The following is a 57,671-nucleotide window of genomic DNA, read 5'->3' as shown; positions in this document are numbered from 1 at the left end:
CCCGCCGCCACCCCGCCTGCCCAGGCGAGGAGCGGGCGAAGGCTCATGGACTCCACCTGCGGGGGAAGCGTACCGGCGGATCGGGTGTGCGCGAGCGCAGCGCGATGTCGGCGTATGACGTAATATTCGGCGATCATGATGCCGGCGACGGGCGGGAAGGCGACCCCGAGCAGCGTGAGAAACGCGATGAGGTGCTCCAGGATCCCGGCGGCCGAGAGCGCCGTTCCCACCGCGCCCGCCGCGAGCGTCATCGCGCTGCGCCCGACGCGTCGGCCCGTCATCTGATGGATCGCGCTCACCAGGCTGAGCGAGGCCGAGTACAGATTCCAGTCGTTGATCTTCAACGTGGCCGTCACGAGGATCGCCGCCCCGGCGACCCCGACCTCCGTGGTCACGATGTGGACGACATCCGCGCTCCGGACGGCGTGCGCCAAGAGCACGCCGGCGAGCCCGATCGTGTATTCGCCGAGGGTCACTCCGACGAGGGTCTGCTTGACCACGTCGGCCGCAGAACGGTTGTAGCGGGTCATGTCCGGGGTGAGGACCGCACCCACGATGAACCCGCCGGCCACCAGGGTCGCGCCGGCCGCGACGCTCATGGGCTCTCCTGGCGGAGGCATCGACATGAGAGCGGCGAGCTCATGCCGGGCGAGGGCGTTCCGGAGGGCCCAGGCGCTGAGGCCCAGGAAGAGCGGAACCGTGATGTACGACGTCCAGGCCATCGAGCTGAACCCGTAGATCACGATCAACGTGACGGCGGCGCCCGTGATGACGCAGAAGACCCACAGCGGCAGCGCCGTGCCGGCGAGTGCCGCGAGGCCCTTGGCGAAGATGGCGTTCTGGACACCAAACCACCCGACCAGGCTCACGGCCGCGCACAGGCCGAACAAGGAGGAGCCGTGACGCCCGAAGCCGGTCCACTGGGCGAGGACATACGTGGACAGGCCCTCGCGCTGGCCGGCGACTCCGATGAGCACCGCGACGATCTCCAGGAGGACGACGCCCAGGGTCAGCGACCAGAAGGCGCCCTGGAAGGTCATGTGAAAGCCGAGCGTGGCGCCGAGGAGGAGCTGAGACAGCGCGGAGAGCTCGCCGAACCGCTGGACGGCGATGCTCCACCAGGGGTAGCGCTCGGCCTCGGGCACCCGGGCCAAGGCGAAGTCGTCGTGCCCGATCACGGCCCGGCGCCGCGCCGGGGCCGTGGCTGCGCTGCCGTGGCCCTGGCTCGCGCGTGGAGGCTCGCGTGCCTCGCGCGCGCTCACGGCGCGAGCTCCTCGACGGGAACGAAATCGAGATCGATGCCAAAGGCGCGCGGTCCGAAGACCTCCAGCGCCTCGGGTGTGCGCAGGATCGGCGGCGTGGCCACGCCCACGACCTTCACCTGCTGCCCGTAGCGCAGCGCCTCCGTTGTGATCGGCTCCGCGGTCTCGCGATCCAGGATGCATATGAGATCAGGCACGCTGCACAGGACGCGCGTCCCGATGCGGGCGACCAGGTTCTCGTTCTGGATCAGCACGTCCAGCGTCTCCCCGGAGCCCTCGGTGTCCCGGAGTTGCACCCAGCCCCTGGCGAAGCCCTCGGTGGTGCGGCGGTAAACCTCGATCACCTTGCCGGTCCAGAGGACGCGGCCGTAACGGTAGGGCGTCTCTCGGAGCGCGCCGACGAGGCGATCGAACGGATCTCCATGCTGCTCGTTCGCCTGCCGGATCGCCTTCCCGATCGCCAGGCAAACGCCCAGGGTGCCGCCGATGGCGGTCCTCCGCACCGTCGACCCATCCATGGGGTACTCGGCGGTATGCGCCTGGCCTCCCATGCGGATCGTGATGCCGCGGGCGATCCACTCCATCATGAAGTTGTCGCAGGTCGTGAGGATCGCAGTATCGCCGTGCTCGTCCGTGATGGCCATCGGCGTGCCGGGGACGCCGTAGACATGAAACGTCTCCTGGTACAGATTGGGAAAGGCGCGGCCCATGCCGTCGGCGTCCACGACCGGCAACCCGAGCTGCGCTCCCACGAGGAGCGGCACGGTCGAGTTCATCCCGCCCGCCTCGATGGGCATGGTGCAGGTCGCCCGGATGCCGAGGAACGCCTCCAGCCGGCGCAGCGAGAGCGCGCTCTCGTCGCCGCGCGGGAGCTTCTCGATGAGACAGGTCGGAGCGCCCATCATCGCCGTGGGGATCACGTGGTCCCCGTCGCCCAGCTCCCGGAGGTGGACGACCTCGACGCGGCGACCTTCCTCCATCACGCGCTCGAGCATCAGCCGGCCGATGTAGGGATCTCCGCCGCCGCCGGTGCCCAGGAAGGCGGCGCCGAGGGAAAGGTCAGGCAGGTCCTTGCGCTCCAGCACGAATCCCATCTCGGCCTCCTCACCCGTGCCGCAGATCGCCCATGGCCTTCACCCGGACGCGGGTCGCATTGGACGGCAGGTAGGCGAGCGGCACCTCCTCGATATCGACGATCCGCACGCTGGCCGGCTCGGCGCCCGCGGCCGAGGCCTTCGCGATCGCCTCTGCCTGCGCCTCCGCCAGCGCGTCGTCCCGGGATACCCTGTCCAGGTTGACGATGCGGTCCACCTCCCCGGACACCTGCGCGATGGCCGCACCGACGGCGTTCGCGACGTCGAGGTGCGGAGGCCTCATGATCTCGGAGGCCCCCTGGAGCGGCGCCCCGATCAGCGAGGAGCCGCCGCCCACCAGGACGACGGGCATGTCCCCCGCCGCGGGCTTGGCCCGGTCGATGGCGGCCTCGACCATCTCTCGAATCCGCAGCGCCGCGCGTGCGACGAGCTCGCCCGGCAGGTGTGCGACCCTCGCGCGATCGCCGATGGCGGCGCACCCCGCGGCCACGGCGATGTCCGTGGCCGTCAGCGTATCGCCCCCGAACACCAGCGCTCGCCGGGTCAGCTCGTAACCGACGCTCTGCGGCCCGACCCGGAGAGGGCTATCGAGCACGAGGCTCCCGCCGCCGAGCCCGATGGAGAGGACGTCGGGCATGCGAAAGTTGCAGCGCACGCCGGCCACCCGCAGCGTCATCGACGCTTCGCGCGGCAGCCCGCGGCGCAGCGCGCCGACGTCGGTGGTGGTGCCTCCGAGATCGACCACCACTGCGTCCGTGAAGCCCGTGAGGAACGCGGCGCCGCGCATCGAGTTCGTGGGGCCCGAGCACAGGGTGCTGACCGGATAACGCTCCGCCCGATCGGCGTTCATCAGGGTGCCGTCGTTCTGGGTGAGGTAGAGCGGCGCCGAGATGCCGGCCTGCGCCAGGGACTCGCGAAACGCATGGATGGTCGCCTTCGCGAGGTCCTTGAGGCAGGCGTTCAGGATGGCGGCGTTCTCCCGCTCGAGCAGCCCCATCCTTCCGATCTCATGCGATAGGCTGAGCGAGGCGTCCGGCAGCTCCTCGCGCAGGATCTCCGCGGCCTCGAGCTCCGCCTCCGGATTGACCGGCGAAAAGACGCCGGAGATCGCGACGGAGCGGATGCCCCTCCGGCCGATCTCCCGGGCGACACGGCGCAGCTCGCCGGCGTCGACGGGCGACAGCCTGCGACCGTCGAACTCGTGACCTCCGTGGACCAGAAAGCCGTGGTCGCCGAGCTCGCCGCGCAGATCGCGAGGCCAGTCCACCATGGGTGGCAGCGCCGCGGTCGCCGGCAGCCCGAGCCGCACCGCCGCGACCTCCTGCAGCCGGCGATGCTCGACCAGCGCATTCGTGAAATGGGTGGTGCCGAGCATGACGCCGCGGAGCCGGCCGACCGGCACCCGCGCTCGTTCCAGCAGGCGGAGCACGGCCTCGAGCACGCCGCCGCTCACATCCGCTGTGGTCGGCGTCTTGACCTCCGCCACGACCTCCGCGCCGTCCATGATGACGGCGTCCGTATTGGTCCCGCCGACGTCGATCCCCATGCGCATGAGCGGTCACCTCCCCATGACGCCGTGAGGATCAGCCTCCCCCGAGGGAGAACCGGCGCTTCCGGGCTCCCGCGCGCCGCCGAGGCCGTAGTCGCGCGCGGCCTGCTCCTCGGTGATGTAGCCGCAGCGCAGATCGTCGAGCACGCGCGCGCGGCTCCGCCGCGCGGGATCGCCGTACCCGCCGCCCGTGCCCGTGTGGAGCCGGCAGAGCTCACCCCGCTTGAGCAGATGACGGGCGCACTTGCCCAGCGCGGTCCGGCTGCCGTCGTCGTGCACGAACTCCAGGTAATTGGGCGAGCCCGGCTGACCGCCATCCAGCCCCCACGGCGGGAATCTGTGCCGGCCGAAGGTCGCCGTGACCGTGGCCCACGCCGACGTGATGCGGTAATCGCGCACGAGGCCCCGCCCGCCGCGGTGCTCGCCCGCCCCGCCGTCGACGATATCCAGCGCGTACTGCTCCACACGGAGCCCGTAACGCGTCTCGCAGATCTCGACGGGGATCATGTAGGTCTCGCCGTCGCCGGCGCAGACGAGACCGTTCTCACCGTCCTTGTCCACGCCGGCGCCCCAGCCGCCCGCCTGCGGCTCGACGAGGAGATAGGGAGTCCCGTCGTCGGGGTGGATGCCGTGAATGATCGTGCCGCAGACGGAGAGGAAGTGTCCGGCGGTCAGGCGACGCGGGGCGAGGTGCGCCACGGCCTTCCAGACGAGGTCCGTCGCGTACTGCATGGTTTCCCAATAGGTGGAGACAGGGGCCGGCCTCTCGGCGCTGAAGATCGTCCCCGGAGGGCAGACGACCTGGACCGGCCTGAACACGCCTTCATTGGTCGGGAGCTGGGGATCGGTGAGCGCCTTCCAGGCCTGGCGTACCGCCGAGTGCAGGCTGGTGCGGCCGCAGTTGATCGGCCCTGGAACCTGCGCGCTCGTCCCTGTGAAGTCGCAGAGAAAGCTGTCGCCGATCGTCACCTTCACCCGCACCTCGAACGGGCCGTTCCCGACGCCGTCGTCGTCGATGAGGTCGTTCGCCTCATAGGTCCCGCGGGGGAGCCTCCGCAGTTCCAGGCGAGCCCTGCGCTCTCCCTCGTCGAGCAGCTCCTGCATGGCGCAGAGGACGGTGTCCTTGCCGAACTTGCGAAGGATGCCGCGCAGCGCGCGCTCGCCCACGCGCAGCGCGCCCACGCAGGCGTACAGGTCGCCGAGCGTCGCGTCGGGCGTGCGCACGTTGGCCCGGATGAGCTCGATGAGACCCTCATCGGGCTTGCCGGCCTCGAAGAGCTTGATGCCCGGGAACTGGAGTCCTTCCTGGAATACATCGGTCGCGTCGGTGGTCCAGGAGCCCGGATCCTTGCCGCCCACCTCGGTCCAGTGCGCCTTGTCCACGGCGAACGCGACGAGCTCGCCCTCGTGGTAAATCGGCATGATCAGCGCGACATCGGAGAGGTGAGTGCCGCCGCCCACGTAGGGATCGTTCAGGATGACGATATCGCCGCTCGCCAGGCGCTCTCTCCCGATCTTGTCGAGGACATGGGTGACGCAGAAGCTCAGCGCGCCGATGAAGTCGGCGACCCCGTTGCCCTGGCTAAGGAGGTTCCCGCGCGCGTCCGTGAGCCCGGCGGCATAGTCGAGGACCTCGTAGATGATGGGGCTCATGGCGGCCCGCTGGAGCGCGTGGAACATCTCGTCGCCCGAGGCGATGAGCTCGTTCTTGATGATCTCGAGCGTGAAGGGATCGATCGCGGCTCTTGTGTTCATGACGGACCCGTCGGTTGAAGGGGAATCTCAAGGGGAATCAGGGCGCGCTTCACCTGGCGGAGGGCGCGTCGACGTCGATATCGAGGAGGAGGCAGCCCTCCTCGTGCACCGCGAGTCGATCTCCTGGGAGCAGGACCGTCGAGGCGGCCGGCTCCTCGACGATGGCCGGCCCTTCGACGCGCATGCCGGGCCGTAGGCGAGCGCGCTCGTAAAGGGGGCTGTCCAGGATCCCGAGCTCGTCGAAATCAACGATGCGGGAGCCTTTGCGCGCGGGCGCGGGATCCGGCGGTGCACGCTCGAGCCGCGCTGGACGCGGCCTGTCCACGGCGCCGAGGGCTGCGACGTGGAGGCTCACGATCTCCACGGCGGTCCTCAGCCGGAACGTGTACCGCTGCTCGTGGAGCACGTGGAAGCGCTCGATGGCTTCCTCCAGCGCCGCGCTGTCCAGCCGGCCGTCGGGGAGCGGGACCTTGACGGTATGCTCCTGGCCGACATAACGCAGCTCGGCGAAGCGGTGCATCGAGATGCGGCTGGGGTCGAGCCCTCCGCGGCGCACGCGGGCGCTGATCTCGGGCTCGATGTCACGGAGGAGCGCGGCGAGCGCCGGTGTCTGCGACGGCTCGGCGCGCACCATGGCGGTCCGGACGAGGTCGGCCCGGACATCGGCCATGAGCATGCCCCAGGCCGAGAAATGCGCCGGCGCGACAGGGATGATGACCCGCCGGATCCGGAGGCTGCGCGCCAGGGCCGAGGCGTGCATGGATCCGCCGCCGCCGAAGGCGATGAGCGCGAACTCCCGCGGATCGTACCCGCGGCGGAGCGTCACGCGCTTGAGCAGGGTCTCCATGGTCGCGTTCGCGAGGCGGAGGATCCCGCGGGCAGCTTCGGCCTCGGTCACGCCGCAGGGCGCGGCGATCCGTCGGATCGCCCTGCGGGCGGCCTGCGCGTCGAGCGGGATGCTGCCGCCGAGGAAGTACGCGGGGTTGATGCGACCGCACAGCAGGTTCGCGTCGGTGGCGGTCGGCTCCTCGCCTCCTCGGCCGTAGCAGGCCGGCCCCGGCACGGCGCCCGCCGACCGCGGGCCGACCTCGAGCCGACCGGCCTCGTCGATGCGGGCGATCGAGCCGCCGCCGGCGCCGATCTCCGCGATATCGACCACCGGGATCATGAGTGGGTATCCGGGGGACGTCGGAGTCCACTCCACCTTGTACTCGGTGGTGATGCGCGCCTCTCCGCCCGGGAGGACGGCGCTCTTGGCCGTCGTGCCCCCGATATCGAGGGAGATGATGTCGCGCTCCCCGAGGAGCTGGCCGAGCGCGACGGCGCCGAGGACGCTGCCCGCCGGCCCGGACTCGACGAGGCGGATAGGCGCGGCGCGCGCCTCGGGGAACGTGGTGATGCCGCCGCTCGACTGCATGACGTGCAGCGCCTGGCCCGCCGCGCCGCGCCCGGTCAGGCTGCTCTCCAGGCTGTTCAGGTACGAGTCGGCGAGCGGCTGGACGTACGCATTCAGCGCCGCGGTGCTCGTGCGCTCGTACTCGCGCCACTCCCGCGTTATCTCGGAGGACACGCTCACGGGCACCGTGGGGGCCTCTGCGCGGGCGATCTCGGCGGCGCGGCGCTCGTGGACCGGGTTCCGGTAGGCGTGCAGCAAGCAGATGGCGATCGCGCGGGCGCCCAGGTCGAGGAGCGCGCGGACGCCGCGCCGCACGCCGTCCTCGTCGAGCGGCGTGAGCACCTCGCCCTTGTGATCCAACCGTTCCGTGACCTCGAGGCGGAGATCTCTGGGGACGAAGGGCTCGGGTTTGCGGAAGGAGAAGTTGTAGATGTCCGGCCGGTTGGCCCGGCCGATCTCCAGCACATCGCGGAAACCACGCGTCGTGAGCAGGCCGGTGCGCGCGCCTCTGCGCTCGGTGAGGGCGTTGATGATAAGGGTCGTCCCGTGGATGAAACACCGTATCCGGGCGGCCTCCACCCGCGCTGGATCGAGGGTCTCCAGGACACCTCGCGTGAGATCGTCCGGTGTTGTGGGGACCTTGGCCAGCGAGAGCTCTCCTGTCTCCTCATCGAAGGCGACGAGGTCGGTGAACGTTCCGCCGATGTCGCTGGCAACACGCATGAACAGGTCTTCCTGAGCGGGCCGGACGGCCAGGGCAGGGGCCGGGCAGCCAGGGGCAGCGCCGTCTCATGAGATCGCCTGGGCCGGGGCGCCGGGGCGATGCAGCCCTTCCGGCTCGGATGGATCCCTGTGCTCCCGGCGCGCCCCTGTCAATGGTGGTGCTCGTGCAGGCCGGCCAGGCTCGTCCGGTGGAGGCTCCGTGCATTCATCCATCGCCTCAGCCCACTGCGCGGCTCGCCCGCTCGGCGAACGGATTGCAATCCCGATCCCCGAGAGTCGTTGTTCTGTCGGCTGGTTCACCGACAGAGCCGTGGCATTTCTCCCGAATCCTGGATACGACCTCGACATGCCCTCAAGGAGTGGAGAATCCATCGAGGTTTCAGGGGTCACGCTGGACGTGCTCGTCCACCAAGGGATCGAAACGGCTCTGTATCGAGGTCGTCGTCGAGGAGACGGCGCGCCCGTCGCCGTCAAGGTCACACAAAGCGATTACCCGACCTTCCGCCAGCTCGCCCGGCTCCGGCGAGAACACGCGATCTTGCGCGATCTCTCCATGCCGGGCGTGCCGCGGGCGCTCGACCTCCTCCCGCATGGCCGCGGCCTCGCGCTCGTGCTCGAGGACCTCGGCCCGACAAGCCTCGCCGATTTGATCGCGAGGCGCGGGCGGCTCGAGGCGAAGACGACGCTGCGCATCGTGGCGCCGCTCGTACGCACGCTCGACGCGCTCCACCGGCGGCATGTCATCCACAAGGACATCAAGCCGCGCAACGTGATGATCGACGAGGCGACGCTCTCGCCGCGCCTGATCGATTTCGGCATCGCCGCCCGCCTGGCCCAGGAGACCCAGGAGGCTTCGGCGATGGAGGGGCTGGAGGGGACGCCTGCGTACATCGCGCCGGAGCAGACGGGCCGGATGAATCGACCTGTCGACCGGCGCTCGGACCTGTATTCGCTCGGCGTGACGCTCTACCACATGCTGACCGGAGCCACGCCGTTCCAGGCCGCGGACGCGACGGAGGCGATTCACGCGCACCTGACGCGGGTGCCCGCGCCGCCGCACGCGGTCGTCAAGGACGTGCCGCGCGGCCTGTCCGACGTCGTGATGAGACTCCTGGCGAAGGCCCCGGAAGATCGCTACCAGAGCGCGAGGGGGCTCCTTTCGGATCTGGAAGAGTGCCAGCGGCGGCTCGAGGCGAGCGGGACCGTGGCGCCGTTCCCGCTGGGTCGGGACGACCTGGTGGAGGACGTCGTGTTGCCCGATCGGCTCGTGGGTCGCGAGGCCGAGCTCGGCGCGCTCAAGGCCGCGCTCGACCAGGCGCGATCCGGCGCGGCCACCCTTTCGCTCGTGGTGGGCCCGCCCGGCATCGGCAAGTCGGCGCTCGTGCGCGAGCTCTGCGCGACCCAGGCGCGCGAAGCGTACTTCGCGCCCGGCAAGTTCGACGCGATGGCGAGGAGCATGCCGCTCTCGGCCTTCTCGCAGGTGATCCGCGCGCTCGTGCGGCAAGCGCTGGCCGAGCCGCCCGACAGCCTCCTGGCGAAGAAGCACGCCATCGAGGCCGCGCTCGGCCAGTACGGGCGGGTCATGACCGATCTCTGCCCGGATCTCGAGCTCGTGATCGGGCCGCAGCCGGAGCCGCCGGCGGCCGGCGCGAGCGAGGCGAAGCATCGCCTGGCTCTCTTGATCCGGCGCCTCTTTGCCGTCTTCACGGGCGAAGGCGCCCCGCTCGTCGTGTTCCTCGACGACCTGCAGTGGGCCGACCCGGCGTCGCTCGACCTGCTCCAGCGCCTGCTCACGGATCCGGATACGCACCACCTGTGCGTGGTCGGCGCCTACCGCGACGACGAGGTGGACACCGCGCACCCGCTCACCGCGATGGTCGGCGCGCTGCGCGAGGAAGGGATCGAGCCTCTGGAGCTCACGCTGGGGCCGCTGCCGCCCGCAGCGGTGACGATGATCGTGGCCGAGGCGCTGCATACGGACCTCGCGCGAGCCGAGCCGCTCGCGGCCATGATCGGGGAGAAGACGCACGCGAACCCACTCTTCATCGGCCAGTTCCTGCGTACGCTCGAGGGCGACGGGCTGCTCCGCTTCGACCCCGAGGCGCGCGGGTTCGTCTGGGACCTCGCGCGCGTGAAGGGCGCGCTGGTCACCGACAACGTGCTCGCGCTGATGGCGCGCAAGATCGAGCGGCTCGCGCCCGCGACGCGCCGCGCACTGATGTACGCGTCGTGCATCGGCCCGTCGTTCGATCTCCGCATGCTCGCGACGATCGTCGAGAGATCGCCCGCGGCCGTCGCCGCGGATCTGTGGGAGGCGCTGCGCGAGGGGCTGGTCCAGCCGATCGGCGGCAACTACCGGCTCCTCGAAGAGGTCGGGGACGCGCTCGATCCGATCGACGTCGCGGTCCCGTACCGCTTCCTGCACGACCGGGTGAAGGAGGCCTGCTACGCGCTCGTGCCCGATGGGGAGCGGCCGGCGGTGCACCTCGCCATCGGCCGGCTGCTCGCGGCGCGCGGCGGCGGCGAGGTGCCGGACGGGGACCTGCTCGAGGTCGTGCGCCACCTCAACCTGGGCGCGCAGGCGATCACGGACGAGACCGAGCGCATGGACATCGCGCGGCTCGATCTGCGCGCCGGCAGGCGGGCCATGGCCGCCACGGCCTACGAGGCGGCGGCGAGCCTCTTCGCGGCGGGCCGGGCGCTCGCCTCGGAGGCGGGGTTCTCGCGCGATCGCGAGGCGTGCTTCGGGCTCTGGCTCGAGGGGGCCGAGGCCGCATACCTCATCGGCGCGTTCGAGGAGGAGGAGGCGCTCACGGCCACCGCGCTCGCGCGGGCGGAGAGCGCGACCGAGCGCGCGAGCGTGCACAGCCTTCGCGTCCGGGCCCTGTCCACGCGTGGCCTTTATGCCGACGCGGTGCGCGCGGGGCTCTCAGGGCTCGCGGAGCTCGGCGTGACGGTGCCCGAGGATCCGGCCGCGCAGCAGGCGGCCGTCATGGTGGGCGTGGAGGACGTGGATCGCTTGCTCGCGGGCCGCTCCATTGAGGCGCTCGTCGACGCTCCGGTGACCGAGGATCCGGAGGATCGGCAGATCTTCACGCTGATGGCGGAGCTCTTGCTGCCCGTGTACTTCGTGAGCAAGGCGCTGTTCGGGCTGCTGATCGTCGAGCAAGTGCGCCGCTCGCTCGCGCGTGGCCAGTCCGAGACCAGCGCGCTCCCGTACGTGAGCTACAGCTTCATCCTGGGCCTGATGATGGGGCGGCACGCCGAGGGGCACGCGTTCGGCCGGCTCGCGGTCTCGCTGTGCGAGCGATGGAAGAGCCCGGCCCTCGCCGCGCGCGTGCACATGACGTTCGCCAGCACGAGCTACGTGCGCGAGCCGCTCCGCAACGGGATCGATCATGCGAGCCAGGCGCGGGACGCCGCGCTGGAGGCCGGGGACAACGTCTACCTCGCCATCGCCGTGGCCTACTCCCTGCCGCAGTGGCTCATCGGCGCGGGCGTTCCGCTCGAGGAGGTCAAGGCGGAGATCGACAGGTGCTCCGTCCTGGCGCGGCGAACGAAGGATCCGGTCGCGATCGCGACCGTCACCGCGTCGCGGCAGCTTGTCGCCTGCCTGACCGGACAGACCCGGGGCCGGACGAGCCTCACCAGCGACGGCGTGGTGCTCAGCGAGGAGTTCGCCAAGCTGAACGAGAAGGAGCACCCGATCGCGTTCTATTACGAGCACGCCTACCGCCTCTTCCTGCACGTGCTCTACGGCGAGCACGAAGCCGCGCTCGCGGCGGCCGCGGATGCGGGGCGGCTCGTCGGGGAGGTGACCGGCCTGTACTGGACGGTGAACGCGGCCTTCCTCGACGCCTTGACGCGGGCCGGGCTCGCGCGCGAGGCCGCGGATCTCGAGGCGCGGAAGGAGCATGAGGCCGCCATCACGCCGCTGAAGGCCCAGCTCGAGGCGCTCGCCCGGAGCTGTCCGAGCAACTTCCAGCACAAGGTCGCGCTCCTCGACGCGGAGCTCTGCGCGCTGCGGGGCGAGCGTTGGGAGGCGATCGAGCAGTACGACCATGCCATCGAGCTGGCGCGCGAGAATGAGTATGCGCAGGACGAGGCGATCGCGAACGAGCGGTGCGGCCGGTTCCTGCTCTCGCTCGGCCGCGAACGGGCCGCCCAGGGGTACCTGGCCGACGCCTTCCGTGGTTACCTGCACTGGGGCGCGACGGCCAAGGCCGAGACGCTGCTCTTCGAGTTCCCCAGCCTCGCCGCGCGTATCAGCAAGCGCGACGCCAGCTCGCAGAGCAGCACGTCGGAGTCGGCGACGTCCCAGACGACGCTCCTCGGTCGGGCCACGATGGGGAGCCTGCGCGACGCCGCGCTCGTGCTGCGCGCGGTGCAGATGATCGCGAGCGAGGTCGTGCTCTCCCAGGTGGTGTGCCGCCTCATGCAGATCGTGCTCGAGAACTCGGGGGCGGAGCGGGGCATCCTGCTCCTCTCGCGCGACGACCGGCTCTTCGTCGAAGCGGCGTTCCGGGCCTCGCCCGAGTCGATCGAGGTGGGGCAGAGGCGGTTGCTCGAGGACGAGCCGGAGCTCGCGCAGCAGGCGGTGCTCTACGCGTGGCGCACGCGCGAGGCGCTGGTGCTCGACGACGCGCCGGGCGACCCGCGCTTCGCGTCGGACCCGTACCTCGCGGAGCGGAGGACGCGCTCGATCCTCTGCATGCCGGTGAGCAGCCAGGGGCGCACGGCGGGGATGCTGTATCTCGAGAACAACGCGACCGCGGGGGTGTTCACTGCGGTGCGGGTGGAGCTCCTCGGGCTCCTCTCGTCGCAGGCATCGATCACCATCGAGAACGCGCTGCTCCTCGAACGAATCCAGGAGGCGAACGAGGAAGCCCACCTCGCGAACGCCCGGCTCGAGCGGGAAGTCGAGCAGCGGACACGCGAGCTCGCGCGCTCGAATGCCGAGCTCGCGCGCGAGCTCGAAGACCGGACGCGCGCCGAGGCGGAGCGCGCCGCGCTCCGGGAGCAGGTGGTGGAGGCGCAGAAGGCCCGACTCTCGGAGCTCATGGCGCCGCTGATGCCGATCAGCGAGGACGTGTTGGTGATGCCGATCATCGGCACGGTGGAGGCGGAGCGGGCGGCGCAGATCATGGAGGTGGCGCTCACGGGAGCGCAGCAGACCGGCGCGCGCGCGCTGATCCTGGACATCACCGGGGTGCGGTATGTGGACACGAACGTCGTGGCCGCGCTCGTGTCGGTGGCGAACGCGCTGCGTCTGCTCGGCACCGAGCCGCTGTTCACCGGCATACGACCCGAGGTGGCGCGGACGATGGTGGAGCTCGGCGTGGATCTCCAAGCGATGACGACGCTGTCGACGCTTCGGGCGGGTATCGCGCGCGCACTTTCGGGGTCGGCGATTCCAAGGAGGGGCGAGGGGCTCCGGCCCGCGCGCTGAGATCGCTCACACGTCCGCGTGCAGCACGAGGCAGCCGGAGCCCACGGCTTCGTGGCGGCAGGTCTGCTCGCCCGACGTCCGAGGATTCGCTGGCCGTCGAAGATGGATCCAAGCTAAACGAGCTTTCATGCGCTATCAAATCCTGCAAGCAGCCCTCGTGGTTGTCTTGGCGGCCGGGTGTTCCTCGCAAGCCGAGGGCGCTACCGGCGGCGCCGGACTGGGCGGTTCCGGCACGAGCGACGCCGGGACCGAGGCTGGCAGCGGTTCAGGCGCCGGCGAGTCCGGCACGGGCGCCGTGGGGGCAGCGGGGGGCGGCGACTCGGGAGGCGGTGCGGCAGGCGGAGGCGGCGGACACACCGCCTGTCCGCTCCCCGCCTATCCCGACGCGGACTGCACTGGCGTCCCCGCTGGCACCTTGCTGACCGTCATGGAGGGGGACTTGAACATCACGGATGCATACACCGTGATCGACGGCAAAGACATTCGTGGTTGCGTCAGCGTCAATGCCCCGGGCGTCGTCATTCGGAATTCGAGGGTGAGCTGCCCGAGCTCCATCGTCGTCAGCAGCTTCGGCGGCGCGTTCACGGGGACGGGGCTCTTGATCGAGGATTCCGAGATCGACTGTCAGGGCACCAGCGGCACGGCCGTAGGGGATACGAATTTCACGGTTCGCCGGGTCGACATTCACGGCTGCGAGAACGGGTTCGATCTCGACGGGGACGTGTTGATCGAAGACAGCTACGTCCACGACCTCTACCAAAGCGCCGAGGCCCACACCGACGGCGCGCAAATCACGCATGTCGGGCACGACGTGACGCTGCGGCACAACACGATCTATGCGAACGACGGCACCTCGGCGATCATCAGTCCAGACGTCTCGGCGGGCGTTCTCTCGAACGTCCTCATCGAAAAGAACCTGATGGCCGGAGGGGCCTACACCCTTTACTGCCAGCAGGACGGGCAGGGCACCAACTACCGAGTTGTCGACAACCGCTTCAGCGCGTTGTTCTACCCCACCATCGGCGCCTATGGGCCCTGGACCGACTGCGAGGACGAGGCCGAGGTGCACGGCAACGTGTACCATGAGACCGGCGAGCCTCTGCCCGGGCAATGAGCGCAGCTGGACCTCGCGGGCGGAAGCAGCGGGGCGCCCACAGGGCGGCGGCAACTGATCGCCAGCGCAGTCCATGATCTCCCCACCACCCCCGCCGGCGTACCGTTCTCGCCGGCTCTCCCGCAGGATCTTTGCCGCCCGCCGCGCGGGCGCGCACGCCTCTCGGCGCCGCCGCTTTCGTGCTGCGCGGTGCCGGGGGGCGCCGCCGGTCCTCCAATTTCATGAGGCATTTCGCTGCGCAGCGAGGGCAGGAGGCGAGTCCCGACCTCCGCGCCAGCGCTGGCCCAGGCTGTTGCGCTCGGGACGCCACGCTTCGTAGCCTTGCATCATGGTGGCAAAGGACACTCCGAAGACACGAATTGCGGCAAAGAACACTCCCAAGACGCGCGTTGCGGCCAAGGGGACGTCCCGGATCGCACCCGCGAGAACGAAGTCGGCCAGCGCGCGGCCGAAGGGCCAGGCGGACTCCTCGCTGACGGGTCCGAGGCCGCCGCTCGGCGCCGCAAAGGGACGCAGTCCACCGGAAGCAGGCGGCGCGGCAGGTGCGAGCGGGGTCTCCCGGAACCTCGCAACAGGCGAGCGCCGCAAGCAGTGAAAAGAAATCATCTGATGCCGTGACAGTTTCAGACAGTCAAACGTAAGTTATCGTTTCCGTGGACGATTTAGGTAATAGAGCCCTTGGCGAGCCGCGTCGTTGACGGCAGAATGGGCGGCCGCAGCTCGGGAGGAGCGCCCGCCCATGTCCCACCAGCGACGGAACAACACCAGCGACATGCCCCGCTCGGGGAACGTGAACCACCTGAGCGCGAGGGAGAGGTGGGAGCTCGCGTGGGTGCGGAGGCTGGGCCTCGAGGACGTCCAATGGGACGCTGAGCGCTACTGCGAGCACTGCAGAGCGGAGCGAGCCGCCCGGGAGGAGGCCGCGGAGGACATCGCAAAAGCCCCCGGGAGGCGATCCGAACAATTCAATTAACCACGTTGAAGGGCGCCTCGCGGCGACTGACAGCCCCGGCGGCGAGAGCGCCTGTCGTGCCGCCATCGAGACGGTACAGTCGTGTCTCGATGGCCCCGGTCAAGACGAGATCCGACCCGACGAGGGAGCGACCTCGCAACTCCGCCTCGGCGCGGCCCCGAGGGGCGACGCCGAGGCGAGCGCGCCGAGGGCCTCGCCTCTCCGACCCGACCTCAGGTGAGGCTGATCCGCGGCCGCAGGTTCTGCTCGCGCAGGAACGGCTCGATGTCGTCCACGATGTCGAGCTGCACCCCCGCCAGGCTCATCGCCGCCGCGATCGTCTGGATCCCCATGCGCCCGAGCTTGTTCATCTCCGGGGGCGGGCGGACGACGATGTGCTCGATCTTGTCGCGCACGTTGAGCCCCCACTGGGTCAGGATCATGCGCGCCTCGCTCTCGTACCGCACCATGAGCGCCATGTCGTAGATGAAGAACGCCCGCTCCCCCGGGCGCATGACGCCCACGAGCTTCTGGTACGCGTCGACCGAGATGAACCGCGCGGCCTCACCGGTCGCCACCGTCTCCCGCAAGAGCTGAACGACCATGCCCGCCGGCTGCGTGATCCACACGCCGACGCTCCCGGTGTCGTCGAGCAGGTGCGGCTGCCTGCGGAACGCGAGTCTGCGGTTCGACGGGAGCATCTCTCTAACGACAATAGCCATTCCGGCTACCGGGGCCCGCCCGCGACGACCGGAAGCGCCCCACCCGCCCGACCGGTCCGGTCGAGCCGAAGCGCGCTGTTGTTTCACACATCACCGGCCGAGCTCCTCCCAGGGGGTCAACGCTGCGTCATGGTGGTCGCAAAAAACGGATTCGGCCAGAAATGTGTGATCCTGCCGCCTCGGACCCCCCACGGCGACGCCGTACAGCCAGGCGGACGCGGGCGCGGCCGCGCTCGACCGGTCCCGCGAAGGCAGGCCATGGCGAAGATCCCCGGGCATCCCTGTGCTCCCCCCTGGCCGAGCAGCTTGCGCGCCGAAAGGCCCGGCGCCTCCCGCGCGGCGCAGCGAGCGGCGCAGGGAAGCGGCGCGCAGCCGTTCAGGCGAACAGCGCGGCGCAGGCCGACCCGATGAGGTTGACGTGCTCGAGCCGGGCGATCCGGGGCTCGACCTGGGAGCCGACGAGGGCGCGCAGCGTCTCCTGCACCCGCGGCGCATAGCGGGGATCGCCCCAGAAGAGGCTGCCCTCCGCCAGGATGCCGACCCCAGGAGGGCTGTCGAGCACGTCGGTGACGGCCGCGAGCCCCGCCGCCACGAGGTCGGCCGAGCGCTGGAGCAGGTCGCCAGCGACCCGCCGCGCCTCGTCAGCGCCCTCGTCGCGGAGCCGCACGAGATCCGCGGAGCTCGTCAGCGGGTCGTGGTCCGGACACAGCCGCCCGAAGAGCCGGGGCAGGTAGGCCCCGGACACCGCCTTCTCGAACCGCTGCGCGCCGGGGTTCTCGGAGCTCGCGTCGAGCTCCGCGTCGAGCGGCTGGAGGTGCGGAGGGTTGAAGTTTCCGTTCTCGAGGTTGACCGCCATCGGCGCGACGAAGTGACCCGTCTTGAGCTTCGGGATCCGGCCGGCGGGGAGGAACGTGGCCATGTTGGTCCCCGTCCCCACGATGAGCCCGATGAACGCCGCGGGCTGCGACCCGCCGTGCGCGAAGGCACCCCCGAGCAGGCTCGCCACCGTGTCGTTCAGCACCCGGACCGGACCGGGCCGGAGCCTCCGCGCGCCGAGCGCCCGGCCGAGCCGCTCGCCCACGCTGGTGCCCTCGACCCCGGCGACCTGGACGCCCTTGGTCCAGCGGAGCAGCCGCGCGTCGAGCGACGGCAGCGTCTCCGACGGATACGAGAAGCAGTACCCCACCGGCAAGCCGTGCACGGCGCCCAGGCGCTCGACCAGCTCCGCCTGCACGTCGAAGAAGGCGTCGCCCGTGATCTCCGGCCCGCCCGGGAACTTCGCAGGCACGGGCCCGGCGACGATGCGCGACTCGCCGCCCGGCAAGAGCTCCACGATGGCGGCGCGCAGGTTCGTGCCGCCAGCGTCGACCACCACGGCGCGGCCCATCATCCCTCCCGGCGGCGGCGCGAGATAGGCAGGGAGCGCGGCGATCTCGGTGCCGGGCGTGGAGAGGCCGAAGACGATGCGCGCCGCGAGCGTGCGGCGGATGTCCTGGAGCTCGGTGAGCGAGAGCTTCATCGGCGGAATGCTTACCCTTAGGCCCCTGAGAAGGAAATAACTTTGCAAGTGGCGCAAGTGAGGCTGAGCGTGCTTGGCGTCGGCCTCGCCCGGACGGCAAGGGGCCAGCGCCTCGCTGCCGCGATTGCGCTCTGCGTCACCTGGAGGAGGTCGCTGGAGAGCGGTTGTCGTCCACACCGAAGACGACGGGATAGACCACCGTGGCAACGCTCTTGCGGTCTGCGGCGGAGGGGAATCGGAGGCCCCGGAAGACGTCGAGCACGCAGCCGACGACCTTGGCGTCGCGGAGCGGGGGAGCGGGCGACGACGGCGGCGTCGCGCCGGGCGAGGGCAGCGCAATGAGGAGCGGCGCGTCCTCGGGCGGGCGGTCGGCGTCACCCGCGTAGGTGACCTTCCCTTCGCCATCGACGACGAGGTGTACGGGCAGGCGCCCTTGGAGCTTGGGGTTCTGGCGAAGGCCCTTTTCAAAGCAAGCGCGCATCTCGCCGAAGCGCTCCTGGACGACGCTCCGCACGACGTGAGGCGGGATGTGGGCTTTGCCCTTGATCGGGTCATAGGGGTTGCTCTTGCAACGGGCGGCAATGCCCCTCACGGCCTTGGCGTCCTGGTCGAGCTCCCTCTCCAGGCCGGCGCGGGCGACACCGGCCTTCTTGCGGTCGTGAGCGCCGAGCGACGCCTGGAGCTTGCGGGCCGCGGCGCCGGTCCGGGCGAAGCTCTCCCGGATGTCCTTGGCGCCCTGGGCGAGATCCGGATCGGAGGCCTGGACCGCGGCCGCGCGGGCCCAGAGGTCGAGCCGATCCGCGATCCTCCCGAGCACGTCGGGCGGCGTGTTCAGGTCGGATTGCCGGAGCACCTCGATCATCCTCGAGGCTTTCTGGACCTCCGGGCCGAGCGCCTTGCAGTCGGCCTCGATCGAGCGCGCGGCGCTGCCTTTCCCGGGGAGGGGGATGGGGGTGGGGCGGGAGATCGGGGCGCGCTCCTTCACGGGCGAGCGGGCGGGCGGACGGTTGTTTCCGGCGGAGCGGACAGGCGTGCTCGCCTTGTCGGACAGCGGGATCGGGGCGCGCGGCTCGGGGGCCTCGGGCGCGGTGTCGCGGGCGCGCGTGCTCCTGGGCGGGCGCAGGGCGGCGCGCTCCTTCTGCTCGGGCGAGCGCAGGGCGGCGCGCGCCTCGCGGGTCGAGCCCTCCGGGACAGCGCTCGGGGCGGCGACCCCGGCGTGCGTGGGGTCGGCGTCGGTGGCCGGCTCTCTCCGCGGCGCAGCCCCGCAGCCCAGCAGGGCATGAACTCCGACGAGGACGAGCCACGCGCTTCGCATCCGTTCCTCCGAGGTGCGTTCGACGTACGAGCCGCTGTTTTGATACAGTACACCGGTCCGAACATCGCTTGCAGGCGAAACGGCGGGGCCTCCCAGGAGGTGGACAGGCAGCGCAGGGAGTGTGACGTGAACAAGCGCGAGAAGAACGGCCGCGGGGGTGGGAAGGACGATCACGGCAAGGGCGGGGGCGAGCTCGCGGAAGCGGCGTGCGCGCTCGAGCGCGAGCTCGTGCGCTTCGAGGAGCTCGCGGAGTCGGCGCGGCGGCTTTCCCTCGATACACGCAAGGGGATCGAGCGCGCGGCGAAGTCGACGACCGAGGCGGCCGAGGCGCAGCAGCGCGTGAGCATGGCGCTCGGGTCGCTCATCGCGGCGATCGCGGCGGCGCGGGATCGCCACGAGGCGACCGCCACGGCGCTCGCGGCGCGCGGCGAGGAGATCAAGCGGCGGGCGGAGCAGCTCGGGGAGCTATTCCAGCGCTTCGCGGCGCTCGGGGAGGAGGGGCGGAGCATCAACCAGCTGGTGCAGGAGACCGCGGCGCGCCAGCGGGAGGCGACGACGCCGGAGCAGATCCACGAGGTGGTGGCAGCGATGGACGAGGTGGAAGGGCGCATGGGGCGCCTCGCCGACGAGGCGCGCGCCCTCGCCCAGGCGGCGACGGCCGCGGGGATCGTCGACCTCGCGGAGCAGGCGGACGGGATGCGGCAGCAGGTGACCGCGATGCGGAACAAGGTGGGGCTCCTGCGAAAGGGGATGCTGTCGCGGCTGGGAGGGGGAACCCAGCCAAACTAGGGGGCATAGGCGTTCACCAAGCTTCGCGCCGCGTTCTCCTACATCCGAACGTTTACGTGGTCGTGGTCGTTTACGTGGTCGTGGTCGTGGTCGTGGTCGTTCACGACCTATCGTTGACGACCACGACCACGACCACGACCACGTAAACGTTCACGTTCACGTAAACGTTCACGTTCACGTTGGTGACCGGTGGAGGAGGGCCGGCTTCGCGCCCTTAGCGTGACCGAACGAGCTTGGTTAACGCCTGGGAGGGGGAGGGGCCTATCGCCGTGTCGATGGGGGACGGGGGAATACGATCCGACAGGGATCGGCTAGGCGGACGGCGAGCGGCAGAGCGTGAAGTAGTGGTCGAGCGAACGCTCACCCTTGAACGCCGCGCCGATGGACACGTCCTTCGAGACCCGACGCATGAAATCACGGGTTCCGTTGTAGACGAAGAACTGGAGTCCTTTGGTGTTGGGGACGACCCGGGGCCAACCGTCAGGTACGGGGCCGTCAGGGACCTGGAAGTAGTCGATCACGATGGCGCCACGCTCCTGCCACGCAGGATTGCCGGCCGTCGGGACCGCGACGAAGAAGCCCGGGCCAATCCAGGGACGCGTGAGCCCCTCGTTGTAACCGAAGAGCCGCGCGCTGCCGTCCTCGGGCAAGGCAAAACGCTTCTCGAAGAAGCGGAATGTGGACGGGAGAGGAAGGCTGTTCCTGCCCTCGTGATGAACCGCCACGCGGCGCGGTGTGCCGTCCGGGACGAAGAAGTCGAGCGTGAGCGGGGGGGCGTGGCTCGCGGCGGCATAGAGCGCCCGCTGATCCGCGCGCGTCGTGGTCGACAGGGCGCTGCGGCGCTCCTCGTGCGTCAGACCATCGAGGTGCTCGGCGATGCGAGCAATCGGGGCGTTCTGGCGAAGAAGTTGGACGAGCTCCGACATGGGCAGCGGAGCATAGCAGCGTTCGGTTGCCGCGTAGAGGGCCGGCCTCGCCATGGAGCGAGGCCGGCGGGGAGAGATGCGATGTCGTGGCGAGCGAGCGTCAGAGGCAATGGACGGGAGAGCGCAGCAGCTCGGCGGTGGTGTCCGTCACGTCGGCGCCCTCGACCCCCGCGGCGAAGCGGCGGAAAGCCTGCTCGTCACCGCTCGTCAACGCGAACGCCGCGCAGACGGCGGCGGGGTGGGCCGAGCGGGCCGCGGGCGAGCGGAGCACCCGGGCGAGGCCGTCCAGCGCTCCCTGGTTGCCGGCCGCCGTGGGCGCGGCGGAGGCCACCACGGCGCGGAGATCCGCGGCGAGGACGTCGGAGACATCGGTCGCGCCGAGCACGCCGGCGAAGAAGGCACGAAAGACCGACAGGGCAGCCGGGTCGAGCCCGTCCACGTACGTCGCGAGGTGCCGGATCGCGAGCACGCGCGCGCGCACCGAGCTCGCCATCTGCGCGACCCTGCCCCACGTGCGGAGCGCCGCCTCGGGCGGCAGCTTGAACTTGGACAGGTACTGGAGCCGCACGTCGGAGACGCCGCCCGAGGCGAGCCCGGTCTCGAGCGCGGACCAGTCCTCGGCGAACAGCGCTTCGGGGGACACGACGGCGCTGCACGACGCGTAGCTTCCGACGTAGTCGAGGCCGTAGCTGTAAGGCGCTCCAGCGAAGAGGCCGGTGAGCACGCTCGACCACGCGCCGCGGACGTCGGCGTCGAGGCCCGGCGCGCACGCGACGTCGCACGCCGCGGCGAGCGATACCGCCCGGGCCGCCTCGCCGTCGAGGCCCTCGACGAACGCCTCGAACTCCTCGGGCGCGAGCCCCTCGGGCAGGCCGTCCTGGAGCGCGGCGAGCTGGTGCGCGCCGCCCACGTCGAGGAAGCACGAGACGCCCTCGGGGTCCGCGGGGACACGGCGCGGGGCGAGCGTCGCGGCGTAGGCCTCGAGATCGCGGTCGGTGGTCAGGAAGGCCCACTCGGGGTGGCGGTCCTGCGGATCGACGACGAGGAGCTCGCCCGGGCGCGCGGGCGCGACCTCGACGCGCTCGCCGGGCGTGAGCGTCTGCACGCGGGTCGGGCCGTCGCTGGCCACCCACGCGAGCTCCAGGGGCGCGACGAGCGCGCCCTCCGGATCGTGCACCGTCACGAACGCCCCGCCGGAGGGCGCGGGGTCGACCGTGAGCCACGGGAGCGCCTTGGCCACGACCGCTCGCCGCGCGCGCGCAGCCGCCTCCGGGCCGAGCGCCGGCGCGAAGGCGTCGAGGAAATCGTCCGTGCCGATGGTCCCGAACCGGCGCTCCTCGAGCACCCCGCGGAGCGCCGACCAGAACGCCTCCTCGCCGGCCAGGCTGCGGATCTGGGTGAGCAGCCAGGCGGCGCGGCCGTAGGGGCCGCTCGTGTACTTCTCGCCCGGCGCGAGCGACGGATCGCGGACGGCGTCGCCGTCCCGGGGGCCGAGCTCGTCGCCGTTCAGCGTCCCCGCGCCGCTCTCGTCCGTGTAGACGCGGACGCCCTCCTGCTCGAGCAACGTCGCCATGCCCTCCTTGATCCAGAGATCGTCCCAGGTCTCCACCGTCACGAGGTCGCCGAACCACTGGTGCGAGAGCTCGTGCGTCGTGAGCAGGAGATCCGAGGCGAGCGCGGGCTGCGTGCTCCGCTCCTCGCGCTGGAAGCTGATGCTCGCGTGCTCGATCCCGCCCACGGAGAAGTCCGGCAGGAGCACGAGCGCGTACTTCTCGAAGGGGTACGGCCCGAGCAGCTCCTCGAAGCGGCCGATCGCGCGCGCGAGCTCGTCCACCATCCTGCCGTGATCGCCCGGCAACCCGCGGCGGTGCCAGACCGCGACGGGGAGATCGCCCTTCGTCCCGCGCTCGACCTCGAAGTCGCCGATCGCGAACGCCATGAGGTAGGGCGGCAGCGTGTAGGCGGTCTCGTACCGGACGAGGTGGCCCGACGCCCCGAGATCCTCGTCGCCGACGAGATCGCCGTTGGCGATCAGCGCCTCGCCGCCGTCGACGCGCATGGCGATCGAGAAGATGGCCCGGTCCGAGGGCGCGTTGTGGCACGGCATCCACCGCGACGCGCCGAGCGGCTCCGACACCGTGTAGACGGCGCGCACGGCGACCGGATCGCCCATGCGCGCCGGCACCGCGCGGAGGGCGTCGCCGGAGAGCGCCTCGTAGTCGATCTCGAGCGCGATCGGCGCGCCGCTCATCGCCTCGGGCTCGCTCGAGAGGTCGATCGCGAGCGCCTGGCGCTGCGGATCGAGCGCGTGCGGGAGCGCCCCGCCGCCCTTCCGCCGGACCTCCTTCACCTCGGCGACGGCGCTGTCGAGGACCACCGTCCTCGGGCCGTCTCCGGTGAGCGACAGCGTGAGGCCCAGCGTCGCCACGAGGCGGCTCCGCTCCCAGTCGAACTCGCCCCGGAGGTCGTAACGCTCGACGTCGAACGCGCTCCCCTCGAGCGGCGCCGGGCCCTCGCCCGAGCACGCGGCGGCGAGCGACCCAAGCAGCAGGCAAGCCACACGGAGCGCTCCGGGGCGGTGTTTCTGGAGTGTGCAGTGCATCGCGGTTCCTTCGATCGGAAGAGGGATTCATCTCGCGAGGCCAGGCGCCAGCGCTCGGACCCCCCGAGCCCACGGCGGCGCAGCGACGCGTAACTGACCACGGGACAGTTACAGAACCCGGGCGCGTGGCCAAGCCAGGTGATCGCGCCGGAGGCCCCGGCGAGCCGCTCGGTGATGAAAAGAAGGGGCGCTCGGTCGCCCGCGTCACGGTCGCTCGGCGCTCGGGGCCGCCGCGCCTCCGGCGCGCGCGATCGCCCGCTACCGTGCTCTCCGCGCCTCGTGCGCGCGGGGAGGGAGGAGCGATGATCAGCTGCCCAATCGGCACGGAGGGTGAGCGCATCGACATCGCACCGACGGTGAGCGCTTCTCCCGCTTCCCGCTCGCGCGCGAACGAAGGTGTGGATGCATGGTATTGCAGGCGCGCACCCTTGCGCACTCTGGGCGCGAATCGCCTTTCATTTGTAAGGGTTGCAGCGACCTGTGCGAGGATGCTCCCCGCCATGGCACAACACAAAGATGGGTGCGCGCGGGGGCGCTCGTGGGCCGCGCCGCTGGCTGTAGGCGCGGCGCTCGGCGTCGCGCTCCTTCCGAGGAGCTCGTCCGCTCAGACGTGGACGGGCGGGCGGACGACGCCGGTGCTCGACGAGATCGTCGCGATCGACAGGACCGGGGAGCCGCGGTGGCCCTACGGCGAAGAGGACGTCGCGGGCGACGGCGAGACCTTCGACGCGCCGGAGCGATCGATCGACTTCCGCTCCGCGTACGCGGTCGCCGCCGACGGGCGGTTCTGGGTGCGCGGGTACGTGTCGGAGACGGCCGCGATCAGCGGGGAGGCGACGCTCTTCGTGTTCATCGACACCGACAGGAACCGGCAGACCGGCGGCACCGCCGCGACGGCGGGGATCGACGACCGGTTCACGAACGACGGGTCGCCGGGCGGCTACGAGGTCGTGCTCGGCGTGAAGGGCGACGGCACGCTCGTGAGGGTCTGGTCCTTCTCCGGGGCGTCGGGGCGGTACGAGCCCCTCGACGTGACGGACGCGCAGGTCGCGACCGAGGCAGGGACGGACCTCGACCCCCTGCTGATCAACGACGCGACGCGGGGGTACGCGCAGGCATCCATCGCGCTCGACATCGTGGGCGTCGGCGTGTCGTGCGAGGCGAACCTGTACTTCCGGTCGGTGAACGACGCGGCGGCGCTCGGGCCGGGCGATCTCGACATCGGCCTCTCCGCGCCGTGCGTGGCCGGCGATGCGGACGGCGACCGCGTGCCCGACGTGATCGTCCCGCCCTCCGGCTGCACGCGCGACGCGGACTGCGCCGGCAGGGGCATCTGCGTGGACGGCGACTGCATCCTGCCGGTGTCGTGCGTCGACGATGTCGACTGCGACGCGGACGAGGACTGCTCCGCGGACCACCGGTGCGTCCCCACGCCCGGGGACACCTGCACGTCGAACGCCCAGTGCGGCGACCTCGTGTGTGTCAGCGGGCAGTGCGGCCCGTGCTCGCCGGGCTCGTCCGAGTGCGGCGCGGACCTGCGCTGCGCGCCGACCGGGCGCTGCGTCGACGGCGGGGCGTCGAGCGGCGCGGGCGGCCCGGGCGAGCCGGATCTCCTGCCGGGTGATGCGGTCCAGGGCGGCGCCTGCGCCTGCGCGGCGGGGCCCGCGCCGTACGGAGGGGGAGCCCTGTCGCTGCTCGCCGCCGGCGGGCTCGCGCTCCGGTTGCGGAGGCGCCCGCGCCGCGGACCCGGAGCCGGCCGATGAAGCCGATGAAGAGGAGAACCATGCGCGCACCGATCCTCGCCGCCACCACCTGCGCTGCCTGCGCGGTCCTCGCCGCCGCGACGCCCGCGTCGGCGCAGAGCACGGACATCGACGTCGAGCGCTTCAAGCCGGCCGTCACCCACGACGCCTTCGTCGTCACGGAGGGCTCCGGCGTCCGCGAGCCCGGCGATCCATGGGCGTTCGGGCTGTTCCTGAACTACGCGCGCAACCCGCTGATCGTCGCGACGGGCGACGGCGAAGTGCGCAGCCAGATCGTGAGCGGCCGTCTGGGTGCCGATCTCATGGCGTCGGTCACGATCGCCGAGCCGTTCGCGCTCGGCCTCGACATCCCGTTCTTCCTCGCGCAGTCGGGCGAGGGCTCTCCGTCGTTCGCGGGCCTCGGCGACATCCGGCTCGTGCCGAAGCTGCGCCTGCTCGACGACCGCGACTCCATCGGCCTCGGTCTCGTGGCCGAGCTGCGCGTCCCGACGCACACAGGAGATTTCGCGGGCGGCGCGCGCAACGTCGTGTTCTGGCCGCGCATCGTGCTCGATCACCGGTTCGCGCCCGGCCTCAGGTTCGGCGTCAACGCGGGCGTCGCGATCCGCGAGGGGACGACGTACGCGAACGTCGAGGCGGCGAGCGAGCTGACGTACGCCGCGGCGCTCGGCTACCGCTTCGGCGGCATCGACGGCAAGGTCGAGATCGGCGCCGAGGCGAACGGCGGCATCGGCATCGCCGCGGACAACCTCAACGAGGAGGAGACGCCGCTCGAGGCGCTCGGTTACGTGAAGATCAACCCGAGCGAGGAGTGGGAGATCACCGCGGGCCCGGGGATCGGCGCGCTGGCCGGCTACGGCGTGCCGATCTTCCGCGTGTTCGCGGGCGTGAAGTACACGCCGACCTCGCACGACAGGGACCACGACGGCGTCGACGACGAGCGCGACCAGTGCCCCGACGTCCCGGAGGATCGTGACGCCGATTACGACAGCGACGGCTGCCCCGAGGAGGACGCCGACGACGATAAGGACGGCGTGCCGAACGCGGACGACGAGTGCCCGGACGAGAAGGAGACGATCAACGGCGTCGAGGATGACGACGGCTGCCCCGACAAGGGCGAGCCGCGGGTCGCGTACGAGCAGGGCGAGTTCGTGATCCGGGACACCATTCGCTTCCGGACCGGTTCGGCCGAGCTCGAGCCGGACTCGTACAGGACCCTGGACCAGGTGGCGCTCGTCATGAAGGCGAACCCCGAGATCGAGCGGCTGCGGGTGGAGGGGCACACGGACGAGACCGGCACGCCCGAGCTGAACCAGGAGCTGAGCGAGCAGCGCGCCGAGGCGGTCCGGAAGTACCTGATCCAGAAGGGCGTCAGCCCGGGCCGGCTCACCGCCGAGGGCTTCGGGTCGGACAGGCCGGTGGCCGAGGGCACCGACCCGGCGAGCCTCGCGAAGAACCGCCGCGTGGAGTTCGTGATCGACGAGTGAGGCGCGCCCGCCCGGGAGCGGCGCGTCGCGCCCTCCCGGGCACGGCGGCTGGCCCGCGGCGGGCCCGGCCGCCGCGGGCCAGCCGCCGTGGCGCTGGGCGCTGCCGGGCGTCAGAAGCGGCCGTGGATCGCCAGCCCGCCGCCGGTCGTGCCGACGGCAGGCGCGACAACGATCCGCGCCGCTGCGGGCTCCGTGTCGCCGAGCGACGTCACGAACAGCGCGACGCCGGCCGCGAGCCCGACCCCGCCGACGATGAAGCCGGCGGTGGACAGCTTCGCGGCGCTCTTGGCGTCCTCGACCAGCGCCACGCCGCGGGCGTCGCAGAGCGTCTCGGTCCGGCAGTGATCGTCCTGGGCCCGGTTCCACCGCGAGCTGGCGAGCAGCCCGAAGATCGAGCCGGTCACGACGCCGGCGACGCCGACGCCGCCTGCCACGAAGGAGAGGGTGCGGCGGGTGCCCGCGCCGCTGTCTCCGTCGCCGCCCGCGGCCGGCTGGAGCGGCGCAGCGAGCGGCCCGGGCTGCGCGCCGGGCGGCGGGGTCGCCGCGGTCGCCGCGGGGTCGTCCTCGAGCGGCGGGACCTCCACGGTGACGACCTGGCCGGGGCCGGCGGTCTGCGCCTCGACCGAGAACGGCTTCTTGCCGGGCGCGGTCGCCTCGACGCGGTGCTTGCCCGGATCGACGGGGAGCGGCGCGCCCCACGCGCCGGCGTCGAGGACAGCGCCGTTGCGCCTCACGACGAGGCCGTCCGCCGGCGTGGTCACCGTGATCGCGAGGCGCTCGAGCTTCTTCTCCAGATCGGCCGCGCGGCGGGTCGCCTTCGCCTCGCGGTCCGCCTGGCCGGCCCGGCTCGCCATGTCCGCCGCCTCGCGGAACGCCGCCCAGGCGCTCGCGGTGCGGCCGAGCCGCTCGAGGCAGTCCGCCAGGTTCCACTGGGTGCCGTAGCCCGGGTCCAGCCGCTGGCTCGCCGCGAACTTGGGGCAGGCATCGGCGAGCTTGCCCTGCGCGACGAGATCGCGCCCCTCGCGGAAGAGCGCCTCGGCCGCGGCCGCCTGGTCCGCGGACGGCTCCGCGCGGGCGACCCCCGCGGAGAGCGACAGGAGCGCGGCGACACACCACGCGACGCGGCTATTTCCTCGATGTCTCGTCATCGTCATTCCTCGGGGGCCTTTGGGGCGGCGGCCTGGCCGCAGACGGCCTCGGCGCGGGCGGGCGAGCGACGGCGCTCGCCGGCGCCGACGCGGCGGCGCGCGCGGTCGTCGCAGCGGAGGGCAGCGCCGCGGGCGTCGACGAGGCCGCGGCCGGCGGATCCACGGGCGTATCGGCGCGCGGCGGCTCGGCGCTGGCGGACGGCGTCGGCCTGGCCTCGACGCCGGCGGACGGAGGCGGCGGCTCGGTCTCGGCGCGCGCAGGCGGGGCCGGCTCGGCCGAGGGCGCGGGCGCGGCCAGCGGCGCGCTGCGCACCGCGAGGTAGACGCCCGCCCCGCCCGTGAGCGCAGCGGCCAGCACGCCGCCGGCGATCAGGGCGACGGGCGGGCGCGACGCCGGACGCTCGGGGCGGTTCGACAGCCGCACGCTCGTGGCGGGCGCCGTGGCCGACAGCGCATACGGTCCGGATTGCCCGCCTGACGAGCGCCCCGCGGCCTCGAATGGCGCGGCCGACGCGCGCGGCGGGGTCAGCGCAGCGCCGAACGGCGCGCTCGAGGCGTGCGGGGGGGCCGAGATGGCGCCGAACGACGCGCGCGACGCGCGCGTGGCGGCGTCGAGCGGCACGAGCATCGCCTCGACGATCGCCTCGCCGCCCGGCAGGAACGCGCGCAGCGCCGCCGCGAGCTCGCCGGCGCTCGCGGTGCGGCCCGCCGGATCGATCACCAGCGCCCGGTGCACCACGTGGGCGACCTCCGGCGGCACCCAGGGCGCGATCTCCTGGATCCAGCGCACCGGGGTCGTGCAGATGGCCAGGACGAGCTCTCCGAGGCCGGTCAGGTGCTCGTTGGGCCGATGGCCCGAGAGGGCGTGGTACAGGCTGATGCCGAGCGACCAGACGTCCGAGCGCGCGTCGATGGCGCCGCTGCCGCGCGCCTGCTCGGGCGACATGTAGAGGGGAGAGCCGAGGAGCGCGCCGCTCTTCGTCATCCCGCCGTTGCCGAGGCTGTTGTCCGTCACCTTGGCGACGCCGAAGTCGAGCACCTTGATCACGCGCTGGCCGCCCTGCTTTTTCGCGAGGAACAGGTTGGCCGGTTTGATGTCGCGGTGGACGATGCCGGCCTCGTGCGCGCGCTCGAGCCCCAGGCACGCCTGCAGCCCGATGCGGAGCGCGAGATCGACAGGGAGCGGGCCGAGCCGCTCGATGAGGGCCTGCACGTCCTCGCCCTCGAGGAACTCCATAGCGATGTACGGCGCGCCGGTCTCGCGGTCGCGCCCGGTGTCGAACACCTGCGCGATGTGCTCCGACTCGACCGCGCCGACCGCGCGCGCCTCGCGCTGGAAGCGGCGGACGAGCTCGTCGTCCGCGGCCTGGCCGAGGATGACCTTCACCGCGACGCGGCGGCCGGTGCCCGCGTGCCGGGCCTCGTAGACGGCGCCCATCCCGCCCTGGCCGAGCAGCCGGAGCATCGTGTAGCGGTCGTCGAGGGTTCGACCGATCATGGCGCGAGGCCCGGGCCATGGGCGCGCGGCGTCGACCGCGACCGCGCGCGCGAGACGTCCGTCCGGTCGAGGACCGACCGGCGGTCCGGCTGCCTGGGGGCGCCGGCGGCGGGCGCGTCGGCGATGCGGGAGGCGGCGGGAAGGGGAGGCCTCTTCACGGCCGCAGGCTAGAGCACCTCCAGCCCCGCGTCATCCCTCGCCGCAAACCTTGCACCAGGGCAACCTCACGAGCGTGTGGTGCGATGTCTCGAGCGTCGCGAGGTCCTGGATCAGGAACCTGCCCCCGAGCCTGGAGGGCGTGTACGCCGAGAGCACCTTGAGGGCCTCCATCGCCACGAGGTGGCCGAGCAGCTGACCCATCGTGCCGGCGTGCGGCGCGGGATCGGCCAGCGAGCGCGCCGCGGGCGAGGGGCTGAGCGCCTCGGTCGTCGCGCAGATCCGGCACGCCGTCTTCCCCGGGAAGACGAGGGGGCCCAGGACGGCCGTCGTCCCCGCGAGGTGCGAGAAGAGCGAGGCGATCGCTGCGCGATGGCCGAACCGCGCGACGCGCTCCAGGAGCTCCGCGTCGTCGCCGCGCACCGCCGCGACGAGGAGGTGAGGGCGCCCCTCCGGCGGGAGGAGGTCGTCGCCCTCCAGCGCTGCGGAGGAGCTCTCGTCCACCCGGCAGAGCGGCGCGTGCTCGCGGATCAGCGCGGCCACCGCGCCGCGGCGGGGCGCGCCGAGCGCCGCCTCCCCCCGCGCGCGGACCACCGCGACGTCGCGCGGGCCGACGGCGCCGCCGTCGATCAGGCGGAGCGCGGAGACGCCCGCCCCCGCGAGCGCCAGGGCGGCCGAGGCCCCCCAGGGCTCGAGGCCCACCACGAGCACGCGCGCGTTCGCGATCCGCTGCGCCGCCTGCTCCGGGGCCGACGACCACTTGCGGAGGAACTCGCGCTGCCCGCGGAGCCGCTCGCCGTCGGCGGACGGCGCCTCTGCGGGCACCGGCTCGACCAGCCCGCGCGCCTCGAGCAGGTCGAGGAACGCCGTCACGCTCTGCCGCGAGTAGTCCGCGAGCGCCTCGACGAGCGCCTCCCGGTCGCGCGACCCGTCGAGCAGCGGCACCATCCGCTCGACGAACGCGCTCACGTCCAGGCCGGTGAGCTGGAAGGTGCCGAGATCGGAGCGGAGGATGACGCCCACGTCGGTGGGCGTGATGCTGGCCGAGCGACTGAGTCGAATGCTGGGCATGGTGCTCTCCGACGCTTCTGGTTCAGGCACGCTAAGGGCCGTTCCGGCCCTCGGCCGGCGCGGGCTGACCGATGCAGACGATGTACAGGGTGTCTTCCTCCGCCGGCAGCGCCAGGAAGGTCTTGAGCTCCTCATCGTAAAATCCGCCGATCGCCACCGGGCCGAGGCCCATGGCCGTCGCGACGAGATAGAGGTTCTGGCCCAGGTGCCCTGCGTCCAGCCACAAGAAGCGATATCCGCGCTGGCCGTATTTCCACATCGTGCGGAACGGCACCGCCGTGATGATGACCACGACATTGGTGTTCAGGATCATGTCCTGACCCGCCGTGAGATCCACGAGCGTGGCGTGCGCGAGGCCTTCCCGGCGGAGCTCGAGCTCGTGCGCACGGGGGTCGTAGTGGTACAGGCCGTCCGGGACCCCATCGACGGCCTGCGTCGCGACATAGATCTCGAGCGGATACCGGCCGCCGGCCGAGGGCGCCGGGCGATCGCAGGTCCACGCCCCTTCGACGTTTCGCGTGCCACGGACGCCGTAGCTCGCGTGGAGGAGCCGCCCGAGCGCCTCGATGGACATCGGCCTGAGGGCGAACTCGCGATGCGACCGCCGCTGCTCCATCACCGCGCCGAGCGGGGCGTCGATCGCGAAATCGTGCCCGGGCAGCGGCGTGCGCGCCGAGCCGCCGTAGGTGCGGAAGTTGAGCGGCTGGAGATCCCCGTCGAACGGCGGCTCCAGCGGTCGCGACCTCACGTGGGAGGACTGGAGATGATAGAGCCGCGCAATGTCCGCCTCTTTGCTCCTTGCCATGGTGTCCTCTCTCAGGCCATCGGGTGAGGGTCAGGGTTGATGCCGTGGGGGGTCATCGAACGGAGACGCGGATTACCGAGCTGAGCGAGCTGGTGGCCGAAGTGGATCTGCTGGAAAGCGGGCCCGAGGGCCCGGGCGACACGGAACGGGGTCACCGCGAGGTCGGGCGACGTCACGTCCACGATCGCGATGCGCAGCCCCGCGGCCTGGACGCGCCGGGTGAGCTCGGACAGCGATACCTCCTCGGGCTCCTCGAGCTCGGCGGCGGTCACCGTGCTCCCCCCGCGGAGGAAGGCGAAGGCCGCGGCGCGGCTCGGGGGGAGGTAGTAGACCGCGTGATCCTCGAGCGTGAGCACGTCCTCCGGCCGCTCGGGGATGGCGACGTGTTCGCCCGTCATCAGGCGGAAGGCGTAATTGCCTATCTGGCCCTGCTCGAGGATGGCTTTCCGGATCGCGGTGAGGGGGCTCAGGTGGGCGGAGATCGAGACCACCGCGCCGGGCCACCGCTTGCCGTCGCCGTAACCGACGCACATCACCACGGGGACCGAGACGCCCGCGTCGAGCAGGTACAGCTCGATCCGGGCGCCGTGCTCCTCGAGCTGCCTCGCTATCTCGTGCAGCTCGGGGTCGAGCGAGTCGTCGGGCAAGATCCGCCGCCCGGGCCGGCGAGCGAGCCACGAGATCATGAACGCGTCGCGCTCGATGAGCTCGAGCGCGGCCCCCATCGACGCGCCCTCGAGCGTCGCGCCCGCGGCGAGCCCGTTCGAGGTCACCTGGCAGAAGTGGGCGTGGTGTCCTGCGCAGTAGCCGAAGTAGGTCGGGAGCGCCGGAACGTACACGGGCGCGCCGGTGTCCATCCAGCGCCCGAGGGCCCAGTCGATGGGCGCGGCCGGATCGACCCGCGCGTAGGGGAATCCGGGCTTTGCATACTGCTCCTCGCTATAGAGACAGAGCTGCTCCGGCGCGATGAAGTCGCCCTTCATGCCGGCGACCGAGGAGCGAAGGAGCTGCTTTCGGTCGACGAGCTCGGCAGAGTAGCGCTCGACCGCCTCGCCGGTCGCTCCGATCAGGGCCTCGACGGCTGTGACGCCCTTTCCGATGCCGGCCTGCGGCTCGCGCGAGCGGCGGGCGTGCGGCGAGCCGTCGGTGTACTCGCCGAGGAACGCCGTGGCCGTGACGCACGCCTCAGGGGCGAGCGCCGGGCTCGCCGCGTCCAGCGTGAGGCGGTGGACGATGCCCGCCCGCGCGTCGACGACGCCGGCGAGCATCCGCCGGAGCGCCGCGGGGTCGGGTGCGTCGCGTAGGTGTGCGCTCGCGCCCCGACGTGCGCTTCCGGTGCGGAGGGCCTCGGCGGCGCCGCCGCAGACCGCGCACCAGGGCATCTGCAGGACGGCGTGGAGCGACGCCTCCGGGTCAACAAGGCCCTGGACCATGAACCGTCCCGCGAGCCGCGACGCGGCTCGGTTCACCAGCAGATCGACGGCCGCAAGCGCAACGGCGTGGCCCAGGAACGCCGGCATCGGGGCGAGGTAGGTGCGCCCGCGGCGCTCCGGGCGCGCGGCGAGGAGCGACGCGTGGAGCGCGTGATCCGCCTCTGGCTGATTGCTGAGAGCGAGCCTCCGCAGGCGGCAGCAGTCCCAGCATGCGGTCTCGCCCGGCACGACGGCCGGTCCGATCACCGCCTCGAGCCCCTCGAGGTGCGCGCTGAGCGACAGGACGGACGCCGCGTGAGCGAAGCGGGCGACGCCCTGAAGGACGAGGAGATCATCGCCGGAGACGCAGGCGAGGATCAGGTCCCAGCCGGTGTCCTCCTGGACGATCGGGCGCTCCGCGGCGGCGAGCAGCGTCCCGGGCGTGACCGCGCAGCCGGGGGCGAGCCGCGACAGCGCCGTGGAGAGCGAGCGCGCTCGATCCTTTCCGAGATCCGCCTCGGCGAAGGGGCCGAGATCGTCGGCCGTGACCTCCCTGTCGTCGAGGACGTGGAGCGCGCCGACGCCCAGACACGCGAGCTCGGTGGCCGCGATGACGCCCCACGGTTCGAGCCCGACCATGAGGACGCGTGATCGCGCGAGCTTCTCGCGCGCCTCGGCCGGCGCTGGCGGGGCGGTCCCCTCGAGCGAGGGAGCGGTGGTCGCTGAGCTGGGCAGTTGAGTGGCCACGCGAGGTCTCCAGGAAAGCGCAGCGCGGCGGCGCTTCGACGAGCGGCCGTCCTGCACCTTCGGTAAAGAGGTCCAATCCCGGTGCTCGGGGAGCTGTGCCCCGACAAGCGAAGGAGAGAAGAAACTCGCGAACTCACCAGACCGCGCACCGTCGCGCGATCGTGGTGAGCCGGGGGAGACGGGAAGGTGCCTTTTTCGATCTCTCGCGCTCCTCGTCTCCCTCCAGGGCTCTATCGCTCGGCCTCGCCGGCCTCAGGGCTAGCTACAGTGGCCGCAACGACAACCGCCGCAACCGCCGCAGCCGCCGCAACGACAACCGCCGCAACGACAACCGCCGCAACGACAACCGCCGCAACCGCCGCAGCCGCCGCAGCCGCCGCAGCCGCCGCAACGGCAGTTATAACTGGCCGGAGCCGCTGTTGCCATGTTGTCCAGCCTGGCCGACAAATCGTCGATGGCGTTGCGCAGCTCCTTCACAGTCACGTCCAGATCTTTCGGAGAATTGTTTTCGATCTTCGAATCACTCATCGCAGAGCCTCCCACAAGTAGGTGAGGCACGCAAAGGGTCTTCGTCAATACGGTGGCTCGTCGCCGCGCGACGGAAGCTCGGTTAAACTCCCTATCATTCCAGGGCGCCCCGATCCGTGGACAGTACGAGAGATGCCGCCGCCAAAGGAGGGCGTTCACGGGCTCTTTTCTATCGCTCGCCCCACACCGGCGGCTCTTCCGGGTGGCCCGGATCGCCGCCGGAGCAGCAGAGAAGGCCGGAACAACATCGAGCGTTCCTCCCTGCGCTCCCTCCGTGTGCCCGGGCGGTTGGACTTCCGGGATAGGCCCTTCTGTCAAGCTCGCCTGCGATCTGGAGCCGTCCTCCGCTCGGGCCGGAGATGCCCAAGGGCCGTCGGGGACAAAGCGCCTCCCTCGAGCCGCCCGCCTCGATACGAACAATCCTGGATAACGCGGCACGCTGCATGCGCGCGTGCACCGCGCCGTGCGCGCCGCTTCATTCGATTGCTTTTGTGCGCTGTGTCCGGTACGCGGTCTGCCGCTTCTCGGGTGCTCCTGGCGCCCATCGATAACGGAGTGTCATGCGTCGTACTTCGCTCGGACTGGCGATGGGTCGTCTCGCTTTGTATATCGTCGCTGCGTCAACGTGGCTCGTAGGCTGCGGCGTCGCGGAGAGCCCCTCGACGCCCAGCGCGACGGAGGTGGGGTGTGCTGGCTGCACCGTGCTGAAGGGAGGCATGGTGTTCGACGGCACGCGCGCGGCCAGGGCAACGGTGGTGATCGAGGGCGACAGGGTGAAGCAGGTCGTCTTCGGCGACGCCGAGCCCCGCGTCGAGGCCGGGGGCGGCGAGGTCGTGGACGTCGCTGGCAAGACGGTCCTCCCCGGGCTCATCGATCTCCACGTCCACTCGCTGAGCGTCGCCGGGCCCTATGCTTATTATGACGGCGACCTCCACCTCGAGGACCACACGAAGGCGATGCTCCGGGCGGGCGTGACCTCGTACCTCGACCTCGGCTCATCCCAGCACGTCATCTTCGAGCAGCGATCGCGCATCGACGCCGGCGACCTCCTCGCGCCGCAGCTCTTCGCCGCCGGGCCCCTGCTCACGCCGACCGGAGGGCACCCCTGCTATCAAGGCAGCCCGCCCGGCGACTACTGCGTCTTCATCGACTCGCCCGCCGACGTCGACAAGGCCTTCGAGGCGCTCCTCCCGAGGGCACCCGATTTCATCAAGATCGTGCTCGAGGGGGGCGGATCGCTGCCGCTGCCGCGCCTGACGCGCCCGTCCGTGGCGGCGATCCAGGAGGCCGCCGCGGCCGCGGGTGTCCGGGTGATCGCCCACGCGACGGCGGCGTCGGACATCGAGGCCGCGCTCGACGGCGGCGTGACGCTCTTCGCGCACGTCCCGGACGAGGACCGAATCTCACCAGAGCTCGCGCGGAGGATGGCCGCTGCCGGGGCCGTCGTCGTCCCCACGCTCGCGGTGGCGGACGGCCTGTACCGCACGGCCCACGGAGCGCTGACCGAGCTCGACGACCCCGCCCTCGTCGATGACGTGCCGGTCGGCGTGATCGCGGCCCTGCGTGATCCCTCGTTGCTCGCGGAGCTCAGGACGGCGCATTTCCTGGAGCTCGTGAAGCGGCGGCGCGACCATGCGATCGCGAACCTCGTCACCTGCTACCAGGCCGGGGTCACGATCGCCGCCGGCACCGACGCCGGCAACCCGGGCGTCTTTCACGGGCTGAGCCTGCGCCGCGAGGTCGCGCTCCTCGTCGAGATCGGGATGCCGCCCCTCGAGGCGCTCGCCGCCGCCACGCGCCGCGCCGCGGACGTGCTCGGGCGGCCCGATCTCGGGCGCCTCGAGCGAGGGGCGCTCGCGGACGTGCTCGTGGTCGACGGCGATCCGCTCGCCGACGTCCGCGCGCTCGAGCGCGTGTCGCGCGTCTACAAGTCGGGCGTCCTCCTCGATCGCGAGGCGCTCGCGTTGCCGCGCAAGACGAGCCTCGCGCGGGAGCCCAGGACGGGCGCCGGCCCCGGCGAGACGTGCCTCGCCGCGTCGGAGTGCGCGCCCGCGCAGTCGTGCAACCCGGCCCAGGTCTGCGCCGCGACCTGCAGAGCCGCGTCGGAGTGCGCGCCGGGGAGCGCGTGTTTCCTCGATGGCGGCTCGTTCACAAGGGGGGCCTGCATCGACGGCGACGGCTGCGACCTCTTCGCGCAGGACTGCGACAACGGCGCTGCCTGCGTGTTCTGGGGCAACGGCTCGACGTCGTGCTGGAACGCGGGCGCGGGCTCGGACGGGCGGCCGTGCGACGCGTCGTTCGCGTGCGCGCCCGGCAGCATCTGCGACCCCTCGAACACCTGCAGAGCGCTCTGCGATCCGCGCGGTGAGCGCGCCGCGCCGTGCCCGAGCGGCGAGCGGTGCGTGGATCACACCGCGCTCGCAGGGCTCCCCGTGGGAACCTGCGAGCCGGCCGGGCGCCGCTGAGCGCGCGACGACGCCGGGCGCGCGATGACGCCGCGCGCGCTCAGCGCGACGCGAGCAGCCAGGCGATCACGCTCCCGATCATGAAGAACACGATGCCCGCGCCGGCGATCACGGCCCGCGAGGTCCGCCGCTCGATGAAGCTGGCCGCGGCCCGGAGGCTGGACGGGGCGGCGAGGGCGATGCCGCTGTCCGGCGCGCTCATCTTCTGGACGGCGGCGTCGAGCGCCACGAGCACGGCGCGCGCGTGGGGGAAGCGGTCGTCCGGGTCCTTGGCGAGCAGGCGCATCACGACCGCCTCCAGCGCGGGCGGGACGACGACGCCGGGGGAGCGCTCGGCGATCGGCGGCGGCACGGCCGACCGGTGCTGCGCGAACAGCGCCGACGGCTCGACCGCCGTGAAGGGGTGCTTGCCCGCGAGCATCTCATAGAGGATGACCCCGAGCGCGTAGAGGTCGGCCCGCCGGTCGACAGAGCGCATGCCGAGCGCCGCCTCGGGCGCCATGTACGCCACCGTGCCGAGCAGCACGCCGGCGTTCGTCAGCGAGCGGCGCGAGCCGTCGTCGGTGATGGAGAACTGCTCGATCGGCACCTTGGCGAGGCCGAAGTCGATGAGCAGGACGCGCTCCTCCGGCCCGTCGAGGACCATGACGTTGAGCGGCTTCACGTCCCTGTGCACGATCCCGAAGTCGTGCGCCGCGTTGAGCGCGCTCGCGAGCTGGCGCGCGATGTTCGTCGCGCGCAGCGGGGGGACGGGGCCCTGGTCGATGAGCTTCCGCAGCGTGATGCCGCGGATGAACTCCATCACCATGAACCACGCGCCGTCGTCGAGCTGGTTGATCTCGTAGACCGCCGCGACGTTCGGGTGGAAGATGTGGCGACCGGCGAGCGCCTCGCGCTCGAAGCGCTCGATGAGCTCCGGCAGCTCCTCGGCGTCCGGGTGGAGCACCTTGACGGCCACGTCCTCGCCGGTCGCGAGCTTCTTCGCCCTGAAGACGGCGGCGATGCCGCCCATCGCGACGAGCTCCTCGAGGCGATAGCGGTGGACGAGCGTGCGCCCGACGAACGTCATCGCGCGCTCTCGCGCCGCGGAGCTCGCCTGGCCTCCCGCGATGAACACGGACCCGCTCATGCGTTCGCGCCTCCAGGCCGAGCCTCGCGCGCGGCGTCGAGGAGGCCGCAGCGCAGGGCACGCACAGCCGCGCCGCGCGCTCCCCCGTGACCGCGCGCCACGCGGCGGAACAGCGGATCCACCCTGGATGACATCGTACGTTCACACACGCGGCGTCCGGAGGGTAGCGCCCCTGCGCGCCCAGCGCCATCTTCCCGGTTGGGCGCGGGGGCGAGGCGCTCGCGAGGGAGCGGGCGGGCGGCGCCGAGGCTGGATCTCACGAAGCGCGCGTGAGCCGAGCCTCCCGAGCGGCCTTCGAGAGATCGCACCCACCGCCGCGGCCGCGCGCGCTCTCTCGAGATTCCACCGCTCCGCCGTGATCGTGAGTCGCCAGGCTGCGCCGTCTCCTGCGCTGATGGCGCTGCCTCATCGTGTCTCCGGCCGGGGCGTGCGGAGACCCCTCATCGCCTGTGCCTCACGGCCGCGCGACGGGGAGCGCCGGCCGCACGAGGTGCAGAGTCGCGCCCGCGGCCCCGACGTGGCGAGAGCCCGTTGCGCGCTGGGCGGCGCTCGCCCGTCGCCGGCGGAGCGCGACCACTTGTCGGTAGATCCAGCGACATTGCCGGAGCTCCAGCCGCGTGCGCCTGCGCGGGGCGGCCGAACCAGCGCGCCCGCACGCCCGCGCGCGCCGGGGTCGAGCCTGCTGTCCTGCCACGAGCGCCCTCGCCCGCCGCATCGGCGTCATCCTCCTCCGGATCCGCACGAGGCGTGCCCGGTCGTGCGCGGACGAATTAGGTTTGAAAACACATCAAGTTCACAGATGCGTTTCTTCGACAGGCTCGTGTAGCCTGTATGGGTGGAGGTTTCCATGCACAGCACAATGCGTCGCACCGTTCTCCTCGGGCTCGTTTCCGGACTCGCCGTAGCAGCTTGCTCCACGCCTGAGGCATCGAACCTCTTCACTACCGGCGGGTCCGGTCCCGGGACCACGGCTTCCGCGGGAGGAGGCGAGGGCGGCGCGCCGGGCACGGGGGGCGCGGCGGGCGTCGGCGGCCAGGGCACCGGGGGCGAGCCGGGCGTGGGCGGAGCGACCGCGGGGAGCGGGGGGAGCGGGGGCGTGGGGCCCATCATCGACGAGCCGCCGGTCTGCGGGGACGTTTACGTCGATTGCGACGCGGATGCCGAGAACAGCTGTGAGGTCAACGTGACGAACGACGCCCTCCATTGCGGCACTTGCCCCGTCGACTGCGATGGCACCTGCCGGGACGGCACGTGCGTCCGCACCTCGATCCACATCTCGGGCCAGCAGGATCCGCTGTACCTCGCTGTTGCCAACGGCGTCGTGTTCTGGACCAACGGGGAGCAGGGCGTGGTCAGGCAGTGGACGCAGGGCGAAGCTGTCGCGATCAACATCGCCACCGCGCAGGTCCAGCCGGCCGATATCAAGGCCGACGCCACCCACGTCTTCTGGGCCAACCAGGGCGTGGCGGGCGAGAGCGACGGTCAGGTGATGAGGGCGCGGGTCGGCGGCCAGGAGGCGCCGGTGGCGATCGCCGCAGGGCAGCCCGATCCGTTCGGCGTGGCGATCGACGAAGAGTTCGTCTACTGGACGAACCGCGAGGACGGCGGCTCCGTGGTCCGCGCGCGGAAGGACTCGGACGGCAACGGGCCGTTCACCGTCATCTCGGACGGGGGCGGGACGACCCACGCCCTCGCGGTCGACGAGACGCACGTCTACTGGACCGTGCGCGACGAGCGCGGCATGGTGATGTCCGCGCCCAAGGACTCCACGGGCGAAGGCCCGTTCACCACGCTGGCGGCCGATCAAGGCCAGGTGCGCGAGATCGCCGTCGACGCGACGCACGTCTACTGGACGACCAGCAGGACCGGCAACGTGATGCGGGTGGCCAAGACCGGCGGAGAGCCGACGGTGATCGCGAGCGGCCGGGAGAACCCGAGGGGCATCGCCGCCGACGCGACGGGCGTTTACTGGACGGACCCCACCTCACCGAACGTCATGAGGATGCTGCCGAACGGCATCATCGGGGCCGTGGCGGCCGGCGAGCCGTCGCCCTACGGCATCGCCCTCGACGCGACCCGCGTCTACTGGACCAACGGACTCGGAACGAACGGCACCATCGTGAGCGCCCCGAAGTAGCGGTCTCGGGCGGCCAGCGCGCGCGGGATCGAGCACCCGAGGTCCGCGAGGATCCGAGGTCTCCGCGCGTCCTTCAGCGCCGCAGCGCCGCGCGCTCCGGGCGGTGGTCGATCGGAGCTCGCGGCGCTGCCTCGGCGACGATGTCGCGCGTGGAGGTCGCGGCTCCGCGTGCTACAAGCTCGCCCTGTGCTGCTCGAGACGTTCTCCGTCGGTCCGCTGGGGTGCAACTGCTCGATCCTCGTCGACCCTGTGAGCAAGGGCGCCGTGGTCATCGACCCCGGGGGCGATTTCGACAAGATCCGCGCGCGCGTCGAGCAGGCCGGGGCGAAGGTCGCGGCCATCGTGCACACGCACACCCATATCGATCACGTGGGCGCCACGGCGCCACTCCAGCGCTGGTCCGGCGCCGCGGCCCGCATTCACGAGGCCGACCGCTTCCTCTACGACATGCTCCCCGTCCAGGCGGCGATGCTGGGCATTGCGCTGCCGGAGCGGTGCGAGGTCGACGGCGACCTGAACGACGGCGCGGTCGTGAAGGCGGGCGGGCTCGATCTGCACGTGCTCCACACGCCGGGGCACACGCCGGGCAGCGTCTCGTTCCTGGTGCTCGCGGAGACGGGCGCCGTCGCGTTCACGGGGGACACCCTGTTCCGGCGCAGCATCGGCCGGACCGATCTGTGGGGTGGCGACTCGCGGGCGATCGTCTCATCCATCCGGGGCAAGCTGCTCACGCTCGATCCGTCGACCCGGGTCGTCACCGGACACGGCCCCTCCACGACGATCGGCGAGGAGCGCGACAGAAATCCCTTTTTGCGGTCGTGACGCGCCGCCCGCCTGCTCGCGCGCTCGCGCACTCGCTTGCGCGCTCGCTTATCCACGTCGCCGCGGTGCTTTCTCGCGAGAAAGTGCTTGCATCCCGCCAGGATTCTTTCGAAAAATGCCGCGCGACGATGACGCGCGTCGGCCCACTCGAGCCGGGTCGACCGCTGTCCGCCGCAGAAGTCGAGCACGATGAGCACCGAAAGCGCGCCTGCCACGAAGGTCGATCTCGAGATCCTAGCCACGCCGCATCCCCTCGGCGACGCGGAGCGCGCGCAGCGCATGCAGAACCCTGGCTTCGGGCGCGTGTTCACGGAGCACATGGTCGTGATCCCGTACGCGGCGGACAGGGGCTGGCTCCGGGGGCAGATCCGGCCGTACGCGCCGATCACGCTCGATCCTGCGGCGATGGTGCTGCATTACGGTCAGGCGATCTTCGAGGGCTTCAAGGCCTATCGGCAGCCGGACGGGCGCATCAAGACGTTCCGGCCGGAGGCGAACGCGCGCCGCTTCAATAGCTCTGCCCGCCGATTGGCGATGCCGGAGATGCCGGTTGATCTGTTCGTCGGCGCGGTCGACGCCCTGATCCGCCAGGATCGCGCATGGGTCCCCTCGCCCGTGGGCGAGAGCCTGTATATCCGACCGTTGATGTTCGCCACCGAGGTGGCGCTCGGGGTGAGGGCGTCCCGCGACTACGATTTCCTGGTGATCGCGTCGCCTGCGGCCGCGTATTTCCCTCAGGGCGTCAAGCCGGTGACGGTCTGGATCTCGGAGGATTTCGTCCGGGCGGCGCCGGGCGGCACGGGCGCAGCCAAGTTTGCGGGCAACTACGCCGCGAGCCTGCTCGCGCAGATGAACGCCGCGGCCGAGGGCTGCGCGCAGGTGGTCTGGCTCGATGCCGTCCAGCGCAGCGTCGTCGAGGAGATGGGGGGAATGAACATCTTCTTCGTCTACGAGGAGCGGGGGCGCCCCGTGATCGTGACCCCCGAGCTGACAGGCACGCTCCTGCCGGGCATCACCCGCGACAGCATCATCCAGCTCGCTCGGGATTTCGGCTATGCCGCGGAGGAGCGCAGGGTCACCTTCGACGAGTGGCGCGCGGCGGTGCGCGAGGGCCGCATGACCGAGGCGTTCGCGTGCGGGACGGCCGCGGTCATCACGCCCATCGGCGCCGTGAAGTCCCGCGAGGGGACCTTCTCCATCCACGACAACGAGACGGGCCCCGTGGCGGCGCGCTTCCGCGAGGCGCTGCTCGACATCCAGCACGGCCTCGCGCCCGATCGCCACGGCTGGATGCACGACGTGGTCTGACCGGCTGACCGGGCGCGTCCCGCTCTACTGCGCCGCCGGTGGGCGCTTGGACTTCGCCGTCAGCCCATATTCGTGCAGGCGGTACTGGATGGTGCGTATGCTGATGTCCAGGAGCTCGGCCGCGCGCGTCGTCGAGCCGTTCGTCGCCTCGAGCGTCGACAGGATGGCATAGCGCTCTATCTCCGCCATGGTGGCGCCCGGGATCCGCAGGGCCCCCTTGGCGACCGGCGCCGCGTCGATGGGGAGGTGCTCCGCGTCGATGCGCGCGTCGTCGCACAGGACGACCGCCCGCTCGATCGCGTTCTCGAGCTCCCGCACGTTCCCCGGCCACCGGTGCGCGATGAGCTTCGCCCGGGCCTCGTCGGTGAACCCCTCGATCTTGCGGTGGTTCTCCGCCGCGAACCGGCGCAGGAAGTGATTCGCCAGGAGCAGCACGTCGGTGTCGCGGATGCGCAGCGGCGGCATGTCGATGTGGACGACGTTGAGCCGGTAATAGAGGTCCTCCCGGAAGTGGCCCTCCTGCACCGCCGCCGCGAGATCGCGGTTCGTGGCCGCGACGAGCCGCACGTCGATGGTCACGGCGTCGTTCCCGCCGACGCGCTCGAACGTCCTCTCCTGGAGGACGCGGAGCAGCTTCACCTGCGTCGAGGGGGCGATCTCGCCGACCTCGTCGAGGAAGAGCGTCCCGCCGTGCGCCTGCTCGAACCGCCCGATGCGCCGCTTGTCGGCGCCGGTGAACGCGCCGCGCTCGTGGCCGAACAGCTCGCTCTCGAGCAGGGACTCCGCGAGCGCCGCGCAGTGCAGCGTCACGAAGGGCCCTTTGGCGCGCGAGCCCTTCGCGTGGATCGCGCGCGCGAGCTCGCCCTTGCCCGTGCCGCTCTCGCCGGTGATGAGCACCGTCGCCCGCGCGCCGGCCACCTGCCGGGCCATCCGGTAGACCTTCTGCATCGCCGGGCTCGTCCCGATGAGCCCCTCCACGCCCTCGCCCTGGCGCTCTCGCAGCTGCCGGCGGAGGTTCTCCGCCTCGACCCGGAGCGCGCTCCGCTCGAGGGCGCGCTCCAGCGTGAGGAGGAGCGCGTCGAAGTCGACCGGCTTCGTCAGGTAATCCTCGGCCCCCGCCCGCATCGCCAGCACCGCCGAGGTCACGTCCCCGAACGCGGTGACGACGATCACCGGCAGCGCCGGATCCTGCTCGCGCAGCTTCCCGAGCAGCGCCACCCCATCCATCCTCGGCATCTTCAGATCCGTGATGACGACGTCCGGCGGCCGCTCCGCCGCGACCTCGACCGCCTCGACGCCGTCCGCCGCCGCGTCGACGGTATAACCCTCCTGGCGCAACAGCTTTTCCAGCCCCGAGCGCGCGCTCGCCTCGTCGTCCACGACGAGCACCCTCGAGCTCTGCCTCTTCTCAGCGTTCATATCGTTCCTTCCGAACATACCGTGTCCGCGAGGCGCTGCGACACTCGTTCGGCGGAGGCGCGGCCGCGCGCGGATCGAGGGGGCCGGCGGGAGGGCCGCGCCGGGGCAGGCGACGGGCGCCGCAGCCGTTGCACGCGGGCGCAAGCCGTTCGCCGGGCCTGGCGCGCCCCCTGCTCAGGCCGGGGGAGGGAAGGGGGAGCTCGGCCGCGTGGCGCGCGAGGCGCCGGAGAGCGCCGCGTCCGCGGTGGCGCGGAGCTCGTCGCTCAGGGCGATGTAGTCGATCGGCTTCGTGTGCACAACCGCCGCGGGCTCCAGCCCTCGCCCGAGGCGCGCCACGAGGTCGGGATACCCGGTGAAGAAGAACAGCGGGAGATCCGGCCGGAGCGATCTCGCGTAGCGCGCGACCGCGATTCCATCGGCGTGGGGCATCCGGAAATCGGTCACCAGGATGTCCGGGATCGGACGGCGGGCCAGCCGCGCGATGGCGAGCGCGCCGTTCGTGGCCAGCTCCACCCGGAAGCCGTCCTCTTCGAGCAGGCGCTCGAGGAGGCGAGCGCTCTGCACGTCGTCGTCCACGAGCAGGATCAGCGGTTGTTCGGTGCTGCGCGGTTCCACGCCCCGATCTCTACCAAGTTGCGTGCCAGCCCTGGAGCTGCAGTCGCGCGCGGCCAGGAGAGCGGCGGAGGTCAGCCGGAGCGGCGCAGCGGGAGCGTCACGCGGAAGAGCGTCCTCCCCGGGCGGCTCTGGAACTCGATGGTCCCCTCGTGATCGGTGACGATGCGGTGAGCGATCGCCAGCCCGAGCCCGGTGCCGTTCGGCTTCGTCGAGAAGAACGGATCGAAGATCGGCGCGTCCGGGCTCGCGATCCCGGGGCCGTCGTCCTCCACCTCGACGACGGCGTGGCGCGGCTGCCGCCGCGCGCGGAGGGTGACCGTGCCGCCTCCGGCCGCGTCCACCGCCTCGATCGCGTTGCGGAGCAGGTTCAGCAGGACCTGCTCGATCTTCGCGGGATCGAGGTCGAGCACGATGTCGGTCGAGGGCAAGTCGACCTTCACCGCGGCCTGCGCGCCGGCGCCGTCCGACGACGCCGCGACGCGCGCCGCCCGCTCGCAGAGCGGGACGACGGGCGTCGGCCGGAGGTACAGCGGCTGCGGCCGGGCGAAGTCCAGGAACTCGCTGACGAGCGCCGAGAGGCGGCGGATCTCGTCGCGGACGACCTGGATCGCCTCCAGCGTGTCCGGGTCCTTCAGGCCGGCGCGCGCGAGCCCCCGCTCGAGGAAGGTCACGTGGAGCTGCGCGCCGTTCAGCGGGTTCCTGATCTCGTGCGCGAGGCCCGCCGCGAGGGTCCCCACCGCGGCGAGCTTCTCGCTCTGGCGCACGCGCGCGGCGAGCGCGTTCTCGTCGGTCGTGTCCTGCCCGATCGCGAACAGCACCACCTCGTCGTCGGCCGCGGAAGGGGCGTACGCGAGCTGCCAGCGCAGATCGCGGATCTTGCCGGCGCGCGTGCGCACGATGCTCTCCAGCAGATCGACGCTGGGGCGGCGGCCCGCGGCGACGTCCTCCACGAGCGCGCCGTGATCCGCGCGGATCTCCTCGGGGAGGAGCGCCTCGACGAACGGCACCCCGAGCACGTCCTCGCGGGCGAGCCCCGTGATCCGCTCCGCTTCCCGGTTGAAGAGCCGCACGATCGCCTGCGCGTCGAGGCCCACGACGAGGACGCGGGCCAGCTCGACCGCGCTCTTGTACCGGTGCTCCGTGCGCGCGAGCGTGCGGCCGACCTCCTCGCGGTCCAGGCGCTCGGCGCGCTGCGCGCGCGCGAGGAAGTCGTCGCGGTACGTCTCGAGCATGATGGCGAGCTCGAGATCGAGCACCTTGCTCACCGCCGCCCTGACCGGGATCACCTCCGCGCCGAGCGCGCCCTGGGCGATCTCGTGGAACGCGAGCCGGATGAGCGTCATCGCCGTGAACATGTACCGCTGGGGGAGGCCCACCCGGACGTGGATCCGCCCGATCTTCGCGCTCTCGTCGAAGTACGCGCCGTCGTAGGGCCCCGTGCAGATGCGCGTCATCCAGCGGACGAGCGATCGCTTGAGCCGCTCCACCTGCTCCTCGCCGGTGAAGACGTCGTGCGCGCCCTCGTGCTCGCGGATGCGATCGTAGAACTCGTCGGCGATGCGGGGGAAGTGCGGCTCCGCGTGTGCGCGGAGCACGGCGAGCCAGCGCTCGTCCTGCTCGCTGAAGCGGACGTACCGCTTGATCTCGTCGAAGAGCGTCTCCTGCGCGGGCACGGTCACCGTGTCTATCACGGCCCCGCCCCCGCCGAGGCGGACCAGGATCTCGCGCGCTCGAGCAGCGCCGCGAGCGCCGCCTCGTCCTCGCCGCCGCGCGCGACGAGCTCCGGCGCGAGCGGCGCCTCGTAGTCGGCGCCCGCGCCCGGGAGCGCGCCGATCTCCCCGGCGCCGGCCGCGTGGTAGAGGCCCTTCGGGTCGCGCTCCCTGCAGGTAGCCGGCGCGACGTCCACGTAGACCTCGATGAGCCGCGGCGCGAGCGCGCGGGCGCGCTCCCGGTAGGCGCGGCGGTGCGCCGTCGCCGCCACGATCACGATCGGCCCCTGGCGCGCGAGCAGCGCCGCGAGGCGCGCGAGCGTCTCGTAGAAATCGTCGCGAGCGCGCGGGTCGTAGCCGGGCCGCGGGACCAGCGCGTCGCGCACCTCGTCCCCGTCGAGGAGGCAGCTCGCCCGCCCCTCGCCGAGCAGCGCCCGGTGCGCCCGCGCGGCCAGCGTGGATTTGCCCGACGACGGGAGCCCCGTGATCCAGACGACCCCGCCGCTCACGCGAAGAGCCCCTCGGCGTCGTCCGGATCGAAGCGCGGGGCGTCGAGGGCGCGCTCCACGAAGGAGAGCAGCGCGTCCCTCGCCCGCGCCGTGACCGCGGGGTACCACCCGGGGTTGGCCAGCACGAGCGCGCGCCACGCGAGGAACGGCGCCGCCACGTCGAGCAGCCCCGCGGAGCCGCTCCAGCCGAGGTAGACCTCCCAGAGCCGCCGCCACAGCGCGCGGAAGCCGCCCTCCCACGCACCAGGCGCGTCCAGCGCGAAGAAGACGTAATTGATGGCGAGGCAGGTGACGTCGTCCGCGGGATCGCCCTGGGATCCGCGGCTCGTGTCGAGCAGCGCGAGCCGCGACGACCCGTCGAACACGATGTTGAACGGGTGGAAATCGCCGTGCGTGCGCGCGAGCCGGCGGTCCATGCCGCGGAGCTTCCATCGCCACGCCACGCAGCGCCGCTCGATGGCCTGGAGCCGCTCGGGCGGCGCGCCGGGCACGTCGTCCGGATAGCCGTCGATGATGCCGAAGATGCCTTCACCGTGGCCCACGAGATCGCGCACCGCGCGGCGGTAGCTGCCCGGCTGGGCGCCGGGCGCCGCGTGGAGCGCGATCAGGTACCTGGCGAGCGCCTCGCAGCGCGCCAGATCCTCGGGGCCCGCGCGGCGCTCGCTGGCGATCCGGCGCAGATCCGTCGCGTAGACCTGCCCTTCCGCGTACGTGGTGAGGAGATAGAACTCGCCGGCGTCGCGCAGCGACACGAGGCGATGGTCGTGGGTCAGCGCGCCGACGTCGACGACCTCGACGTGCGCCGGGATCGATCCTGCGGTGTCGAAGGCGAGCAGCGCCTCCGCCGCCCGATCCGATCGCCGGTCGTGTCCGAACGGGTCCGCCGTCGACGTGTGCAGGACCAGCCGCTGCTTCGAGCCATCCGGCCTCATCACCGTGATCCGGCGGGGGACGCCGTAGCCGGCGGACTTCTCGGTCCGATCGTGGTTCGAGCCGGCATCCGGCCCCAGCGTGGCGATCTCGACGACCTGCGCGCCCGGCACGACGGCCTCGACGAGCTGGCGTATCGGGCGCGAGAGATCGGTCTCGGACAGGGCTGCCTGCGCGCGCATGGTCTCCTCGAGGGGGGCGGGGTGAGATCCCGACGGGGGCGTCGGATCCGCGAGAGCGGCAAGAAGCAGGCCGCCCCGCCGATGCGCCGGGCCCTACCGCCGGGGGCCATGGCCGGCGCACTTCGTCGGCCGGGGCCGGCGGCGGTGGGCGCTGGCAGCGCCGGGCGGGCTCGCAGGACCTGCGTCACCGCGCGAGGCCTGCGCCGTCCCGTGTCGATCGTCGATGTGTGGAGCGGCGTAGTCTCTCGGCGAGCGACGTGTTCCTGGTGGGGTCGCTCGCCGGGCCCTGGATGTCCAGCTAGTAGGGGCCTACTTGGCCGGCCACTGGTCCTTGGGGAGGTCCTTGTAGACGTCCTCGACCTTGTGGAAGCCGTCCGCGATCACCGTCGCGGCGAGGTTGTCCTTGTCCACGGCGACCGGCGTGATGAGCACGCTCGGGACGTCCTTCTTGCCGTTGTTGACCGTCTGCGTCTTCTCGCCGACGGGCTCCTTCTTCGCCAGCTTGACGGCGAGCTCGGCGGCCTTCTCGGCGAGCAGCTTGAGCGGCTTGTAGACGGTCATGTTCTGGGTGCCGGCCGCGATCCGCTGGCAGGCGGCGAGCTCGGCGTCCTGGCCCGAGACGCCGACCTTGCCGGCGAGCTTCTGCTCGCCGAGGGCCTGGACCGCCGCGCCCGCGAGCCCGTCGTTCGACGCCACGACCGCCGTGACGTTGTTGTTGTTCTTGGTGAGGGCGTTCTCGGTGATCTTGAGCGCCTCGACCGGCTGCCAGTCCTTGGCCCACTGGTCCGCCACCGTCTTGATGTCGCCCTTGTCGATGAGCGGCTTCAGGATGTTCATCTGCCCTTCGCGGAAGAGCTTCGCGTTGTTGTCGGTCGGGGAGCCGCCGATGAGGATGTAGTTCCCCTTCGGGAACTTCTTCACGAGCGCCTCGGCCTGGAGCTCGCCCACCTTGACGTTGTCGAAGGACACGTAAAGGTCCACGTCGGAGTCGAGGATCAGCCTGTCGTACGCGATGACGGGCACCTTCTGCTTGTGCGCCGACTCGACGATGGTGGCGGTCGTCTTGGCGTTGTGGGGCACGACCACGAGCACGTCGACGCCCTGCGTGAGCAGGTTCTCCGCCTGCGAGTTCTGGAGGGCGTCGTCGCTGTTCGCGGACTGCACGAGCACCTGAGCGCCGAGCGCCTCGGCCTTCGCCTTGAACAGGTCGCGGTCGCGCTGCCACCGCTCCTCCTTGAGGGTATCCATGGAGAAGCCGATCGTGATCTTGTCTTTCTTCTTCTCCGGACCCTTGGTTTCCGCACCCTTGGCGGCTGTTGCCTCGGGCTTGTTCGCGCTCGCGCCGCCTTCAGACTCCGGCTTCGAGCAGCCGGCCGAGAACGCGAGCGAGAACAACGCCATGAGAAAGGTGGAGCGACGAATCAAGGTGACCTCCGCGTGAGATGAATGGGATAGGGGCTCTGTTATGGCCGCCGGCGCTACTGCGTCGAGTTGAGCTGGTCGGCGTAGCTCATGATAAGATTCAAGGTTTCCGTGTCGTCATCGTACACCGAGTACCACCCCTGGAGCTCATGGGGCGGATCGCCGATGTAGTCGTTCCCGAGGAGCCAGTAGTCGTTGCCGTCGTCCGACGGCCTCCCGATCCCGGCCCAGGCCCAGAAGTTGACGCCGGCGAGCTCCGGGTTCTCGACGACGGCGTCGAACATGGAAGCGTAATACTCGTTCCGCTTGGCGACGGGCGACGAGACCGGCTCGGACTTGTCGTCCCGGGCGAGCCCGAACTCCTCCACGACGATCGGCTTGTCCAGCGCCCTGGCGTGCGCGAGCTGCGCGTCGATGTACCCGTTGCTCTTGGTGATGGCGGCCAGGAGCCCCTTGTCGGCGGCGCTGTCCATCGGCAGCGACGGGTCGTACCACTCCCAGTTCTCGGGCCACACGTGGAAGGTGAGGTAATCGATGCCGGGCACGTCGTGGAACGCCCTGTAATCGCTGTTGGCGTAGTCGCCCCAGTTATAGGACAGGTCGCCCTCCGACCCGATGGAGACGAGGTGGTTCGGGTCGATGTCCTTGATGAACTTCGCGTTCCTCTCGACCCAGAGCTTGAAGAGCGGGCCCCAGCCCTTGAACGATCGCGGCTCGTTCCCGAGCTGCCACGCCATGATCCCCGGATGGTCCTTGAGCTTCTCGATCAGGACCTTGGCCCGGCTGAAGTAGAACTCCTGGGCCTTCTCGTTGCAGAAGAACAGCGACGAGAGATCCATCTGGTCGGGCCACGGGTTCGTGTTCGGATCGAGCGTGCCCGAGTGAGGGATGGCCCACTCGCCGATGGCCACGGCCTGGCAGTCCTGGCCTGTGCCCTCCTGGAACCGGATCGAGCCGGCGAACGGCACGTGGTGGTCCGCCGCGAGCAGGGCAGCGCCCGTCGTGGGGTGGGTCAGGCCGACCTGGTACGCGCTGAAGTCCTCTCCGCAGGAGAGGGTCGGCTGCTCGTGAGCCCACTTCATGTACTGGGGCATACCGCCGGACCAGTGCCAGAAGTCGTTCAGGGTCATCACCGCCTTCATCCCGCGGCTGTGCATCTCGTCGAGCACCGTCACCAGGTTGTCGGCGAACGCCTCGAGCTGCGCATCGGCGCACGGTTTGTCGGACGATGCCGGAAAGATCCGTTGTGGGCCGTACTGCTGATCGTTCTGCTGCGCCGCGGGGATGTCGCCCTCGCTGAGCGCCATGATCCTGAGGTTCAGGGCGCCGTGGGCCTCGAGGATGTCGAGCTCGGTGCGCAGGCGCTCGCGGCTGATGTAGGGAGCCGACCAGAAGTTCGTGCCCATATACCTGTACGGTTTCCCGTCGAGCGTGAGCTTACTACCTTCGGCGCGGACGTAGCACTTTTCCGGTTGCTGGGCGCAGTCGAGCTCCTGGCCGCCGCCGGTTCCGTCCCCGCCGCCGCCGGTGGCGTCGCTTCCGCCGGTGGCGCCGCTTCCGCCGCCGCCGGTGGCGTCGCTCCCGCCGGTGGCGCCGCTTCCGCCGCCGCCGGTGTTGCCGGACCCGCCCGTGCCGCCGGAGGGCGCGGGGTCCGCCGGGTCGGAGGAGGAGCACGCGGCGAGGGAGAGCAAACCCAAAGCGAGCAAGAAGGTCTTCTTCATCGTCGGTTCCTTATGTGGTTCGAGTGTCGTTCCTCACGGATCGCTGAGCCCTGCCGCCCGGAGCGCTCGTCCGGTTCGCAGGGATCTGCCGAGCTGCTGCGCCACCGTCGCGGGGTGGCATCGCCGGCGGCACCGGTGAGCTCCCCCCTGATTCCGCGACGATACAAATCTCCGCTCCGGGTGGTCGCTCGCGCGCCGGCGTGGCTCGTGGCAGACCACTTAAACGGTTCAGCGTCAATAGGGAAGAGGTCGGCTGGTGTGGCGCCTTTCGCGTGGTGCGTCTCCGGGCGCGCCGGTGGGGTTCCAGGCTAGACTGGGCGGGCGTGAGCCGATCCGCCGCGCGGCGGCTCCATGGAGGACGGGGGATGTCGCCGAGCTTGATCCTGTTCGCGGTGCCGGCCTTCTTCGCGCTCATCGGCGTCGAGCTCTGGCTCTGTCGCCGCCGCGGGCGCCGCGACTACCGCTTCTCCGACGCGCTCGCCAACCTCTCGTGCGGGGTCGGGCAGCAGGTCATCGTCTCCGTCGTGAGCGGCGGAGTCCTCGTCTATCTCTTCCTGTTCGAGCGCGCCGCGCTCGCGCGGCTGCCCGAGGGCGCCTTGTGGAGCTGGGCGGCCTGCTTCGTCGCGGTCGACTTCTGCTACTACTGGGCGCACCGCGCGAGCCATCGGGTGAACTTCATGTGGGCCGCGCACGCGGTCCACCACCAGAGCGAGGACTACAACCTCTCGGTCGCGCTGCGCCAGAGCTGGCTCCAGCGGGCCTTGTACTGGCCGTTCTTCTGGCCGCTCGCCGTGCTCGGCTTCCCCACGGGGATGGTCGTCACGACGTATACGCTGAACATCCTCTATCAGTTCTGGATTCACACGCAGCTCGTCGGCCGCCTCGGTCCGCTGGAGTGGGTGCTGAACACGCCATCTCATCACCGCGTGCACCACGGCGTCGACTCCGCGTATCTCGACAGGAACCACGGCGGCGTGCTCATCGTCTGGGATCGGCTGTTCGGCACCTTCTGCGCCGAGGGGGCGCCCCCGCGGTACGGCGTGGTCCAGCCGCTGGCCAGCTTCAGCGCGCTTCGCGCCAACGTCGACCCGTGGCGGAGGCTCGCGCGCATGGCGGCGGCGGAGCCGCGCCTCTCCGGCAAGCTGCTTGTCTGGTTCCGGCCGCCGGAGTGGCGGTCCACCGCGACTTCGCCCGACGGCGGCCCGCTGCGCACCGACCCGGATTACGCCCTTCACGACGTGGCGCGCCCCCGCCGGGCGCGCGCGCTCGCCGCGGCGCTCTTCCTCGCGGCGCTGCTCGGCGCGATCGCGTACCTCCACGCGTCGCCGGGCATGGCCGCGGGCCCCCTGTGGGCGGGGGCGGCCGTCCTCCTCGCGGCGCTCGCGGCGGTCGGAGCGCTGCTCGACGGGCCGAGCCTGCCGGCGCCGGGCGCGGCGGCGCTAGAGCCCTCGTCGTCCTGCGGAGCTCCCCTCGTCGACCCACGCGCGCGCTAGCTCGAGCGTGCGTGCGTTCTCCTCGACGCGCTGGAGGAACTGCTCGCGCAGCGCGGCATCGTCGAGCTGGGCGGCGACGTCGAGGAGCCTCGTCCGGGCGTGCGCGACGGCGGTCCGGGCCGCCGGGAGATCGCCCGCCGCGAACAGCGCCTCGGCGTGGACCAGGCGGGCGAACGCCGAGCCCTCCTCGACCATGCCCAGCCGATCGAGCAACGCGACCGCCGCGCGCGCCTCGGCGAGCGCCTCGGAGGTCTCGCCGCGCGCGAGCAGGACGGCCGCCAGCGTCGCCCGCGCCAGCACGACGAGCGGACCTATCCGCTCCAGCTGCGCCACGGCGCGCCGGGCCTCGGCCTCGGCGCCGGCGAGATCGCCCGCGCGCATCAGGCACCCGGCGAGGTAGGTGCGCGACGCGCCCGCGAGCCGGCGATCCCCCTGCGCCTCCAGGAACGCGATGGCCTTCCTCAGGGCCTCGCGCGCCTCGTCGAGCGCGCCCAGGCGGCAGAGGGGCGCGCCGAGGGTGCTCCACGCGACCGCCATGCAGCCGTCGAGGCCCATGCGCTCGGCGTCCGCGAGCGCGGCGCGGAGGATGGCCTCCGCCTCGGCGTACGCGCCGAGCTGGTGCTCCTGGAAGCCGAGATCGAGCCGGCAGAAGCAGGCCAGGCGCAGGTTCCCCGCGCGCTCGTGGGAGGCGACCGAGCGCGCGAACAGCGCCCGGCCCGAGCCGTGTCGGCCCGCGTACAGCTCGCGCCAGGCGCGCTCGCGGAGGACGACCCCGCTCACGGCCGGGTCGTCGCAGAAGCGCTCGGCCGCGGCGTCGATGAGCGCCTGGAGCGGCGTGGCGTGCGCGTAGAGGCCGCTGATCGTCAGGTAGAGCGCCGTCCCAGCGGACGCCGCCAGGAGCGGGCCCGTCGCGCCCTCTCCGGTCCAGGCGTCCGCGAGATCGCCGCTGAGGCTGGCGAGGCGATCGTGCTGCCCCAGCCGGGCCAGCACGACCGCGGCCTCGCGCACGGCGGCGTACCAGGGCGCGCTGCGTCGGGGCAGCTCCTCCACCGCCATCGTCGCCCAGCGCGCGGCCTCGACGAGCTCGCCGCGCCAGTGGTGCGCCTCGGCCCGGTGCAGGAGGACCTCGCCGCGCGCCTCGCCGCTGATGCCGAGCTCGATGGCGCGCCCGGTCCACGAGAGCACCACGACGAGGTCGTTCGCGGCGAGCGCCTGCGCCGCGGCCTGATGATAGAACGCGGCGGCGCGCAGCGGCTCGCCGCCCCGATCGAAGTGCTCCGCGATCACCGCGGCCGAGGGCTCGGCCGCGCGCTGGAGCCACTCGCCGGCGAGCCGGTGGCCGAGCGCGCGATCCTGGTCGGTGAGCATCCCGTAAGCCGCCTCGCGCACGAGCGCGTGGCGGAAGACGAGCTCCCGCTCTCCCTCGAACCTCGCCTCGTCGCGCGCGCCGATCCATTCCAGCCGCTCGAGGCGATCGAGGTGATCCGCGAGCCCGGAGACGCCGCCGGGGCCGCCGAGCAGCGCCTCCACCGCGCCCCGCCAGAACACCCGCCCGAAGATGCTCGCCGCGCGCAGCACCTGCCGCGCCGCGCTGTCGAGGCGCTCCAGCCGGGACTGCACCATCGCCAGCACGGTCTCCGGGAGCGCGCCCTGGTTCCCCTCGGACGTCGCCCGGATGAGCTCCTCCAGATAAAACGCGTTGCCGTCGGCCTGTGCCACGAGCTGCGCCACGGTCTCGGCGCTCACCCCATCGCCGAGGACGTGCCGCACGAGCCGCGCGCCCGCCCGGGAGCTCAGCTCCTTGAGCCGGAGCTCCTGGAGATCCCTGTGGGCCCAGAGCCCTGGGAACAGCGTGTACACCTCGGGTCGCGCCAGGGCGAGCACCAGGAGGGGCTGGTCCGCGAGCCGGCGCAGGGCGTCGTTGATGAACTGGACGGTGGGCAGGTCGCCCCAGTGCAGGTCCTCCAGCACGAGGAGGAGCGGCTGCGCGGCGCACGCGGCCGAGGCGAAATCGAGCCAGGCCCTGCGCATCTGATCGCCCATCAGCGGGGCGTCCTTGCGGGCGGCGCGGAGGGGCGCGCTGTCCTCGTCGGGGAACGGCGTGCCCAGGAGCTCGCCGAGGAACTCCGCCACGCGCTGCGCGTCGGCCGCGCGGACGCGCTCGGTCACCCGCGCGAGCAGCTTCTCCCGGCGCGCCTCGATCGGCTCTCGGTCGCGGATCCCGAACGCGCCCTGGAGGGCCTGCCGCAGCATCCCGAACGGGGCGCCCTTGCGGAGCGGGTCGCCGCGGCCGATCCAGACCGCGACGGGCTCGTCGCGCTGCCGGACGCGGCGGATGATCTCGTAGGCGAGGCGCGACTTGCCGAGCCCCGCGGGCGCGGTGACGAGCACGGCGCGCGCCCGCGACTCCTCGATGCACCCGGCGAGGAGGGCCTCGAGGGTGGCCACCTCCCAGTCGCGCCCGACGCAGGCCGTGGGCTTGCCGAGGAGCATGCGCGCGCCGCGGGCGAGCGGCTCCTCTCCCCGGAGCCACAGGCCCGCCTCGGTCTCGACGACCTCGAAGCGGGCGTCGAGCAGCGCGGCGGTCACCTCGTCGATGGCGATGGGCGTCCCGCGTCCTGCCGCCGGCGCGCCCGGAAGCGCCGCCGTGGGCTGCGCCAGCATCCGGACGGCGCGGTCGATCACGTCGCCGACGGGCCGGCCGCCCGTGACCTCCACGCGGCCGGTCGTGAGGACCACCGGCCGGTCCCCGCCGGCGGCGCGGAGCAGGAGCGCGCAGCGGGCCGCCTGCGCGGCCTGATCCGTCGCCACGCCTGCCCCCAGGAGGATCACCAGGAGCGACCCGTCCGCCAGGAGCTCCAGGCACGCGCCGAGCGCCTCGATCTCCCGGCGCAGCTCCGGCGACACGACAGCGACCACCGTCTCGGAGTCGGCCCGCCCCGGGGAAGCGGCGAGCCGCGGCCCGGGCCCCATCAGCGCCACCGAGAGCACCCGCCGCTCCTTGTGGGTCAGCGAGGACTGGCGGCGCTGGTTCGAACGAGGCGGCTCCGACGGCGCGCGCGCCAGCGGCGAGACGCCCATGGCCTCGAGCGCCGCGGCGATCTCCGCGCCGTCGCGGGGGCGGTCGTCCGGGTTCTTGGCGAGCATCCGGGCGCAGAGCGCGTCGAGGGCGGGGGGGACGCCGGGGCAGAGGGAGCTTATCCGCGGCACCTCGTCGAGGAGGATCTTCGCGAGGACGGCCATCAGGTGAGCCCCGCAGAAGGCCGGCTGGCCGGTGAGGCACTCGAACAGCACGCAGCCGAGCGCGAAGACGTCGGCGCGCGCGTCGACGTCCTGCCCGCTCCGGGCCTGCTCTGGCGCCATGTACGCCGGGGTCCCGACGAAGGCGCCCGTCCGCGTGAGCCGCGTGGCGTCGGGGATCCCGGCGATGCCGAAGTCGAGCAGCTTCACGCGCGCGGCGTCGCCGTTCACCAGGAACAGGTTGCTCGGCTTGAGATCGCGGTGAACGATGCCGCGCGCGTGGACCGCCGCGAGCGCGGCGGCGGCGCCTACCGTGAGCGCGATCGCCTCGTCCACGGTGAGCACCCGGCGCTGGAGCCGCTGCTCGAGATCCTCGCCATCGAGCCACTCCATGGCGAGCCACGGCGCGCCCGAGGCGCCGAGCCCGTGCGCGACGTAGCGCACGATACCTGGGCAGGAGAGCTCTGCGAGCACCCTGGACTCGCGAGAGAGGCGCGATTCGTCGCCGGATTTCTGTTCGTCGAGGCACACTTTCACGGCCACGACCTCGCCCGAGCGCCGATCGACCGCCTGGAAGACCGCCCCCATGCCGCCGGCGCACGCCCGGCCCACGATCTCGAAGCGGCCTCCGAGCACTTCCCCTGGTTGCATCCCCTCGAGTATCGGCGTCCTCGGCCGTGAAAGTCCACGGCGAGCGCCGGGGCTGGCCGCCGAGGCCGACATTGGGGCAGGTGCGGATCGTCGCCCCCGTGTCCGTGGCCAGCCTCACCGCAGTCCGTCCAGCAGGGGCGAGGCGCCACTGGACGATTTCTTGTGAAGGATCCTGAGTCCTCTCTCCCCTCAAGGCCTGTCTCTGTTCCCCGAGACCGGTGTTCTGATCCTCCGTAAGCGGCTCAGATCAAGTGACGACTTCTCTGACATGGGGGGGACGACGTGTGCCAGCGTGCGCCGGCGCGCCGCGCCGCGCTTGGCTCTGCGGCATCGCCCCGCCGGGGGCGAAGCCGGGCCGACGTGGACGAGCGTCCGCAGGCTGCGGAGTATGTATAAGGAGGCCCCTTCGATGGGTGCCTGAGTTGTTGATTGGGTGTCACTTTTCAAGGAGAGCGGAACACATGGTTCCAAAGAATGCTCTCCCACCCCGGGGGCAGGCCTCCGCTGACCGTCGGTTGGCCGAAGCGCCTTGAACGACGCGGGCCCGCCCCGGGCAGCGGCCACCTCGACGAGTGTGCCCGCCGCGCATCGCTGGGCCGCTGGGCAACGAACAACGCCCCGTGTCAGATGGACAGGACCGACGCCGCCCCGCCCCCGGCGGTACCAGCTCGCGCCCCGAGCGGTTTGCGCCATGCCGATGACAACCGGTCACAAGGCTGCTCCGTCGCAGCCGGCGAGGCGCCGCCCCGTCGGCTGCACGGTGCACGGTGCGTGCCAGCAAGCCGCGCTGCAGCGGCCAGAGGGGGCCAGAGGGGGCCAGAGGGGGCCAGCGCGGCTAGGGCTAGACGTGGAGCACAAGGGAGGCAGCGAGAATCCCAAGCTATTCAAAAAATCCGAACATCAACTTGCCACCGAACCCCGACTTGCTATATCTTACATGAAGTATGATGCGCCTAGCTCTCGCATATTCTTCATCTTTGTAGCAGAGCAACCGCATTCGAGGCGCGCTTCTTCTGTCTCTGTGTCACCTGCTTGGCTGGTAAAAAGCCACGAAGAATCTCCTGCTCAAGGCCGCTGTACATCCTAGCTAAAATTGCTCTCGACGAACCGTCGAGATGGCGCGAGCCAATGGGTTCGCGGAAGTGGTTGGTATTGTCATTGTCACGCTATGGCGATTCGTCCGGAGCGATGGGCGCCATCACATGGCCTTGAACGAGCGGAGCGCGACGATTCCATGCCTCGTCGAGCTCTGCTCCGCTGTACTCGTGTGATTCGAGCTCGAGGTTCCGAATCGGCACCCGACGGCGGAGGTTCATTCGGCATAGGGTCGATGTTCTGAAGTGAGAGGGAGCAGTCCATCGTGAACAAGAACATTCTGTCTGGCGCTGCCTTGGTAGCAGCCATTTTCGTTGGTATTGCCGCAGGGGCTCCCAGCACCGCCTATGGTGCGACCGCCCCCGTTGGCGTTCCCGCTATCGACGTATCTGAGCTCACGATCTCGAAGGTGCAGTGGGCGTACCTGATGCGCCGTTACACGGCGGAGGCGCTGACGAACGCCTATCTCTCGAGGATCGCGCAGTACGAGTCGTCCTACAACGCGTTCACCTCGTTGAACCCGAACGCCGTCGCGCAGGCGCGCGAGATCGACAGGAAGCGGAGGAACGGCGTGGCCCTCGGCCCCCTGGCCGGGATCCCCGTTGTCATCAAGGAGTCGATGGATCACGTCGGCTTGCCGTCGACGGCGGGCTGGGCTCCGCTCAGCTCGCAGGTCGCCGGCGGTGTCGATCTGCTCCCCATCAAGAACTCCGTCGTCGTCGATCGGTTGATAGCCGCCGGGGCCATCATCCTCGGGAAGACGAACATCCCGGCCTTCAGCGACGACGGCACCCGGGCGAACAGCAGCTGGGCGGGGCCCACCTACAACGCCGTGGACCCGACCCTGGTGCCCGGGGCGAGCAGCAGCGGCACGGCCACTGCGGTGGCCGGCAACTTCGCCGTGCTTGGCCTCGCGGAGGAGACGGGGGGATCCATCCAGAACCCTGCGGCCGCGCAGAGCCTCGTCGGCATCAAGCCGACGTTCGCCCTCGTCCCCACGGCCGGCGTCGTGCCCCTGGCCGCCAGCACGAGAGACGTGGTG

Annotated in this window: 35 protein-coding genes (2 of these 35 only partly in view); 11 read left to right on the top strand and 24 right to left on the bottom strand. The window is 71.5% G+C overall.

Annotated elements, in window-relative coordinates:
- From WMF39_RS32770 to WMF39_RS32750, 5 genes are all read right to left on the bottom strand, one after another.
- Positions 1 to 1,178, bottom strand: partial view of a purine-cytosine permease family protein gene (locus WMF39_RS32770; RefSeq protein WP_437748056.1) — the 5' portion only. The gene continues 166 nt to the left of window position 1, outside the view; 1,178 of the gene's 1,344 nt are visible here — the first part of the coding sequence; its start codon is at positions 1,176 to 1,178; its stop codon lies beyond the left edge, outside the window.
- Between the two features lie 80 nt (positions 1,179 to 1,258).
- Positions 1,259 to 2,356 carry a DUF917 domain-containing protein gene (locus WMF39_RS32765; protein WP_437740408.1) on the bottom strand — a complete coding sequence of 366 codons (1,098 nt, stop codon included), beginning with the start codon at positions 2,354 to 2,356 and terminating at the stop codon, positions 1,259 to 1,261.
- A gap of 10 nt (positions 2,357 to 2,366) precedes the next feature.
- Positions 2,367 to 3,908 carry a hydantoinase/oxoprolinase N-terminal domain-containing protein gene (locus WMF39_RS32760; RefSeq protein WP_437740407.1) on the bottom strand — a complete coding sequence of 514 codons (1,542 nt, stop codon included), beginning with the start codon at positions 3,906 to 3,908 and terminating at the stop codon, positions 2,367 to 2,369.
- Between the two features lie 6 nt (positions 3,909 to 3,914).
- Positions 3,915 to 5,660, bottom strand: coding sequence for a hydantoinase B/oxoprolinase family protein (locus WMF39_RS32755; protein WP_437740406.1), 1,746 nt, complete (start codon positions 5,658 to 5,660; stop codon positions 3,915 to 3,917).
- A gap of 49 nt (positions 5,661 to 5,709) precedes the next feature.
- On the bottom strand, positions 5,710 to 7,779 hold the full coding sequence (locus WMF39_RS32750) for a hydantoinase/oxoprolinase family protein (protein WP_437740405.1): 2,070 nt from the start codon (positions 7,777 to 7,779) through the stop codon (positions 5,710 to 5,712).
- A gap of 346 nt (positions 7,780 to 8,125) precedes the next feature.
- Between WMF39_RS32750 and WMF39_RS32745 the strand changes: the two genes are divergently transcribed.
- Both WMF39_RS32745 and WMF39_RS32740 read left to right on the top strand, forming a co-directional pair.
- Positions 8,126 to 13,228, top strand: a complete 5,103-nt coding sequence (locus tag WMF39_RS32745) for a protein kinase domain-containing protein (protein ID WP_437740404.1) — start codon at positions 8,126 to 8,128, stop codon at positions 13,226 to 13,228.
- 127 nt (positions 13,229 to 13,355) lie between these two features.
- Entirely contained in the window at positions 13,356 to 14,342 is a 987-nt protein-coding gene (locus WMF39_RS32740) for a right-handed parallel beta-helix repeat-containing protein (protein WP_437740403.1), read from the top strand.
- Positions 14,343 to 15,527: 1,185 nt separating this feature from the next.
- Here the strand turns inward: WMF39_RS32740 and WMF39_RS32735 are convergent.
- The 3 genes from WMF39_RS32735 to WMF39_RS32725 all read right to left on the bottom strand — a co-directional run bounded on the left by WMF39_RS32735 (position 15,528) and on the right by WMF39_RS32725 (position 18,850).
- A complete protein-coding gene (locus tag WMF39_RS32735) occupies positions 15,528 to 16,016 on the bottom strand; it encodes a hypothetical protein (protein WP_437740402.1) in 489 nt (162 codons plus the stop codon).
- 376 nt (positions 16,017 to 16,392) lie between these two features.
- Positions 16,393 to 17,535 carry a hypothetical protein gene (locus WMF39_RS32730; RefSeq protein WP_437740401.1) on the bottom strand — a complete coding sequence of 381 codons (1,143 nt, stop codon included), beginning with the start codon at positions 17,533 to 17,535 and terminating at the stop codon, positions 16,393 to 16,395.
- 136 nt (positions 17,536 to 17,671) lie between these two features.
- Positions 17,672 to 18,850, bottom strand: a complete 1,179-nt coding sequence (locus WMF39_RS32725; protein ID WP_437740400.1) for a hypothetical protein — start codon at positions 18,848 to 18,850, stop codon at positions 17,672 to 17,674.
- 126 nt (positions 18,851 to 18,976) lie between these two features.
- Between WMF39_RS32725 and WMF39_RS32720 the strand changes: the two genes are divergently transcribed.
- A complete protein-coding gene (locus WMF39_RS32720; RefSeq protein ID WP_437740399.1) occupies positions 18,977 to 19,639 on the top strand; it encodes a hypothetical protein in 663 nt (220 codons plus the stop codon).
- Positions 19,640 to 19,950: 311 nt separating this feature from the next.
- Here the strand turns inward: WMF39_RS32720 and WMF39_RS32715 are convergent, their stop codons facing one another.
- Both WMF39_RS32715 and WMF39_RS32710 read right to left on the bottom strand, forming a co-directional pair.
- Entirely contained in the window at positions 19,951 to 20,565 is a 615-nt protein-coding gene (locus tag WMF39_RS32715; protein ID WP_437740398.1) for a hypothetical protein, read from the bottom strand.
- Between the two features lie 100 nt (positions 20,566 to 20,665).
- Positions 20,666 to 23,167 carry a M1 family aminopeptidase gene (locus WMF39_RS32710; RefSeq protein ID WP_437740397.1) on the bottom strand — a complete coding sequence of 834 codons (2,502 nt, stop codon included), beginning with the start codon at positions 23,165 to 23,167 and terminating at the stop codon, positions 20,666 to 20,668.
- Between the two features lie 500 nt (positions 23,168 to 23,667).
- Between WMF39_RS32710 and WMF39_RS32705 the strand changes: the two genes are divergently transcribed.
- A complete protein-coding gene (locus WMF39_RS32705; protein WP_437740396.1) occupies positions 23,668 to 24,930 on the top strand; it encodes a hypothetical protein in 1,263 nt (420 codons plus the stop codon).
- A 20-nt stretch (positions 24,931 to 24,950) separates the two neighbouring features.
- Positions 24,951 to 26,417, top strand: a complete 1,467-nt coding sequence (locus WMF39_RS32700; protein ID WP_437740395.1) for an OmpA family protein — start codon at positions 24,951 to 24,953, stop codon at positions 26,415 to 26,417.
- 110 nt (positions 26,418 to 26,527) lie between these two features.
- On the opposite strand, the gene WMF39_RS32695 is transcribed toward WMF39_RS32700, so the two are convergent.
- From WMF39_RS32695 to WMF39_RS32675, 5 genes are all read right to left on the bottom strand, one after another.
- Positions 26,528 to 27,565 (bottom strand): hypothetical protein, encoded by a 1,038-nt coding sequence (locus WMF39_RS32695; protein WP_437740394.1) that lies wholly within the window; start codon positions 27,563 to 27,565, stop codon positions 26,528 to 26,530.
- Complete coding sequence (locus tag WMF39_RS32690; RefSeq protein WP_437740393.1) at positions 27,543 to 29,063, bottom strand: protein kinase domain-containing protein; 1,521 nt, start codon at positions 29,061 to 29,063, stop codon at positions 27,543 to 27,545. The genes WMF39_RS32695 and WMF39_RS32690 overlap by 23 nt, the downstream gene beginning before the upstream one ends.
- Before the next feature lie 189 nt (positions 29,064 to 29,252).
- A complete protein-coding gene (locus WMF39_RS32685) occupies positions 29,253 to 30,290 on the bottom strand; it encodes a TOMM precursor leader peptide-binding protein (protein WP_437740392.1) in 1,038 nt (345 codons plus the stop codon).
- A 31-nt stretch (positions 30,291 to 30,321) separates the two neighbouring features.
- Positions 30,322 to 31,095, bottom strand: coding sequence for a SagB/ThcOx family dehydrogenase (locus WMF39_RS32680; RefSeq protein ID WP_437740391.1), 774 nt, complete (start codon positions 31,093 to 31,095; stop codon positions 30,322 to 30,324).
- 11 nt (positions 31,096 to 31,106) lie between these two features.
- Positions 31,107 to 33,254 (bottom strand): TOMM precursor leader peptide-binding protein, encoded by a 2,148-nt coding sequence (locus WMF39_RS32675; protein WP_437740390.1) that lies wholly within the window; start codon positions 33,252 to 33,254, stop codon positions 31,107 to 31,109.
- Between the two features lie 1,229 nt (positions 33,255 to 34,483).
- On the opposite strand from WMF39_RS32675, the gene WMF39_RS32670 reads away from it, so the two are divergent.
- Positions 34,484 to 36,247, top strand: a complete 1,764-nt coding sequence (locus WMF39_RS32670) for an amidohydrolase family protein (RefSeq protein ID WP_437740389.1) — start codon at positions 34,484 to 34,486, stop codon at positions 36,245 to 36,247.
- A 40-nt stretch (positions 36,248 to 36,287) separates the two neighbouring features.
- Here the strand turns inward: WMF39_RS32670 and WMF39_RS32665 are convergent, their stop codons facing one another.
- Positions 36,288 to 37,376, bottom strand: a complete 1,089-nt coding sequence (locus WMF39_RS32665) for a serine/threonine-protein kinase (protein ID WP_437740388.1) — start codon at positions 37,374 to 37,376, stop codon at positions 36,288 to 36,290.
- Positions 37,377 to 38,235: 859 nt separating this feature from the next.
- Between WMF39_RS32665 and WMF39_RS32660 the strand changes: the two genes are divergently transcribed.
- The 3 genes from WMF39_RS32660 (at position 38,236) to WMF39_RS32650 (ending at position 41,643) form a co-directional block, all read left to right on the top strand.
- Positions 38,236 to 39,513 carry a hypothetical protein gene (locus WMF39_RS32660; protein ID WP_437740387.1) on the top strand — a complete coding sequence of 426 codons (1,278 nt, stop codon included), beginning with the start codon at positions 38,236 to 38,238 and terminating at the stop codon, positions 39,511 to 39,513.
- A gap of 186 nt (positions 39,514 to 39,699) precedes the next feature.
- Positions 39,700 to 40,335, top strand: a complete 636-nt coding sequence (locus tag WMF39_RS32655; RefSeq protein WP_437324003.1) for an MBL fold metallo-hydrolase — start codon at positions 39,700 to 39,702, stop codon at positions 40,333 to 40,335.
- Positions 40,336 to 40,524: 189 nt separating this feature from the next.
- On the top strand, positions 40,525 to 41,643 hold the full coding sequence (locus WMF39_RS32650) for a branched-chain amino acid aminotransferase (RefSeq protein WP_437740386.1): 1,119 nt from the start codon (positions 40,525 to 40,527) through the stop codon (positions 41,641 to 41,643).
- A gap of 24 nt (positions 41,644 to 41,667) precedes the next feature.
- On the opposite strand, the gene WMF39_RS32645 is transcribed toward WMF39_RS32650, so the two are convergent.
- From WMF39_RS32645 to WMF39_RS32615, 7 genes are all read right to left on the bottom strand, one after another.
- A complete protein-coding gene (locus tag WMF39_RS32645; protein ID WP_437740385.1) occupies positions 41,668 to 43,062 on the bottom strand; it encodes a sigma-54-dependent transcriptional regulator in 1,395 nt (464 codons plus the stop codon).
- Positions 43,063 to 43,236: 174 nt separating this feature from the next.
- Positions 43,237 to 43,677, bottom strand: a complete 441-nt coding sequence (locus tag WMF39_RS32640) for a response regulator (protein ID WP_437740384.1) — start codon at positions 43,675 to 43,677, stop codon at positions 43,237 to 43,239.
- A gap of 71 nt (positions 43,678 to 43,748) precedes the next feature.
- A complete protein-coding gene (locus WMF39_RS32635; RefSeq protein WP_437740383.1) occupies positions 43,749 to 45,350 on the bottom strand; it encodes a protoglobin domain-containing protein in 1,602 nt (533 codons plus the stop codon).
- Between the two features lie 14 nt (positions 45,351 to 45,364).
- Positions 45,365 to 45,895, bottom strand: coding sequence for an adenylyl-sulfate kinase (locus WMF39_RS32630; RefSeq protein ID WP_437740382.1), 531 nt, complete (start codon positions 45,893 to 45,895; stop codon positions 45,365 to 45,367).
- Entirely contained in the window at positions 45,892 to 47,007 is a 1,116-nt protein-coding gene (locus WMF39_RS32625; protein WP_437740381.1) for an aminoglycoside phosphotransferase family protein, read from the bottom strand. Before WMF39_RS32625 ends, WMF39_RS32630 begins: the two co-directional genes overlap by 4 nt.
- Before the next feature lie 309 nt (positions 47,008 to 47,316).
- Entirely contained in the window at positions 47,317 to 48,408 is a 1,092-nt protein-coding gene (gene xylF / locus WMF39_RS32620; RefSeq protein WP_437748055.1) for a D-xylose ABC transporter substrate-binding protein, read from the bottom strand.
- A gap of 77 nt (positions 48,409 to 48,485) precedes the next feature.
- Entirely contained in the window at positions 48,486 to 50,150 is a 1,665-nt protein-coding gene (locus tag WMF39_RS32615; RefSeq protein ID WP_437740380.1) for a glycoside hydrolase 5 family protein, read from the bottom strand.
- A gap of 365 nt (positions 50,151 to 50,515) precedes the next feature.
- Here WMF39_RS32615 and WMF39_RS32610 point away from each other — a divergent pair, with 365 nt between their 5' ends.
- Positions 50,516 to 51,643, top strand: coding sequence for a sterol desaturase family protein (locus WMF39_RS32610; RefSeq protein ID WP_437740379.1), 1,128 nt, complete (start codon positions 50,516 to 50,518; stop codon positions 51,641 to 51,643).
- Here WMF39_RS32610 and WMF39_RS32605 read toward each other — a convergent pair.
- On the bottom strand, positions 51,590 to 55,534 hold the full coding sequence (locus WMF39_RS32605; protein WP_437740378.1) for a serine/threonine-protein kinase: 3,945 nt from the start codon (positions 55,532 to 55,534) through the stop codon (positions 51,590 to 51,592). The two genes, WMF39_RS32610 and WMF39_RS32605, sit on opposite strands and share 54 nt — an antisense overlap.
- A gap of 1,504 nt (positions 55,535 to 57,038) precedes the next feature.
- Between WMF39_RS32605 and WMF39_RS32600 the strand changes: the two genes are divergently transcribed.
- Positions 57,039 to 57,671: the start of an amidase gene (locus WMF39_RS32600; RefSeq protein ID WP_437740377.1), read on the top strand. Its footprint extends 864 nt past the window's final position; the window shows 633 of its 1,497 coding nt (coding positions 1-633); it begins with the start codon at positions 57,039 to 57,041; its stop codon lies beyond the right edge, outside the window.

Origin of the sequence: Sorangium sp. So ce1504 (assembly GCF_051521635.1) — a bacterium.
GTDB classification, from domain to species: Bacteria; Myxococcota_A; Polyangia; order Polyangiales; family Polyangiaceae; genus Sorangium; species Sorangium cellulosum_B.
This window is presented reverse-complemented; position numbering and strand designations above follow the sequence as displayed.

What these genes read in the sequence shown, in the direction of transcription:
- WMF39_RS32615 (WP_437740380.1), bottom strand. Translation starts at nt 50,150, where the DNA reads ATGAAGAAGACCTTCTTGCTCGCTTTGGGTTTGCTCTCCCTCGCCGCG.
- WMF39_RS32680 (WP_437740391.1), bottom strand. Translation starts at nt 31,095, where the DNA reads ATGGCAAGGAGCAAAGAGGCGGACATTGCGCGGCTCTATCATCTCCAG.
- WMF39_RS32730 (WP_437740401.1), bottom strand. Translation starts at nt 17,535, where the DNA reads ATGAAGCTCTCGCTCACCGAGCTCCAGGACATCCGCCGCACGCTCGCG.
- WMF39_RS32695 (WP_437740394.1), bottom strand. Translation starts at nt 27,565, where the DNA reads ATGACGAGACATCGAGGAAATAGCCGCGTCGCGTGGTGTGTCGCCGCG.
- WMF39_RS32755 (WP_437740406.1), bottom strand. Translation starts at nt 5,660, where the DNA reads ATGAACACAAGAGCCGCGATCGATCCCTTCACGCTCGAGATCATCAAG.
- WMF39_RS32700 (WP_437740395.1), top strand. Translation starts at nt 24,951, where the DNA reads ATGCGCGCACCGATCCTCGCCGCCACCACCTGCGCTGCCTGCGCGGTC.
- WMF39_RS32710 (WP_437740397.1), bottom strand. Translation starts at nt 23,167, where the DNA reads ATGCACTGCACACTCCAGAAACACCGCCCCGGAGCGCTCCGTGTGGCT.
- WMF39_RS32750 (WP_437740405.1), bottom strand. Translation starts at nt 7,779, where the DNA reads ATGCGTGTTGCCAGCGACATCGGCGGAACGTTCACCGACCTCGTCGCC.
- WMF39_RS32650 (WP_437740386.1), top strand. Translation starts at nt 40,525, where the DNA reads ATGAGCACCGAAAGCGCGCCTGCCACGAAGGTCGATCTCGAGATCCTA.
- WMF39_RS32725 (WP_437740400.1), bottom strand. Translation starts at nt 18,850, where the DNA reads ATGCGAAGCGCGTGGCTCGTCCTCGTCGGAGTTCATGCCCTGCTGGGC.
- WMF39_RS32645 (WP_437740385.1), bottom strand. Translation starts at nt 43,062, where the DNA reads ATGAACGCTGAGAAGAGGCAGAGCTCGAGGGTGCTCGTCGTGGACGAC.
- WMF39_RS32705 (WP_437740396.1), top strand. Translation starts at nt 23,668, where the DNA reads ATGGCACAACACAAAGATGGGTGCGCGCGGGGGCGCTCGTGGGCCGCG.
- xylF (WP_437748055.1), bottom strand. Translation starts at nt 48,408, where the DNA reads ATGGCGTTGTTCTCGCTCGCGTTCTCGGCCGGCTGCTCGAAGCCGGAG.
- WMF39_RS32685 (WP_437740392.1), bottom strand. Translation starts at nt 30,290, where the DNA reads ATGCCCAGCATTCGACTCAGTCGCTCGGCCAGCATCACGCCCACCGAC.
- WMF39_RS32625 (WP_437740381.1), bottom strand. Translation starts at nt 47,007, where the DNA reads ATGCGCGCGCAGGCAGCCCTGTCCGAGACCGATCTCTCGCGCCCGATA.
- WMF39_RS32660 (WP_437740387.1), top strand. Translation starts at nt 38,236, where the DNA reads ATGCGTCGCACCGTTCTCCTCGGGCTCGTTTCCGGACTCGCCGTAGCA.
- WMF39_RS32610 (WP_437740379.1), top strand. Translation starts at nt 50,516, where the DNA reads ATGTCGCCGAGCTTGATCCTGTTCGCGGTGCCGGCCTTCTTCGCGCTC.
- WMF39_RS32690 (WP_437740393.1), bottom strand. Translation starts at nt 29,063, where the DNA reads ATGATCGGTCGAACCCTCGACGACCGCTACACGATGCTCCGGCTGCTC.
- WMF39_RS32735 (WP_437740402.1), bottom strand. Translation starts at nt 16,016, where the DNA reads ATGGCTATTGTCGTTAGAGAGATGCTCCCGTCGAACCGCAGACTCGCG.
- WMF39_RS32765 (WP_437740408.1), bottom strand. Translation starts at nt 2,356, where the DNA reads ATGGGATTCGTGCTGGAGCGCAAGGACCTGCCTGACCTTTCCCTCGGC.
- WMF39_RS32715 (WP_437740398.1), bottom strand. Translation starts at nt 20,565, where the DNA reads ATGTCGGAGCTCGTCCAACTTCTTCGCCAGAACGCCCCGATTGCTCGC.
- WMF39_RS32665 (WP_437740388.1), bottom strand. Translation starts at nt 37,376, where the DNA reads ATGAGCGGGTCCGTGTTCATCGCGGGAGGCCAGGCGAGCTCCGCGGCG.
- WMF39_RS32605 (WP_437740378.1), bottom strand. Translation starts at nt 55,534, where the DNA reads ATGCAACCAGGGGAAGTGCTCGGAGGCCGCTTCGAGATCGTGGGCCGG.
- WMF39_RS32745 (WP_437740404.1), top strand. Translation starts at nt 8,126, where the DNA reads ATGCCCTCAAGGAGTGGAGAATCCATCGAGGTTTCAGGGGTCACGCTG.
- WMF39_RS32740 (WP_437740403.1), top strand. Translation starts at nt 13,356, where the DNA reads ATGCGCTATCAAATCCTGCAAGCAGCCCTCGTGGTTGTCTTGGCGGCC.
- WMF39_RS32760 (WP_437740407.1), bottom strand. Translation starts at nt 3,908, where the DNA reads ATGCGCATGGGGATCGACGTCGGCGGGACCAATACGGACGCCGTCATC.